Raw genomic sequence first — 56925 nt, forward strand, 5'->3', positions numbered from 1 at the left:
GGAACCCGCGTTTCCCTTGCCTCGATGGGGGTTCGGGGCGGCCCCGAAACACTGGTCGATCAGCGGCTGATGAACGACTACCGCGACCGGCGGGTTCAGGAGGACGCCACCGCGCTGGTCCGTGAGGCGACCCGCCGGCTTTCCCTGTCCGATGTGGAGGATCCCGATCGGCAGTGGGCGTCCGGGACCGCGGCGCAGCTGCGCGCGGCCGCGGCGTCGGGGTTGCGCGACGGCCTGCCCACCGAGCCGCCGAAGGACACTTGCGAGCTGGCGAACCTGGTCGCCTTCCGCACCACCGCGCTGGACGATTCGGTGGCCACCGGCATCCAGCTGGTGAACGCCGGTTTCCGGCTCGATCCCACGCCGGACCAGGCACTGCAGCTCAACCGCTGCCGGGTGCTGCTGCACGAGGCGCGCCACCGGGCGGCGCGGGGAACGCGGCTCGCGAGCTGGGTCGCCGAACAGGAGCCACCACCGTCCGATGTCACGCTGGCCGCCTGGATCGAGGGGCTAGCCAAAAAATGGGCCGAGCTCGGCCGGTCCGACACGCTGAAGGAAGCGTGGCCGATGGTGGTCGCCGCGCTCCGGCAGGCGACGCCGATCCTTTTGCCGTTGGCACAGGCGAAGCCGGACACCGAGGCCGCCGACACGGTCAGCACGCTGCTGGCGTGGACCGGGCTCACCGCCGACGACGAGAGCGCCCGCGATCCGATCGTCACCTCGCGGCTGGTGCGGCTGCACATCGCGACCAGGGGACTGCTCGCGCAGCCGCCGTCGGTCGACCAGCGCGTCGATCTCGTCCAGGTGAGCGCGGATTCACGGACGCTGATGGACATGAAAAGGCGCCGTTCCTGGGACAAGCTCACCGGTATGCAGGCCGACTACTTCGGCGCGTTCTACAAGGCGTCGTGGCGGGCCAACGACTGGATGTGGGGCCGCGTCGACGGGGCGGGCTGGTTGTTCCAGTGCCTGCTCGATCCGAAACGCCTGCGGCTGCTGCCTGACGTCGTCGGGCCGGCGGCCTTCCGCGCGCAGGTGCGGGACGCGTTCGAGAAGATCGGCTGGCGGCAGCCGGGTACCGAGGACGGATTGTCCGAGGAGGAAGCGGAATCCTTGCGCGCGCAACTGGCCGCCGAACTCGCTTTCCTCGGTCTCGACGGCGGACTCGGTGATGTGCAAGGGGAAACCACCCTGCCGATCAGCATGCCGGTGACGGCGATGGTGCTTGCCAGGGCCCGGCAGCTGGAAATCGCGCGCGAAGAACTGCCCTGCGTCGGTCTCCACTGTGGACAAGACGCGAAAACGGCCAAGGGCAACGGGAAGCTGTCGGAACGCTTCCGGCAGCTGATCGAGAACGAACCGGAGACCGACGAGCAGACGCAGCGCGCGTTTCAGGCGTGCCAGGTTTCGGGTGAGCGGTTCGAACACGAACGCGGGACGATGCTGCTGACGAAGACGCTGGTCAAGGCGGGCGCCGCCGGGATCAACGCGGCCGCGGGGGCGACGAGGGTGCCGAAATCGGTCCAGCCCGCCGCCACCTTCGCCCAGGCCGCCGGACGCAGCGCCTGGTGGATCACGCGCGGCGCGGCCACCCTGCCGTCCCCGTGGAACGTGCTGGCCGCGCTGGTCACCGTGCTGGCCGGATTCGTCATCGGTGGACAAGGCGGCCCGGTCCTGCAGTGGGTCGGTGTCCCGGTGGCCGCGGGCGCGATCGTGTTCCTGGTGGTCAGCCTGATGACGCTGCGCAAGACGTGGCGGATGGTGCTCACGGTGCTGGGGGTGCTGGCGGGAGCAGGGTTGCTGTTCGCCGCGTTCCTGCCGCCGGTCCGGGACCCGCTCTTCGGCTGGCTCGGCGCCGTCGTCGCGGGCTGGCGGCGAGGCGAGGCGCCGGTCTGGTGGCTGGTCGTCTGCCTCCTGCTCCTGCTGCCCGCCGTTTGGACGCCACTCGGCTCGGTCATCCGTCGCGGACGGCGGCGTGAATAGCGTATTCGGGTGGCGAATCGCGCCCTGAGCCTGCGATGGCGTGGTGACGGTTGGTATCGTCACGTGCGGTGAGACCGCGTCGAGGCGGCCTTACCCACAAGTGCTGCGCGTCAAACGTTACCGTTACCTTTGTCACGTGTGTTTCGGGGTTGTTGCAGGTAGCCGCGCTGTCGCTCATCGGATGATCTGACCTCGCCCGAATTCTCCGGTACGTTTCCTGGACATGTCCGGAAAGCACTTGATCGAATCCCCGACCAAGGCCGACGGTGCCGCGCTCTGGAGAATCGCCCGCGATTCGAAGAAGCTCGATCTCAACTCGTCGTACGCCTATTTGCTGTGGTGCCATGATTTCGCCGACACCTCGGTGGTCGCCAAAGTCGACGGTAGCCCCGTCGGCTTCGTGCTCGGCTATCGGAAGCAGGACACCGGCTTCGTCTGGCAGGTCGCCGTCGACGCGTCCCAGCGCGGAAAAGGGCTGGCCGGGGCACTGCTCGACGAGCTGTTCGACCGTCTGGTTGCCCAGGGCGTGCGGTACCTCGAGACCACGATCACTCCGGACAACGAGGCTTCGATCCGGTTGTTCGCCTCGTTCGCCAAGCGCTGGAACGCCACCTTGGAAAGCCGGGATCTGTTTTCCGCGCACGATTTCCCGGCCGAGGACGGAACGCATGAGCAAGAGGACCTGTATCGAATCGGTCCGCTCAGCAGTCAATAGAACGTAAAACCGGGGATCCCAGGGAGAAAGAAAACGTGATGAGCATTTTCGAGGAACTCGAATCGGAAGTACGCAGTTACAGCCGTGGCTGGCCCGTGGTGTTCGACCGGGCTCAGGGGAGCTACCTGTACGACGAAGACGGCAAGGCCTACCTCGACTTCTTCGCCGGGGCCGGCGCGCTGAACTACGGGCACAACAACCCGGCCCTCAAGCGCGCGCTGATCGACTACATCGCCCGTGACGGCGTCACGCACGCGCTCGACATGTTCACCGTGGCCAAGCGGGACTTCCTCCAGACGTTCAAGGAGAAGATCCTCGCGCCGCGCGAACTCGACTACAAGGTCGTCTTCCCCGGCCCCGGTGGCGCGAACGCGGTCGAGGCCGCACTGAAGCTCGCGCGCAAGGTGACCGGCAAGGAAGCCGTCATCAACTTCACCAACGCCTTCCACGGGATGACGCTGGGCGCCCTTTCGGTGACCGGCAACTCGATGAAGCGCGGCGGCGCGGGTGTCCCGCTGGTGCACGCCACCCCGATGCCGTACGACAACTACTTCGACGGCTCCATCCCGGACTTCCTCTACTTCGAGAAGCTGCTCGGCGACTCCGGCAGTGGCCTGAACGAGCCCGCCGCCGTGATCGTCGAAGGCGTGCAGGGCGAGGGCGGTATCAACGCCGCGCGCATCGAGTGGCTCAAGGCGCTGGACGACCTGTGCAAGAAGCACGGCATCCTGCTGATCCTCGACGACGTCCAGATGGGCTGCGGCCGCACCGGCCCGTTCTTCAGCTTCGAGGACGCGGGCATCAAGCCCGACATCGTCTGCCTGTCGAAGTCCATCGGGGGCTACGGCATCCCGATGGCGCTGACGCTGATCCGCCCCGACCTCGACGTCTGGGAGCCGGGCGAGCACAACGGCACCTTCCGCGGCATCAGCCCGGCGTTCGTCACCGCCGCCGAGGCGCTGCGCGTGTACTGGAGCGACGACGAGCTGGAGAAGTCGACGAAGGCCAAGGGCGAGCGCATCGCCGCCGCCTTCGAAGGCATCGTCGAGGCGTACCCGGACGCGAACCTGCTCGCGAAGGGCCGCGGTCTGGCGAGGGGCCTCGAGTTCGCCAACGGCGACCTCGCTGGCAAGGTCTGCGCCGCCGCGTTTGAACGGGGTCTCCTGATGGAAACCTCCGGTCCGGACGGTGAGGTCATGAAGCTGCTGCCGCCGCTGACCCTGACCGACGACGAGCTCACCAAGGGTCTGTCGATCATCGACGAGGCATGCGCCACCGTCTTGAACTGACTGTTCGTACCAGGAAGAGAAAAAAAGGAGTTCTCCGTTGCTTGTCAGAACACTCGACGAGGTCACCGACACCGACGCCGACATCAAGACCCCGAACTGGCGCAGCAAGCGCATCGTGCTGGCCAAAGAGGGCGTCGGCTTCTCGGTGCACGAGACCACGCTCTACGCCGGGACGGTCAACGACTTCTGGTACGCGAACCACATCGAAGCGGTCTTCATCACCTCCGGTGAAGGCGAGCTCGAAAACACCGCGACCGGCGAAGTGTTCCAGCTGAAGCCGGGCACGTTGTACCTGCTGAACGACCACGACAAGCACCAGGTCCGGCCGAGGACCGAGATCAAGTGCGTCTGTGTGTTCAACCCGCCCATCACCGGCCGCGAGGTCCACGACGAAAACGGCGTGTACCCGCTCGTAACCGAACCCTGAAATCGCTCGAGGAGGCGACCGCTTTGACGCTGACCGACACCCGAGTCGACGACAGTTACCCGACCCGCATCACGGGTAAGCCCGAACATCTCCCCCGTACACATCCCACCGTCTGGGGTACCGAGGCCGATGGTCCCCTCGACGGGGCCACCCTCGCCAACCACGAGGCCCGCGGCTACACCGTCGTCGACCAGCTGTTGTCGCCTGGCGAGGTCCAGACGTACTGGCAGGAACTCGTCCGCCTGTCGTCGGGGGACCACCGCGACGACGAGCGCGTCATCACCGAGGCCAAGACCGGTGAGGTCCGCTCCATCTTCGACGTGCACGAGACCAGCGAGCTGATCGCGGAACTCGTCCGCGATCCCCGCGTGCTCGACCGGGCCCGGCAGATCCTCGGCTCCGAGGTCTACATCCACCAGAGCCGCGTGAACTACATGCCCGGGTTCAAGGGCACCGGCTTCTACTGGCACTCGGACTTCGAGACCTGGCACGCCGAGGACGGCATGCCCGCCCCTCGCGCGGTCAGCTGCTCCATCGCGCTCACCGACAACTACCCGTTCAACGGCGGGCTGATGGTGATGCCTGGGTCGCAGCGGACCTTCGTCCAATGCGCCGGGGAAACCCCGGAGAACAACTACAAGAGTTCGCTGAAAGAGCAGCGGGTCGGTGTCCCGAGCGAGGAAGACATCACCAAACTCGCCGCGGAATACGGAATCGACCAATTCACCGGGCAGGCCGGTTCGGCGCTCTGGTTCGATTCGAATGTGATGCACGGTTCGGCGAACAACATCACGCCGTACCCGCGGTCGAACATCTTCGTGGTGTTCAACAGCGTCGAGAACGCGCTGCGGGAACCGTTCGCCGCGATCGAGCCGCGTCCCGCGTTCATCGCCGGCCGCGACTCGACTCCGCTGACGCGCTGACGAAACCGCAGGTAGCGAAGGCCTTGATGGGGCGCCTGTAGCTGTTGGTGTGCGCCCTGTTACGTTGTCGCCACGTGACTGGGCCAGTGGGCTCGCTCACGTAGGTGTTGTCGACGACCGAACGGGTTCTTCGCTCGGGGTGAGCCCACCCGGACGGACGTGGACGCCGATGTCCGATGTGGGTCGCGCCCCCAGGCGGCCCAAATCGGACATCCCCCGGCTCCGTGCCCATCAGATCGGGACTGATGGGCACGGAGCCTTTTTTGGTCTCGTGAGCGGTAATAACGGTTAGCACCGTCATTACCGCTCACGAGGCTTTTCTGGTTGACGGCGTCTTCGCGCGGTAGGTTGGCTACTCCGGTAAGGGGAGAGATCGGGGGAGGGGGCTTGTCATGGGCGAAAGCGGTTCCCCTGCCCGTTTCCAGCTTCTCGGTCCCGTGCGGCTTCTCGACGGCGACCGGCCGGTTCCCATCGGCGGTCCCGGTGTCCGCGGTCTTCTCGCGCTGCTGGCCTTGAAGGTCAACAAGGTCGTCGCGCTCGACGAGATCATCGACGCGCTGTGGGGGCACGACCCGCCCGCCACCGCCCGCACGATCGTCCACGGCAACGTCTCCCACCTGCGGCGGGTACTCCGCGACATCCAGGGTGACCATCCGCGCGGTGCCCAGATCCTCACCGCGCCGCCCGGCTATCAGCTCACCGTCGACCCCGACCGGATCGACGTCCATCGCGCCCGCTCGCTGCTGGAACGGGCGGCCACCGAGGACCCGGAAAAAGCGTCCGAACTGCTCGCCGAGGCTCTCGCCCTGTGGCAGGGGCCCGCGCTCGCCGGGGTCCCGGGTTCGGTCCGTGCCCCCGAACTGGAGGATCTGCGGCTCGCCGTCCACGGCGCCAGGGTCGACGCGGATCTCGAACTCGGCAGGCACGCGGAGCTGATCGTCGAACTCAGCCCGCTGGTCCGGGCCAAGCCCCTCGCCGAGCGCACGGCCGGGCAGCTGATGCGCGCCCTGTACCACGCCGGGCGCCGCGGCGACGCGCTCGAGCTGTACCGCACGGTCTCGCGGGCGACCCTGCGCACCCTCGGCGTCGAACCGGGTGCGGACCTGCGCTGGCTGCACGAACGGGTGCTCAACGACGACCTGCCGGTCAAGGTCGTCGCGGAACCGAAGGCCGAACCGGCCGCGACACCGGTGCAGCAGTTGCCGCCCGCCGTGCCGAATCTCGCCGGTCGCGAGGCCGATCTCGCTTGGCTCGACGAGCTCGCTGATCGCGCCGAAGCGGGTGAGACGGCCGTCGGCGTGGTCAGCGGGACCGCCGGGATCGGCAAGAGCAGCCTGGTGGTGTGGTGGGCCCATCGCGCCGCCCGCCGCTTCCCCGACGGCATCCTCTTCGCCTCCTTGCGCGGTTTCGACCCGCACCACCCGCCGCTGGAACCCGCCGAACTGCTCACCCAGTTCCTGCTCGGGCTCGGCGTCCCGGCCGAAGGCATCCCCGATCAGGTCCACGAACGCATCGCCCTCTACCGCTCGATGATCGCCGGGCGCCGGATGCTGGTGCTCCTCGACAACGCCCGCTCCGCCGAGCAGGTGCGGCCGCTGCTGCCGCCGGGCTCCCGGTCGATGACCCTGGTGACCAGCCGCTCCCGACTCGACGGGCTCGCCGTGTCCAACGCCGCCAAACTGCGCGTCCTCGGCACGCTCGCCCCCGGTGACGCCGTCCGGCTGATCGAGGAACTCGCCGGGCCGGCCGGGTTCGATCTCAACCACGCGCTCGCCCGGCTCTGTGGCTATCTCCCGCTCGCGCTGCGGATCGCGGGCGCCCGGCTCGCCGCCAGCGCGCAGTGGTCCGCGCAGGACCTTGTCGACGAACTCGGCAACGAACGGACCAGACTCGCCGCGCTCGACGTCGAAGGCCCGGACGACGGGGTCCGCGCGGCCTTCGACGTCTCGTTCCGCGGGCTGCCCGCCGATGTCGCGAACACGTTCCTGCGGCTCGGCGTCGTCCAGTGCGTTACGGCCGGTTCCCATCTGACGGCCGCGATCTGCGGCATCACCGTCGCCGAGGCGCGGCGGCATCTGCGGGTGCTCGCCGCGCACAACCTGCTCGCCGAAACCGGTCGCGACGCCTTCGCCTCGCACGATCTCGTCCGCCTGTTCCTCCGTGAACTGGCGGAGAACGAACTCGACGAGACCGAGCGTGACGACGTGCTGTCGCGCTCCGTGCGGTACTACCAGGCCGTCGCCGACCGGGCGCGGCGCAAGATGCTGCGGATCGTCGATCCGCTCGACTTCACCGGCGTGCTCAGCGACGCGCAAATGCCGCCGATCAGCTCCTTCGCCGAAGCGCAGGAGTGGTTCGCCGCGGAATGGCAAAACCTGGTCGAGGTGCTCGAAGCCGCCGGCGCCGCGGCTCGTCATGGCGACGTGTGGCGGCTGGCGAGGGTCGCGCACACCTATCGCGCGGTGTACCCGCTGCTGGACGAGTGGACGCGGCTGGTCGAGATCGGTCTCGAGGCCGCCGAACGGTCCGGTGACGTCCTCGGCCGGTGTTGGATGCTGATCTCCCGGTGCGCCATCGCGCTCACCTTCGAACTGCCGCAGGGTTGTCTCGCCGACGCCGAGCGCGCGCTGGAACTCGCGAGCGCGATCGGCGACAACCGGTTGATGATCTCGGCGAACATCCACCTCGGCTCCGCGCTGACCCTGCTGGGACGGCACGACGAGGCCATCGCGACGTTGCGTCAGGCGGTCGAGGAGACCGCCAGGACCGGCGACCTCGAACTACGCGGGCAGGCGCTCAACAACTGCGCGGAAGCCGAAAAGCGGGCGGGGCGGTTCATCGAGGCGATCGGGCACCAAGTCGCTTCGCTGGAGATCGACCGGACCCTCGGCGACGAAAGCTACGTCGTCGTCTCGCTGAACAACCTCGCCGAATTGAGCATGAAGATCGGCGAACTCGCCGCGGCCGAGCGATACGTCTGGGAGGCCGTCGACCTGACGATCAGCAGGCGCTTCGTCCTCCAGGAGGGCGTGCTGCGGCTGACCCTGGGCAGAGTGCTGCGCGCCGGGTCGGATGTGGACGGTGCCCGCGAGCAATTCGCGCTCGCGCTGAAGATCCTTTCCGACGCCAATCCCAAGCTCGCCGGCATGGTCCGGAGGGAAATCGCGGATCTCGGCGAAGGGCCCTGAGTGATCCTTAGCGGATTCTTAGTGGCCTCGGCACTCGCGCGCGTAGGGTCCGGTTCGGCGCCGGTCGAGCCCTAGGGGAGGGGCACGCGACAGGGATCGGCGCTCGGACGGATCCGGATCCCGGATCCGCCCGAAGAGCCGCCAGGAGCGGCTCGTGGCGGTCCGGCCGGTGGAGGTGGGGGCGATACCGGCCGGCCGCCAGGCGGCGTCCCACTCCTCGCATTTCGTCCTCTGAATGCGGTAGTTGCGCGTGCAAGTACCGCATTCAGAGGACGAAATGCGGGGATCAGGGGCGCGTCAGCCGGCGTTCGCGGTGCAGAGCGCGATGGTCTGCCCCTTGTTCTCCGCCACCTTCCGGCCGTTCACCAGGATCGAGCAGGCGATCTGGTTGCTGACCGACGAGTTCCGGGTGTCCGCGGTGACGGTGAGCAGATAATCGCCCGAATTGAACGACGCGGTACCGCGCCATTCGTCGGTGCTGGCCGGGGTCGTCTCGCTCCGCTGGTCGTTGAGCGAGCCGTATCGGACGGTCGCGCCGCCGGAGGCGCTGACGACGAACTCGACGCGGTTCTTGTCACCGGCGACAGCGGGGATGTGCAGTCCCGACTCACCAGTAGCGAAGAAGTTGGTGTAGACCAGTAACCCGCTCGCGGCCAGCAAGCCCGCGATGGAAAGCGCGAGTCCCGCTACCCCCATTCCCTTCTTGTCTGCTTCACCCTTCTTGATTTTGCTCAAACCGATCACGGAAAGAGTCACCCCGATTACGGCGAGCGGCCATGCGGCGAGCCCGGCGACCGGGACGAAGGCGACCCCGAGCGCGGCGAGGCCGACCAGGAAACCGGCGATGACCAGGCCGTTCTTGGGCTTTCGGTGCCGGGTCCCGTGCGTGGCGAAACCCGGGCCGTAGCGGGTGGCCGGTGGGTGCGGGAGTGGTGGATCGGTCGGCATACATGCCCTTTCGGAGGCTTCCGTCCGAAGACGTTAACCCATCGTTCGGGGCAATGGCCGAAATTGTTACCTGCCGGAAAAAGTCATCATTCAACGATGATCAAGCGGTCATCGCCATTTTCTGACGAGAATTGTGGCATCGCCGAATGTCGGAAACCCGATCACTGATCGAACAGGTTGACTTCCGGGGTGATCTCCAGCAGTTCGTGCACCGGGCGGCCGCGGCGGCCGTCGATGGTCGTGGTGCGCACGACGCGCAGCCGCGCCGTCACCGGCCGGTCCAGGTTCTCCTTGATCTCGTCGAGCAGATCCGGCGCGACCGCGCCCTGGATGGTGCCGCCCGATTCGCGTTCGAGATAGAAGATCCGGCGCCGGGTGCGGACGCCGTCCAGCCTGCCGCTGACCGTCTCGTAGCCGACGGCCTCCCGTGACTCGCGCAGGCTCCCGGAGAGGATCCTGGCCTGCTCGGTGGTCATGCTGCGGGTCAGTTCCTCACCGGCGGTCGGAGTGAGCGCCATGCCGATCCCGGCGTGTTTGCTGACCGCGTTGACGATGTCGCTGACCGCGTTGCGGACGGTGTCGCGCTGCAGCAGTACCGCGTCCAGCGCGCCGTCGTCGGAACCGTTGGCGGGCAGGAAGTCGCACAGTTCCTTGACCGCGCGTTCGGACAGCGACTCGAGTCCATCGTGGATGAGCGCGTCGTCGAGCGCGGGTTCGGGGAAGCCGAAGAAGATCGCGTTGCCCGCCTGGCCGCGCTGGATCAACGGCGCCTTCTCCCGGTCCGCCGGCTGGACGATGGTCACCTCACCCGACGGGTTGCGGATGATGTGCCCGATCTTCGCCGTCGCGTCCTGCAACGCGCGGCTGATGTCGGAGAAGGTGTAGGCGTCCAGATGCGACTCGCCGATCACGGACACGCGAAGCAGCGGCGAACGGGCCGTCCGCTCGAACTTCGCGTACGCGGCCATCGCCGACGCGCGGGCGAGGTCGTCGAGCCAGGTGCCGCCGGGAATCTCGTCGGCGATCCGCCGGAATTCGTTCCTCACCAGATCACTTCCGGAATTCCCCTGCCACCTGAAGCCCATACTTCCTCCCAGATCTCCTCGTCGCCGGGGCGGCAGAGGAAGCCGTCGAGCATGCCGCCGACGGGCTGGACCTGGTCGAGGTACATGGCCGGCTGGCCGACGATGACCCCGCGCAGCGTCAGCAGTCCGTACAGCGCCGAGCGTCCCGCGTCGTCGAGCCGCTTGAGGGCGCCCCATTCGTCGGGGATCAGCACCACGTCGAGTCCCTGGGGGGCGTGCGGGGTCCTGGCGGTGAGGTCGCCGCCGATCCACGCGCGGCCGGTCGGCATGATCCGCCGGGCGACACCCAGGTAGCTGTTCAGCGCGCTGAACAGGATTTCGCGGTCGTTCTGATGCGGTGCGTCGAAGACCAGCCGCTCATAGACATCGGCGAGGTCGGCTGGATGGCGGCCCGGAGGCAGCAGGTTGTGCGGCGTCCAATAGGGGAGCGCCAAATCGGAGCCTCCTTCGTGTGCCGGGGCTCCCGATCGACGAAATGTACCCGGCGTCACGCTCACAGTGCGTAGCCGAATTTACCAGGCGGGTGTCAGCCGCCCTGCCCCGGCCGGTATTCGGAGGCGCGGTCGCCGGGCGGCCAGTCCTCGTCACTGGGCCAGACCGGCTCGGGTTCGTGGCCGTGGCCGCCGTTCCGGGCCACCGGTTCCGGCTCCCGCGGGTGGTAGACCTGAGCCGGGCGCACCGGTTCCGGGGTCAGCTTGCCCTCGCGGTGGCCTTCCGGCTCCTGGTCGTACGGCTCGTCGTCGTCATGGACCCGCGCGGGCGGGATGAACTGAGTCTGCTCGGCCTCCAGCGGGACGGGCACGGGGCCGGGATCGGGGTCGGCGTAGGCCGGGACGGGGGCGGCGCGCTCCGGCTCGGGGGCCGCCGAAGCGGGAGTCGCTTGCTCACGCCGGTCGCCGCGCATCATCAGCCAGGTGACGCCGCAGCCGAGGGCGAAGGAGATGAGCAGCCAAAGCCAGATCTGCCCGAATAGCCAGAGCATCAGCCATCACCTCTGTGTCCGCTGTTCGACCGTGATGTCGACGCGGCGGCCCTCGCCACTCGCACCGTTGGAGTTCTTGCGTTCGGTGGAGTACGCCTGGTCGCGTTTGACCCCGTTGCGCTCCATCAGCCGTTCCACCGTCTTGGCCCGGTTCAGCGCGAGCTTCTTGTCCGAACCGGTCGCCACCTGCCCGGTGATCCGGAACCGCAGTTCGCGCGGCGCGTCCGTGAGCAGCTTCGCGATCTCCAGCGCACCGCGCTCGCCGTCCGCGGTCAGTTCGGTGGTGTCGGGTTCGAACGTGATCGGCGTCGCCGTCAGCAGGCGGTCGATCTCGGCCTGGAAACCGGCCTTGTCGGTCGGTTCGGCCGAAGTCGTGGTCGGGCTGGGTGGCGGGCTCGGCGGCGAGGGCGGCGGGCTCGACGGCTCGCCGCTCGTCGTCACCGGGGCGGGCGGGGCGGTGTCGCCGGAGATCTCGACCGTGCGCACCCCGTCGATCCGCTGGATGGCGTCCATCGCCTGCGCGGCCTGGTTCGGCGGGAAACCGCTGAGGTTCGCGTCGCGACCGGAGAAGCTCACCTGCCCGCCGTAGACGCCGACGTCGGCGAGCGCGTTCTTCGCGCGCGCTGTCAGTTCGGCCTCGATGTCGTTCGAGGCCGACCAGACGGAGATCACCGTCAAGGCGAGCGTGACCAGCAGCGCTGTAGGCAGCAAGCGGCTCCAGCGTGTACCGGGCATGAAGGGACTGTAAGCCGCTCCGGCCCGGTTAGCGAACCGGCTTTCGGTCCCGGTGCACCGGACGGTCAGTACATGACCCTTCCGGGTGACACGGACGGAGCCGCGTGGGTCGCTTTGCCGGCGTGAAGTACATGAAGGCCCCCTTCCTTGCGCCTGGCGCAAGGAAGGGGGCCTTCATGTACTTGGGAAGGAGCCTTCACCCGCCGCCGTTGTCGCTACTGGAGCCGGGTGAGGGGAACCGGCGCGGGTCAGCTCGCGTGGTGGTGGATCGTCCGCTCGGCGGGCAGCGTGACGGTCGCCGTTTCGATCTGCTCCAGCGGAAGCAGCGGCGCGAGTTCCGGGCGCTTCGGGGACAGGCCGTCGCCCATCGACTCGCCCTTGAGCTGACGCCGGATCCACGGCAGCAGGTGCGCCTTCGTCCATTCGAGGTCGGAGCGGCGCGAGGTGATCCAGGTACTCGGCTCCTCGGACGCCGGCCACGGCTCGCGCCAGTCGTCGGCGACCGGGACGCCGAGTACCTCGGCCGCGCGCAGCGCGATCCGCCGGTGGGCCTCGGGGGTGAAGTGCAGCCTGTCGTCGCTCCACGCGCGACGGTCGTGCAGCGGATCCATCGCCCACAGGTCGACCATCTTCGCGCCGTGGCGGTGGGCGATCGCCCACAGATGCGCGTTGTAGATCCCGACCTTGCCGCGCAGGACATGCATCACGGACAGGTACTTGGTGTCGGGCCCGTTGAAGATGAGCACCGGGATCCCGGCCTCGCGCAGCTTGGCGACCCCCGCCTCCAGCCGCGCGGCGACGGCGTCCACGTCCGCGCCGGGGACGATGATGTCGTTCCCGCCCGCGCACAGGGTGACCAGGTCGGGTTTGACCGCCAGCGCGATGGGTAACTGTTCTTCGAGGATCTCGTCGAGCATCTTCCCGCGGAGGGCGAGGTTCGCGTACTGGAAATCGGCCCTGCCTTCGGCGAGGATCTCGGCGAGCCGATCCGCCCAGCCCCGATACGTGCCGTCGGGCAGATCGTCGTTGAGTCCTTCGGTGAAGCTGTCACCGATCGCCACGTAGCTGTCGAATCCGTACACGTTGGGTCCCCTTCCGTCCGTGTGCCCCCGGTTGGTACTTGTACACCACAACTAACAGCTGGGAGCGCCCCTGCCATCCCAACCGGCCGAAACCCATGGTTCAGTCCGTCGACACAGTCTCTTATTTTGTCGGACGTCCATGCACCTCCATTACCGGAGGTACACTCCTCGGCCGCGGAGATTCACCTCAAGCAGGCGTAAAACGGACAGGGTATGTGGCGAACGTCTCCCCGACCGGGTGTCGGCGCTCATGGATCCGGCAGGCTGTAAGGGTGACCTATCGACCCCCGCGTGAGTCGCTCGCCCAGATCCTCGGCGGGCGGCGTGGCGCCCTCGACGCGAGCATCCCGCCCGCGGCCTTCGTCGTCGGCTGGCTGATCGCGGACCAGTCGATCGCCTGGGGCGCCGGTGCGGCCATCGGCGTGGCGGTGCTGCTCGGTGCCTACCGGGTCGCGCGCGGCGACAAGGCGCGTGCGGTCGTGGTGAGCCTCGCCGCGGTGATCGCCGCCGCGTTGATCGCCCTGCACACCGGCCGCGCCCAGGACTTCTTCCTCATCCAGCTGCTGTCCAATGTGGCCAGCGCGCTGCTATGGGCGGCCAGCATCGTGATCCGGTGGCCGTTGCTCGGCGTCGTGGTGGGGCTCGTCATCGGGCAGAAGACGCGCTGGCGCCGTGATCCCGCGCTGCTGCGCGCGTATTCGCGGGCGAGCTGGGTGTGGGTGTTCCTGCAGTACACGCTGCGCGTGGCCGTGTTCGGCTCGCTGTGGTGGAGCGGGCAGGTGGTCGCGCTCGGCATCGCGCGCACGGTGTTGTCCTGGCCTCTTGTCGCGGTGACGGTCGCGGTGAGCGGCTGGGTGCTGTACCGCACATTGCCGCCGGAACATCCCGGTCTGCGCGTCGTGGAAGACCGGATCGTGGAAGAGCCGGTCGTGGAAGGCGATGGCGACGCGGACGCGGCGGGCAAGAACCCCTCCGGCTCCGGGTCCGACGGGCTACCCGGGACATAAGGCGGCCCCCGGCGAGGGGGGAGGGTCCGGGGGCCGGGTCCTACGGTACCCGGACTTCGGGCCCGGAGTCGATGGTTTGGTCTTTTAGGGGCCGTTTTCGGTGTTATTTCCTCCGGCCGCCGGGCGTGGCGCCCCTTCCCCATACGCGTCGACGGCGGCGAGCCAAGCGGCGCCGAGCACCCCGTCGGTGCTGGTCAGCACCTCGATTCCGGTCAACGCGGCGCGGACTTTCGCGCCGACCGGGCCCGCCGGGGACAGCACGGCACCCACGAGGACGACCGGTGTGGTCTCGCCGGGCTCGCGCGCGGCCATGACGTTGGTCACCAGAAGCCGCGCCGCTTCGGCGGTGATCCGGTCCGCTGTCACGTCACCGGCGCGGTCGGCTTCGCTGACCAACGGGGCGAATCTGGCGAGCCGGATCGGCGCCTCGGCGTTGGCGCTCGTGATGAGCGCGTACATCGCCGCCGTCCTGGCTTCGGGATCGCTCACGTCCACTGCGGACGGTCCGCGCGCCTCGGCGAGGACGGCGGTCGCGAGCGGGCCGAGTTCGTCACCGCGGCCGAGAGCATCCAATGTGGAGCGAACGGCTTCGCGGCCGAGCCAGTACGCGGAACCTTCGTCACCGAGCAACCAGCCGTAGCCGCCGAACGTGGAGACCATCCGCCTGCCGCGGATCCGGCCCGCGATCGATCCGGTGCCCGCGATGAGCACCGAACCGTCCGGCGCGGAGGTGGCCGACGCGTAGGCGACCTCGGAGTCGGGGACCGTCCGCACTGGACTGATCCCCAGGTTCTTCCAAGTGGCCGCGAAGATCTCCCCGATCGACGGATCGCTCAGTTTGCTGACGCCCGCCATGCCGACGACGCACGCCGCCGTCGCGGCCGGGTCGAGCCCGCCCAGTGCGCCGGTGATCGCGCTCGCGATCCGCGCGGCGGCTTCCCGCGGCGGATGGGAGTTGGGATTCGCGCCGCCCGCGTGTCCGGAGCCGAGGACGGCGCCGGAGGCGTCGACGACGATCGCTCGCGTCGACGTCCCTCCGGCGTCCACTCCGATGACGTGAGTCACCGTGTCTTGGTCACCTTCAGCAGCCCTCGGGGACTGTCCGGGTCACCGCCGCGCGCCAGCGAAAGCCCGAGAGCGATCCGCTGGATGGGCAGGATCTCCAGAATCGGGGCGACCTCTTCGGCCGAAGGGGCGACACCGATCCGCAGTGCGGCGGGGACGTCGGCCGCGGCGGAGCCGACCGCGAGCACGTCCGCCCCGCGTTTGCCGACGGCCTCGACGACCTCTTGCATCGCGCCCACCCCGTGGCCCTTGCTCGTCACCGCGAGCACCGCGGTCTCGCCGTTGACGGCGGCGACCGGGCCGTGGAGCAGATCCGCGCCGCTGTACGCGCGGGCCGCGAGGTAACTGGTTTCGGCGAGCTTCAGCGAACCTTCGAGCGCCGTGGCGTAGGAGTAGCCGCGGCCGGTGGTGAGCACCCGGTCGACGAAGCGGTAGCGATCCACCGCCCGCTGGACACCTTCGTCGGCGCCGTCGAGGGTCTGCTGCGCGAGCTCGCCCAGCCGCTCCGCGTCCTCGCCCTTGCCACCGCGAACCGCGTCGATCAGAAGGTAAAGCGAAAGCAAGGTGGCGGAGTACGTCTTCGTCGCGGCGACCGCCTTTTCCAGTCCCGCGCCGATGTCGACGCCGAGTTCGGCGGCGGCACGAAGCGGGGAGTCGGGGGTGTTGGTGACCGAAACGGTCAACGCCCCCTGGCGACGCGCCGTTTCGGTGACCTCGATGAGATCCGGCGAACCACCGCTTTGGCTTACTGTGATGAAGAGAACGTCCCGCAGATCGGGACGGGCACCGTACAAAGTGGCGGTGGAGGGTGAGACGAGACCGCAGGGGAGACCGAGGAGTACTTCGATCAGGTACTTCGCATACAGGGCGGCGTGGTCACTGGAACCGCGCGCGGCGAGCAGTGCGAACCTGGGCGGGCGCTTGGAGATGGCTTCGGCCACCTCGGCGATTTCGGCCTGTCGCTCCACGATTCCTGCCAGAATGGCGGGTTGCTGGGAGATCTCCGCGGCCATGTGCTCGCCGGGGCGCTGTTCGGTCATCTCGTTCCCTTCCACCGGGACGTACTTCGTCCCCCGAGTAGGTCTAGACCAATGCTAGCCCGAATGGACGTTTGTGGTGAAGGGTACGTTTCCTAGCGGGGCAGGTGCGCGTTTGAGTGGGAAGGCTTAGGGAGTCGGTCATGTTGGAGACAACCACCGCGGGTGAGGCGGGCGCTGCAGCAGGGATGCGCGGACAGCGCGAACCCAAATACTGGGCGCTGAAGCAGCACCTGCTCGATCTGCTCGACGCGTTGCCGCCGGGCTCGCCGATTCCGACGGAACGGGCACTGGCGGGTGAATTCACCGTATCGCGCACCACGGTCCGCCAAGCGCTCGCCGACCTCACCGCCGAGGGCAGACTCCACCGCGTTCAGGGCAAAGGCACCTTCGCCGCCGAGCCGAAACTCGCGCAGCGCCTGCAGTTGTCGTCCTACACCGAGGACATGCACAAGCAGGGCCTCAAACCGTCGTCGAAGCTGCTGGAGATCGACGAACTCCCGGTGGAAGCCGATCTCGCCAAACTTCTCGGAATCCGGGTCGGCGCGAAGATCCTCCGTCTTCGCCGTATCCGGCTGGCCGATTCGCAGCCGATGGCGCTGGAGACCACGCATCTCCCACTCGGCCGGTTCCGCGGTTTGCGCAAGCACGTTTCCGCAGGTGGTTCCCTGTACGCCGTGCTGAGGGAGCACTACGGCGTCGAGCTGGAAAGGGCCGAGGAAACGATCGAGACAGCGCTCGCCGGACCGCACGAGGCGGAGATGCTCGGCGCCGATGTCGGGATGCCGATGTTGCTCCTTTCGCGGCATTCTTTCGCCACCGACGGAAAACCGGTCGAGTTCGCCCGCGCGATCTACCGGGGTGATCGTTACAAGTTCGTCACGACGCTCTTGCCTTGAGCGCGCGCTGACGGAAACGTTTCGCCGGGCGCTGCGCCGGAGCGAAGTCACGTAGATCTCGAAGGGTGCGCATTCTCTGACGTGTCAGGTAATTCTGGCTTTCTGGTGGCTTGGGGATGCGGGGCGTGATTCAGTCGTCCCATGACTGACACGGCGGCGGGGATTCGGTGGGGGACGCCGGTGGCGCGTGGCGTACTCGCCACGACCATCGTCGGCTCGGGCATGGCGATGCTCGACGGAACGATCATCAACGTCGCGTTGCCGAGGATCGGTGAAGAACTCGACGCGTCCGTCGCGGGTCTTCAATGGATCCTCGACGGCTACCTGCTCGCGCTCGCCGCGCTGATCCTCGTCGCCGGTTCGCTCGGCGACCGCTACGGCCGCCGCCGGATGTTCATCGTCGGCGTCGTCTGGTTCGGGATCGCGTCCGGGCTGTGCGCCGCCGCGACGACGACCGAGATGCTCGTCGCGACGCGGATCCTCCAGGGCATCGGGGGAGCTTTGCTCACGCCGGGCTCGCTCGCGATCCTGCAATCGTCCTTCGCCCACGACGACCGGGCCCGCGCGATCGGCGCGTGGTCCGGCCTCGGCGGGATCGCGGCGGCGATCGGCCCGCTGCTCGGCGGCGTACTGGTGCAGGTGTGGTCGTGGCGGCTGGCGTTCCTGATCAACCTGCCGCTGGCCGCCGTCTGCGTCCTGCTCGCCAAGCGCTACGTGCCCGAGTCCCGCGACGAAGAAGCGACCGGGCATCCGGACTTCGCCGCGGCCGCCGTCGGCGCGATCGGACTCGCCGGGCTGACCGGCGCACTGGTCGAAGCACCCGGGCGTGGCATCGGGGACGCCGTCGTCCTGGTCGCCATCGTGCTCGGCGTCACGGGGCTGGGGGCGTTCCTGGTGATCCAGCACCGCTCGGCCGACCCGCTGGTGCCGCCGAAACTGTTCCGCGACCGGACGTTCAGCCTCGCCAACGCGCTCACCTTCGTCGTCTATGCGGCACTCGGCGGCGTGATGATGCTGATGGTCATGCAGTTGCAGGTCTCGCTGGGCTATTCGCCGACCGCGGCCGGACTCGCCGGACTGCCGATCACCGTCATCATGCTGCTGTTCTCCGGCCGGTCGGGCGCGCTGGCGCAGCGGATCGGCCCGCGCGCGCAACTGGTCATCGGCCCGATCCTGGTCGGCGTCGGCATGCTCCTGTTGCTGCGCGTCGGACCGGGGGCGTCGTATCTCGGCTCCGTGCTGCCCGCCGTCGTCGTGTTCGGGGCCGGCCTCGCGACGGTCGTCGCGCCGGTGACCGCCACGGTGCTGGCCGCCGCGCCGGACCGGTACGCCGGCGTGGCCTCCGGGGTCAACAACGCCATCGCCCGGTCCGGCGGGCTGCTCGCGATCGCCGTGCTGCCCGCCGTCGCCGGGCTCTCCGGCGCCGCCTACACCGATCCGGTCGCGCTGACGTCGGGATGGCGGACGGCGCTGCTGGTGTGCGCGGCGCTGGCCATCGGGGGCGGTTTGATCGCGCTCGGCATCCACAACGGCGTCCTCGCCGTGCCTCCGGCGGAACCGGCCGACGAGTCGCCGCATCCGGGTGACTGCCTTCACTGCGGGGTCGACTCGCCGCCGACGCACATCCGTCCCGCGGGTCATTCGAGCCAGCCGGGGTCATGAGACTGAAGATCCCGGGTCGCCAGGCACCTCGGCGGGTAGTGAAGGCCTCCTTCACTACCCTCAGCGTAGGCAAGGAGGCCTTCACGGCGAAGTGAGCAGGCGCCACCTTTCGCTAGTCGCTGAGGATCTCCGCCAGCATCGCCGGGTCCAGGTTCCCGCCCGAAACGACCGAGACGACCTTCCCCTCGGGCAGTTCGCCTCGGTGGAACAAGTACGCGGCGGTCGCGGTGGCGCCGCTCGGTTCGGCGATCAGCCTGGCGCGGTGCGCCAGCGTCCGGACGGACTGCCGGATCTCGTCCTCGGAAACGGTGATGACGTCGTCGAGCACCGTCTGGAGGTGGGCGAAGGTCAAGTCCGACGGCTGGGCGCGCAGGCCGTCGGCGATGGTCCGCGCCCGCCGGTCCATCGGCCATTCGATCCGCCTGCCCGCGCGCAGGCCTTCGGCGGTGTCGGCCGCGAGTTCGGGCTCGACGCCGATGACCTTCGCGCCGGGCAGCAGTGCCTTGATCGCCGTGCCGACGCCCGAGGCCAGTCCGCCGCCGCTGAGCGGGACGAGTACGACGCCGGCGTCGGGCAGGTCCTCGGCGATCTCCAGGCCGACGGTGCCCTGTCCGGCGATGACGTCGCGGTGATCGAACGGCGGGATCGGGGTGAGGTTCCGTTCGGCGCCGACGGCGAGCGCGGAGGATTCCTGCCGGTCGATCGGGACCTCGATGACTTCGGCTCCGAGCGCTTTGGTCGCTTCGATCTTGGCGCGCGGCGCGACGTCCGGAATGAGGATCACCGCGTGGATTCCGAACCGCTTCGCCGCGTAGGCGACCGCTTGCGCGTGGTTGCCGCTGGAGAACGCGACGACACCGCGGGCGCGCTGCTCTTCGTCCAGCGCCGCGATCGCGTTGTACGCGCCGCGGATCTTGAACGCGCCGATTCCCTGCAGGCTTTCCGGCTTGAGCCATAACGGCGCCCACGACTGTGGCAGCAGCGGCGTGCGCACCGCGGCGCCCTTGATCCGGCTCGCCGCGGCGCGGATTTCCTCGATTGAGACCAGTTCCATATGCCTGAGTATGTCAAGGAATTGTGAACAGTTGATAGTCCTTTTTGGACAGACGGCGTGGCGCTGCTCACGTGTGGGCAACGAAGGGAGCATCCCGTGCGCCTTATTCGTTAGGACCGAGTGAGGACCGACTAGCTGCAGAACGGGATCATGACCAAGGAGACTTCCGAGAAAGACACCGAAAAGACCGAGAAGCAGGGGCGGATCGTCCAGGTGCTGGCGGCCGCGATGGCCGCGATCACCGCCGCGATGCTGGGTTCCACGCTTGGCGTCGCGGGAACGGTGGCGGGCGCGGGGCTGGCGAGTGTCATCACGACGCTCGGCGGCGAGCTGTACCTGCGTTCGCTGCAGCGGACGCGTGACGCCGCGCTGAAGGCGCGCGAGGTACTGACCGTGCCAGGGCGGCGCCGGGTGCTCGGCCCCGATGAGCAGGAGACCGTGCGGTTGAAGCCGCCGGAGGGCGACGAGGAGTCGTCCGGGCGCAAGTTCCAGCCGCGCTGGGCGGTGATCGCCGGCGTCAGCGTCGTGGCGTTCGCGGTGGCGCTCGTCGCCATCACCGGCTTCGAGGGCGCGACGGGGAAGACCTTCGGTGGCGGAACCGGGACGACCATAGGCAAGATCATCGGTGGCGGACCTGCCCAGGAGCAGCCGCGGGAGAAGCACGACACTCCGCCGTCGACCTCTCCGTCGGAGACCCGGGACGACCAGTCCGAGACGCCGCCGTCGACCGCCCCGTCCAGTCCGGCGACGCCCACGACGCCGCCGTCGACAACGACGTCGGCGCCGCCTCCGACGACGCCTTCGACCACTCAGGCGCCTCCGACGACTCCGTCCGCGCCCGCCTCCGGCACCCCTGCCCCCTGACCCGCGCCCCACTCCCGCGTTTCGTCCTCTAAATGCGGTAGTTCGCGATGCCAACTACCGCGTTTAGAGGACGAAACGCGGGAGTGAGGGGGTCAGGGGAGGGCGGAGCGAAGGGTGCGAGCGGCCGCTTCGGGGTCTTCAGCCTCGGTGATCGCCCGGACGACGACGATCCGTGACGCGCCCGCCTCCAGCACCTCGGGCAGGCGTTCGGCGTCGATCCCGCCGATCGCGAACCACGGCCGCGACGTTCCGAAGGCCGCCGTCTCGCGCACCAGGCCGAGCCCGGGAGCGGACCGGCCCGGCTTCGTCGGCGTCGGCCAGCACGGGCCGGTGCAGAAGTAGTCCACGCCGGATTCCTCGGCCGCGGCCTTGGCCTGCTCGGCCGAATGGGTGGACCGGCCGAGCACCACGTCGTCCCCGAGCACGCGCCGCGCCAGCGACACCGGGATGTCGTCCTGGCCGAGGTGCAGCACGTGCGCGCCCAAAGCGAGCGCGACGTCCGCGCGGTCGTTCACCGCCAGGAGTTTGCCGTGCTTCTCGCACGCTTCCGCGAGCACTTCCAACGCCGCGATCTCGTGTTTCGCCTCGATCGGGGCGCCGCCGGTCTTGTCCCTCAGCTGGATGATGTCGACCCCGCCTGCCAGCGCCGCGTCGGCGAATTCGGTGAGGTCGCCGCGGGCGGACCGGGCGTCGGTGCAGAGGTACAGGCGGGCGTCCGCGAGCCGGGCGCGGATCTGCGAACCAGACAGGGTGGGCATGGCGGCGACGGTACCCGCGCGCTACGGTGGGGTGGTCCGCACGGGAGCCCGAGGACGGGCTGAGAGGGAGCCGAAACCGCTCCGACCGTGGAACCTGATCCGGGTCATGCCGGCGCAGGGAGCGAGCGTTCATGAGGGAACTTTCGGTAGTCGGCGGTGGGGTCATCGGCCTGTCGGTCGCCTGGCGCGCCGCCGCGCGCGGTCACCGCGTCACCGTGTACGACCCCGATCCCGGACGAGGGGCGTCGTGGCTCGCGGGCGGCATGCTGGCCCCGGTCACCGAAGCCTGGCCTGGCGAAGAAGACGTCCTCACCCTCGGCGAGGCGTCGTTGCGGCGGTGGCCGGATTTCGCCCGTGACCTGGCCGAAGAGGGGGTCGATCCGGGACTTTCGCCGCACGGCACGCTGGTCGTCGCGCTGGACAGCGCCGACGCGGGCAACCTCGAAATGCTGGCCGCGTACCTCACCGAACTCGGCCGCGAGGTCGAGCAGCTGACCGGCCGCGAGGCCCGCCGCGCCGAGCCGGGCCTCGCCGGTTCTGTCCGAAGTGGACTGCTGGTGCCCGGCGATCTGGCCGTGGACAACCGAAGACTGTTGCACGCGCTGAAGGACGCCTGCGGCAGGCACGGCGTGGAGTTCCGCCGAGAGACGGTCACCGAGCTCGATGCCCTCGATGGCGACGTCGTCCTCGCCGCCGGTGCCTGGACCGGACGCCTGCATCCCGCGCTCGCGGGCGCCGTCCGCCCGCTGAAGGGCGAGATCCTCCGCCTGCGACCTCGTCGAGGCTGTCTGCCGCCGCCGGTCAGGACCGTCCGCGCGATGGTCGAAGGCCGCCCCATCTACCTCGTCCCGCGTGACGACGGCGAGCTCGTGCTGGGCGCGACTCAGTACGAGGCCGGTTTCGACGAGACCGTCACCGCACGAGGAGTCCGCGAGCTGCTCGAAGGCGCGGAGCGCGTCTTCCCGGGAATCGCCGAATACGAACTCGTCGAGATCGCCGCCGGACTGCGCGCGGCGAGTGTCGACACGATGCCCTTCATCGGTGAGCTGGGCGAAGGCGTCTTCGCCGCTACGGGCCACCATCGCAACGGCCTCCTGATGGCCCCGGTCACCGCGGACGCCGCGGTCGCCTGGCTGGATGGCGGTCCGTTGCCGGACGAGGTCGCGGCGGCCACGCCGTCGCGGCGAAGCGAGGAGCGGGTGTGATGGAGATCCAGGTCAACGGCCAATGGCGTGAGTTCCCCGACGGGACCACCGTCGCGGGTGTCCTCGAAGCACTCGGCACCGCCGGACGGGGCGTCGCGGTGGCGGTGGACGGCGTGGTCGTCCGGCGCGGCGAATGGCCGGAAGCCGTGGTGCGCAAGGGCGCCAGCGTCGACATCCTGACCGCGGTCCAAGGAGGCTGAAATGTCCGGTATGGACGGCGACCACCTCGTCATCGGCGAGCACAAACTCTCGTCGCGGCTGATCATCGGCACCGGCGGCGCGGCGAACCTCGCCGTGGTGGAACGCGCGCTGATCGCGTCCGGCACGGAACTGACCACCGTCGCGATGCGCAAGGCCGACGCCGAAGGCGGCTCCGGCGTGCTCGAACTGCTCCGCCGGCTCGGCATCCGCTTGCTGCCCAACACCGCGGGCTGCCGGACGGCCGCCGAAGCCGTCCTCACCGCCCAACTGGCGCGTGAGGCACTCGAGACCGACCTCGTCAAGCTGGAGGTCCACGCCGACGACCGCACGCTGCTGCCGGATCCGTTCGAGACCCTCGAAGCGGCCGAGCGGCTCACCGCGGACGGCTTCACCGTGCTCGCCTACACCAACGACGACCCGGTGCTGGCGCTGCGGCTGGAGGAGGCGGGCTGCGCGGCCGTGATGCCGCTCGGCGCGCCCATCGGGACCGGACTCGGTATCCGGAACCCGCACAACATCGAGCTGATCGTGGCGCGCGCGGGAGTACCGGTGATCCTCGACGCCGGGATCGGCACGGCGTCCGACGCGACGCTGGCGATGGAGCTCGGCTGCGACGCCGTCCTGCTCTCCACCGCCGTGACCAGGGCCGCGGACCCGGAACGGATGGCGTCGGCGATGCGTGCCGCGGTCATCGCCGGGCGGCTGGCCGCCGGGGCGGGCCGGATCCCGCAGCGGTTCTGGGCGCACGCCTCGAGCCCGCCTCGATAACCCTTTTGCACGGTTCACGGCCTTCACAGCGAGTACGCACCGGGAGCCCGTATGGTTGACGGCACTTTCCGGAGGCGCACCCGCCGCCGTGTACCCAGAGGAGCCAGTGGTGACCACGTCAGCGGTCCAGGACGTTTCGGGCAGATTGTTCCTGGCGGTGGGCCGGTTGTCCCGGTCACTGCGCCAGGCGGGAGTGCCCGGACCCGGCCACGGCGCGATCTCGGCGCTCGCCACGCTCGTGAACTCCGGCCAGCTCCGGCTGGGTGATCTCGCGGCCAAGGAAGGCGTCGCCGCGGCGACCATGTCGAGGATCGTCGCTTCGCTGGTCGAAGCCGGGTACGTGCGCCGAGAATCGGATCCGATCGACAGGCGCGCTTGGCTCGCGGAGGCCACCGAGGAGGGCGAACGCCTGGTGTCCGGTGTCCGGTCGACGCGGGTGAACGAGCTCGGCAAACGCCTCGAACGGCTGACTCCGGAGCATCAGGCCGCGCTGGCAGCGGCTCTGCCCGCTCTCGAAGCACTTATCGCGGACTAGAAGTCCAGCCAGTCAGGCGCAGCCTGTCCGTTGAGGGATGGTGGTGGGGCGGGGTCTGGGCGCTAGGTGTTCTGACGTAGCTCCGCGACTTCGGCACGAAGGGCGCGGAGCTCGTCGAGGATCTCCTTGTTCGCCACAGCTTGGGTCTCGGCCTGCTTCGCCTCTTCTTCGCGGATGTCCTGGCGAAGCTCGTCCTCCATCCCGCTGACCACGACGGCGATGAAGAGGTTCAGCACCGCGAAGCTGGACACGAGGATGTAGACCACGAAGAACACCCAGGCCATGGGCGCTTCCTTCATGACCTCCTTGGCGATGTCCGGCCACGCCTCGCCCGTCATCACCTGAAACAGCGTGAACAGCGAAGTGCCGAGGTCGCCGAAGTTGTCCGGCGAGATGGCGCCGAACAGCTTCGTCGCCATCACCCCCGCGACGAAGATGATCAGTGCGAGCAGGGCGGCGATCGACGCCATTCCGGGGATCGCCGCGAGCAGGCCGGTGACGACCTTCCGCATCGACGGCACGACCGAGATCAGCCGCAGTACCCGCAGGACGCGCAGCGCCCGCAGTACCGCGAACGGACCGGTCGTGGGAATCACCGCGATGCCGACGACGAACAGGTCGAAGATGTTCCACGGGTCGCGGAAGAACTTCGCGCGGTAGGCGTAGAACTTCGCGCCGAGTTCGAGCACGAAGATCCCGAGCGCGACGTAGTCGACCGTGTGCAGCAGCGACCCGTATTCCGCGACCATCCTGGTCGAGGTCTCCAGGCCGAGGGTGACGGCGTTGAAGACGATCACCGCGATGATGAAGTTCTGGAAGCGGCGGTCTTCGACGACCTTGGCCACCGTTTCGCGTGCGGGCACGGCGCAGATCGTAACCGGGCGAGTGCTCAGTGCTCCGGCGCGAGCCGCCAGAACGCCGAAACCGGGCCGACCTTCGCGCCCATCTGATAGGCGTTCCGCACCGCGTGTGAAACGAACCACTTGCCGTAGCGGGCGGCCTCCACGACGGACATCCCTTTGGCAAGGCCTGCCGTCAGCGCCGACGCCATGGTGTCCCCGGCGCCGTGCGTGTGCTGGGTGGCGAACCGCTCGCCGGGCAGTTCGACGAACGTGGAGCCGTCGAACAGCACGTCGACGCATTCCGGGTCGGAGACGAGGTGCCCGCTCTTCACGAGCACGTACTTCGGCCCGAGCCGATGCAGGACGACGGCCGCCTGGTGCATCTGCTCGCGGGTGGTCACGGTCATCCCGGTCAGCAGCCGGACCTCGTCCAGGTTGGGGGTGAGCACGGTCGCGCGCGGCAGGAGTTCGTCCCGCAGCGCCACCAGCCCGGCCTCGTCGAACAGCGGATGGCCGTGCATCGACGCCGCGACCGGGTCGACCACGAACGGCACCTTCCGGTCACGGCCGATTTCGGCCTTGTCGCAGGCGGCGGCGACGGCATGGATGATCTCCGCCGAGGCGAGCATCCCGGTCTTGGCCGCGTTGACCCCCATGTCGGCCGCGACGGCCTCGATCTGCCCGGCGACGATCCGCGCCGGGATGTCGGTGCGGTCGTGTACCCCGAGGGTGTTCTGGACGGTCACCGCGGTGACCGCGACCAGGCCGTGCACGCCGCAGGTGAGGAAGGTGCGCAGGTCCGCCTGCAGTCCGGCGGCGCCGCCGGAGTCGGAGCCTGCGATGGTCAGCGCCGACGGCGGACTCGGGTTCTCGCTCATGGGTTCATTTTCCATGCGCGTTCTCAGGCGGTCAGGACGAGCTTCCGGTTCGCGGGCCTTGGCGACGTCTTCGAGCGGGACGGTCTGGTCGACATGGACGCGGAGTCCGCCCTTTTCGACGAGCCCGAGTCGCGCAGGGCTGTGGACGCTCCTCGCCTCACGATCCGGTAACGCGCGCAATGAAGGGGCCTTTCATCGCAAAATTTGCGATGAAAGGCCCCTTCATTGCATGCTTCAGGCCTCGGCGAGCCGCCAGAACGGCGAAACCGGCCCCACCCCGGCGCCCAGCGGGTACGACTCCGCCACGCACCGCTCGATGAACCGTTTCCCCTCGGCGACGGCGGTCGGCACATCCGCCCCCTTCGCCAGCGAAGAAGTGATCGCCGACGCCATGGTGTCCCCGCCGCCGTGCGTGTTCCGGGTGTCGAACCGCGGCCCGCTCAGCTCGACCCACGTGGTGCCGTCGGTCAGCAGGTCGACACAGTCCTGCGCCGCGTCGAGATGTCCGCCCTTCACCAGCACCCACGCCGAACCGAACTCCAGCAACGCTTCCGCCGCCTCGCGTTGGGTCACCGGCCCGGTCACGGAAACGCCGGTGAGCAGCCGCACCTCGTCGAGGTTCGGCGTGATCAGCGTGGCACGCGGGAACAACTCGGTGCGGATCGCCTCCAGCGCCTCCTCGCGCAGCAAGGCGTGCCCGGTCATCGACGCGGCGACGGGGTCCACGACGAACGGCGTACTCCTGTTCCGTCCGATGTGGACCTCGTCGAGGGTCTTGGCGACGGCGTTGATGATCTCGGCCGTGGCGAGCATCCCGGTCTTCGCGGCGTCGACGCCCATGTCGGTGGCGACGGCCTTGATCTGGCCGGTGACGACGTCGACCGGGATCTCACTGAAGCCCTGCACGCCGAGCGAGTTCTGCACGGTGACCGCGGTGAGCGCGACCATCCCGTGCACCCCGTTGGCGAAGAAGGTACGCAGATCGGCCTGGATGCCCGCACCACCACCGGAATCGGATCCGGCGATGGTGAGGGCGGTCCGGGGTGACGACGTCACTGATTGACCACCGGCAGGTAGACCTTGTTGCCCTGCTCGGCGAACTCGTGCGACTTCTCCGACATGCCGGCTTCGATCGCTTCCACTGTGGACAGTCCGTGTTCCTCGGCGTACTTGCGGACGTCCTGGGTGATGCGCATCGAGCAGAACTTCGGCCCGCACATCGAGCAGAAGTGCGCCGTCTTCGCCGGTTCCGCGGGCAGCGTCTCGTCGTGGAACGAGCGCGCGGTGTCCGGGTCCAGCGACAGGTTGAACTGGTCGTTCCAACGGAACTCGAAGCGGGCCTTGGAAAGCTCGTCGTCCCACTCCTGGGCGTACTGGTGCCCCTTGGCCAGATCGGCGGCGTGCGCGGCGATCTTGTAGGTGATGACGCCGGTCTTGACGTCGTCGCGGTTCGGGAGGCCGAGGTGCTCCTTCGGCGTGACGTAGCAGAGCATCGCCGTGCCGTACCAGCCGATCTGCGCCGCGCCGATGGCCGAGGTGATGTGGTCGTATCCCGGCGCGATGTCGGTCGTGAGCGGGCCGAGGGTGTAGAACGGCGCCTCGCCGGTCAGCTTCTCCTCGAGTTCGACGTTCTCCTTGATCTTGTGCATCGGCACGTGGCCGGGGCCCTCGATCATCACCTGGACGTCGTGCTCACGGGCGATGTGCGTGAGCTCGCCCAGCGTCTCCAGTTCGGCGAACTGCGCGCGGTCGTTCGCGTCGGCGATCGAGCCGGGCCGCAGGCCGTCACCGAGGGAGAAGGTGACGTCGTATTCGCGCAGGATCTCGCAGAGTTCGGCGAAATTGGTGTACAGGAACGATTCCTTGTGGTGCGCGAGGCACCAGGCCGCCATGATCGAGCCACCGCGCGAGACGATGCCGGTGACCCGGCGCGCGGTCAGCGGGATGTAGCGCAGCAGCACGCCCGCGTGCACGGTGACGTAGTCGACACCCTGTTCGCACTGCTCGATGATGGTGTCGCGGTAGACCTCCCACGACAGCTTTTCCGGCTCACCGTCGACCTTTTCCAACGCCTGGTAGATCGGCACGGTGCCGACCGGGACCGGCGAGTTGCGGATGATCCACTCGCGGGTCTCGTGGATCCGCTTGCCGGTGGAGAGGTCCATGATGGTGTCGGCGCCCCAGCGGGTGGCCCACACCATCTTGTCGACCTCTTCCTCCACCGAGGACCAGACGGCCGAATTGCCCATGTTGGCGTTGATCTTCACCAGGAAGTTCTTGCCGATGATCATCGGCTCGCTCTCCGGGTGCTTGCGGTTGGCCGGGATCACCGCGCGGCCGCGGGCGACCTCGTCCCGCACGAACTCCGGCGTGCAGCGTTCCCGCGCCGCGATGTACTCCATCTCACGGGTGATGACGCCCTGTTTCGCCCAGCCGAGCTGGGTGTTGTGCTCGCGTCCGTCGGCCCAGCCGGCGCGCAGCCGGTGGAGTCCACTGTGGACATCGATCTTCGCGTCCGTTTCGGTGTACGGACCGGAGGTGTCGTAAACATCGAAATGCTCGCCGTTCGAAAGGTCGATCCGCCTCGCGGGGACCCGGAGACCGGATTCCGTCTGGTGATAGACCTTGTGTGAACCGGTGATCGGCCCGGTGGTCACGGTCGGCGTGATGTTGCGGGCCTTCTGCTTTTCAATGGCGCTGTCAAGCGTCGTCAACGACGTTCACTCCCTACGCCGGCATTACCCGGTCAGGTTCATGCGGTCGGCGGCGCCGGGTCTTCCAGAAAAAAGACTCCAGCCGCCCTCTCAGCCCGCCATGGCGCGAGCTCCCGCGGTTGTTTGGTTGTGCCCCGACCATGCCACGCCGGGGTGCCGCGATCAACCCGCCCCGAGGTGAACTGTCCGGAGACATGTCGACAGCGTTACCGGTTCACCGGTTTGGAGCATGTGCTCGCGGGGGATTCACGGCAGAATCCCGGAGGCTCTGCACCGTTACAGAACCTGGGGTTGATATGCGAAAGATCGTGCTCCCGGCACTGGCAGGCGTGCTGATCGCCGGGCTGGTCCCGGCGGTGGCGTCGGCACAGGGCGGTGAGGCGCCCGGTGCGCCCGGCGCCCATCCGAGCTGGCTCCCGGCGAACAAGACCGGCTTCGGCACCGCCCGTGACAGGGTGAGCAACGTCTGGTTCACCTTGCAAGGCGGACGGCTCTCCGAGGTCTACTACCCGGACCTGTCCACGCCGAGCGTCCGCGCGCTCGACCTCGTCGTCACCGACGGGAAGAGCTTCGCCACCGTCGATTCGTCGGCCAAGGCGCAGCAGGTCCGGCGCACCGACGCCGACGGCCTCACCTACGAGCAGACCATCACCGACGACCAGCGCCGCTGGAAGCTCCGCAAGACCTACGTCACCGACCCGGCGCGCACGAGCGTGCTGATCGACGTCGACTTCGTCTCGTTGACCGGCCGCCCGTACCAGGTGTACGCGGTCGCGGACCCCGATCTCACCAACGAGGGATCCGACGACTCCGCACGCACCGACGGGGTGAACGCCGTCGCGTCCGACGCGAAGACGGCGGCCGCGCTGACCGCGGAACCGGCGTTCTCGCGGACTTCGGTGGGATACGCGGGATCCTCCGACGGCATCACCCAGCTGACGAAGTCCTTCGCGCTCAAGGACTACGCGAGCGCGGCCAAGGGCAATGTGCTGCTCACCGGGCAGACGTCCGCCGACGGTGTCCGCTCACGGGACTTCACCCTCACGCTCGGCATGGGCGCGAAGGACTCCGACGCCCTGGCCAACGCGAAGGCCTCCCAACGGCGCGGCTTCGCCGACGCCGCACGGGCGTACGACCGCGGCTGGAAGCAGTACCTCCGCCAGGTGAAGGACGTGCCGTCGGCCCTGAAGACGAAGCAGGAACGCGACCTCTACAAGGCGTCGGTGCTCATGCTCGCGGCGAGTGAGGACAAGACTCACCGAGGAGCGTTCATCGCGTCGCCGAGCATGCCCTGGCGGTTCGGCGCCAACGACCCGGAGTGGTCGCCGTCGGGCACCTATCACCTGGTCTGGCCCCGGGATCTCTACCAGATCGCGACCGGGCTGCTCGCCGCCGGCGACCGGGACGCCGCGAACCGGTCGGTCGACTACATGTTCGGCACCCAGCAGCTGCCGGATGGCCACCTGCCGCAGAACAGCCACGTCGACGGCACGCCGTACTGGACGTCCATCCAGCTCGACGAGACCGCGCTGCCGATCGTGCTCGCGCAGCAACTCGGCCGCACCGACGCCAAGACCTGGCAGGCTGTGCGCAAGGCAGCGGAATTCCTGTTGTCGTACAAAGCGGACAACGGGCACGCCTCGCCGTACAGCCAGCAGGAGCGCTGGGAAGAACAGGACGGCTACTCGCCTTCGACGATCGCCGCGGTGATCGCCGGACTGGTGTGCGCCGCCGACCTCGCCAAGGCGAACGGCGCCGCGGCCGACGCGAAGCGCTACCTCGACACCGCCGACACGTTCAAGGCGAAGCTCGCCCAATGGACGGTGACGACGAACGGTCCGCTGTCGAAGGACCCGTACTTCGTCCGGCTGACCAAGGACGGCAACGCGAACAACGGCACGAAGTACAACCTGGGCAATTCCAGTGTGACCATGGACCAGCGTGCCGTGACCGACGCCGGATTCCTCGAACTGGTGAGGCTGGGCATCTACCGCGCCGATGACCCGGTGATCCGCACCAGCATCAAGGTCACCGACGCCGACATCGCCTTCACCACTCCGACGGGTCAGTTCTGGCACCGGTACACGAAAGACGGTTACGGCGAGAAGGCCGACGGGTCACCGTGGGACTACACGTTCCCGGCGGAAAGCCGGACCACTTTCGGGCGACTGTGGCCGCTGCTCGCGGGTGAACGCGGCGAGTACGACCTCGCCGCCGGTGACCGGGGTACGGCCGCGAAGCGGCTTCGCGACCTCGGTCGCGTCAGCAGTTCCGGTGACACCATGCCGGAACAGGTGTGGGACGAGAACGCCCCGTCGGGACGAACGGGCTTCCCCGCCGGCACTCCGACGGCGTCCGCGACCCCGCTCGCCTGGACGCACGCCCAGTACCTCCGGCTCGCTTGGTCGGTGCAGACCGGGAAGGTGATCGAGCAGCCGCGGGTGGTGCGCTGCCACTTCCTGGGCTGCTGACCCTCGCTCAAGTGCAATGAAAGGTCCTTTCCTTGCGAAATCCGCAAGGAAAGGACCTTTCATCGCGCGCTTGAGGTCAGTCGTCGTCGGATTCGGGCCGTGCCTCGGGGAGCCACGAGTTGCCCGGAACGCCCCACTTGTTCGCCTTGAGCATCTTCTTCGCGGCCCGCGCGTGGCGGCCCACCAGCCGGTCGAGGTAGATGAAGCCGTCCAGGTGATCGGTCTCGTGCTGCAGGCAGCGCGCGAAGTAGCCGGTGCCCTCCACCTCGATCGGGTTACCTTCGACATCGAAGCCGGTGACCTTCGCCCACGAGGCGCGTCCGGTCGGGTACGACTCGCCGGGTGCGGAGAGACAGCCCTCCCAGTCGTCGTCCGGGTCCGGCATCGTCTCCGGGATCTCCGACGTCTCGAGCTTCGGGTTCACCACGACGCCCTTGTGGCGAACGCCCTCGTCGTCGGGGCAGTCGTAGACGAACACTCGCAGGTCGAGGCCGATCTGGTTGGCCGCGAGGCCGACCCCTTCGGCGGCGTACATGGTCTCGAACATGTCGTCGATGAGCGTGCGCAGCTGGTCGTCGAACTCGGTGATCTCCCGAGTCGGGTTGTGCAGCACGGGCTCGCCGGCGATCACGATGGGATGGACGGTCACGGGCGCAGTTTAGTCGGACCCTTCTGGTAGACCCTTACCCATGACGCGCCGACGTCGATATCGAGGCCGGGCGCCGGATCCGTGGTCTAATGGCGCCGCGGAATGACAAGCCTGTGGTTTCACGCCCGCCGAGCACAGACCTGATTGCGAGGAGTCGGATGGACGCCGCGGAGTCGATGGCCGAGCCCGACCAGCCGTCCCCGTCGGAGACCGTGCGCGGCCTCAGCGAGCGCGAGCTCGACATGCTCGCTTTCGAACGGCAGTGGTGGAAGTACGCCGGCGCGAAGGAACAGGCCATCCGCGAACGTTTCTCGATGTCGTCGACGCGGTATTACCAGCTGCTGAACCGGCTGCTCGAGAAGACCGAAGCCATGCAGGCCGATCCGATGTTGGTGAAGCGCCTGCGAAAGACGCGAGCGGCCCGGCAGCGCAATCGCGCGGCCCGGCGACTGGGGATCGATCTCTCATGAGTCTGTTTTCGGGGCTGTCCCGGCCGATGAAGGCCGCCGGACTGGCCTTGGTCGGTGTCGCCGTGATCGCCGCCGTGATCGGCGGGATCACCCTGGCCACCGGGGGCGGTGATTCGGACACCGCCACCCCGCCGGGAACCACCCCGACGACCTCGGACGGCGGGGTCTCGCCGTCGTCACCGGCGCCGGGTTCGCCGTCGGCCACCACGCCGCCCGCCTCGTCGGCACCGCCGTCGAACCCGCCCGCGAGTTCGGCGCCGCCGTCGGGCCAGCCGGGTCAGCCCGGTCAGACAGGCCAGCCCGGGCCGGGTCAGCCAGGGCCGGGTCAGCCAGGGCCGGGGCAGCCCGGTGGCGACCAGCAGGCAGCGCACAAATGGGTGACCGTGCGCGTCTACAACAACAGCACCATCCACGGCCTGGCCGAACGAGCCGCCAAGGACTTTCGCGCCTCCGGCTGGAACGTCACCGATATCGGCCCCCACCAGGGCAGGCTCGAAAAGAGCGCGGCCTACTTCCGGCCGGGAACCGACGAGGAAGCTGCCGCGAAGGCGCTGGCGCTCGAGTTCGGAATGCAGGCCTTGCCGAGATTCGAAGGTATTCAAAACGCGGCCGCCGGCGTGATCGTCATCCTCACCAAGGACTACGTCGCCAACGACAAGGACGGCTCCTAGCCCGTAGGTGAAAGGGCTCTCTTCCTCGTGGGGAAGAGAGCCCTTTCCCATGACTACGCCTGTGACTGCGCGTAAGCCTCCAAGGCCGCCAGTTGGGCCGGGTCGAGCGACGGCCGCACCGCTTCCGCCGCCTTCGCCAGATGCGCGGCGGTGACCTCGCTGGCCTCCAGTGACTCCCGCATCGCGGTCAGCGCGGCCTCCCGGATCAGCGCCGCGCAGTCAGCCGCCGAGTAACCGTCCAAAGTGGCCGCATACGTCGCGAGGTCCACATCGGACGCGAGCGGCGTATTCTTGGCGCTGGCGGCCAGGATCGCTTCACGGGCGTGCGCGTCCGGCGGCGGGACGTAGACGCGGCGTTCCAGTCGTCCCGGCCGCAGCAGGGCCGGATCGACCAGTTCGGGCCGGTTCGTCGCGCCGAGGACGACGACCTCGCGCATCGGCTCGACACCGTCCAATTCGGTCAGCAGGGCCGCGACGACCCGGTCCGACACGCCGGAATCCGAAGACTGGCCGCGGCGCGGGGCGAGCGCGTCGATCTCGTCGAGAAAGATCAGCGACGGCGCGGCTTCGGCGGCGCGGCGGAACAGTTCCCGCACCGCGCGTTCGGACTCACCGACCCACTTGTCCATCAGTTCGGCGCCCTTGACCGCGAACACGTTCAGCGCGCCGGTGCCGGCGAGCGCACGCACCAGATACGTCTTGCCGCCGCCGGGCGGCCCGTACAGGAGCACACCGCGCGGCGGGTCGACACCGAGGCGCGCGAACGAGTCCGGATAGCGCAGCGGCCACAGCACCGCCTCGGTGAGCGACTGCTTGACGTCGGTCATGTTGCCGACGTCGTCCAGGGTGAGCCCACCGGTGGCCAGAGTGTCCGAAGTGGACATCGAGATCGGGCGGACGGTGGTCAGCGCGTCGAGCAGGTCCTGCTGGGAGATCCGCGGTTCGTCGGCTTCCCGCTGCCGCAGCGCGGCGCGGAGGGCGGCGTCGCGGCGGAGCGCGATGAGGTCGGCCGCGACGAAACCGGGCGTGCGCTCGGCGATCGGGCCGACGTCGACGCCGGTCTCCAGCGGGGCGTCGCGCAGCAGGATACGCAGCAGTTCCGTGCGGGTCTTGGCGTCCGGCAGCGGCAGGCCGAGTTCGCGGTCGAGCAGGTCGGCCGCCCGCAGCCGCGGATCGGTGGATTCGGCGCGGCCGGTGGTGGCTATGACGGCCAAACCCTTGCCGCGCAACGCTTTGCGCAGGTCGTCGAGGACGACCGTCGCGAGCGGCGGCGGCTGGGACGCGGGCAGCAGGGCGTCGATGTCGGTGATCAGCAGGACGGCGGGATCCTCGTCGCGAGTGGCCTGTGCGATCGCCTCACGCAGGTGCGCGGCGGCCACGTTGGGTTCGAGGACGGCGATGTTCGGCGCCGCGAGCGAGACCACCCGCACCTTCTCCGCCTGCGCCACGGCGCGGACCAGCGTCGCCTTGCCGACGCCTTCCGGCCCGGACAGCAGGACCCCGAGATGCGCCGACGCCCCCAGCTTGGCCAGCAGTTCCGGACGGTGGAAGGCCAGGTCGAACCATTCCGCGAGCTTACGAGCGGCCGACTCGGATCCGGCGAGGTCGGACAGGGGCGGCACGGATTCCTCGGCCACTTCGTCGAGCTGCTCGTCCTCGACGATCTCGGCGTCGATGAAATCCTCGTGCGGGGTGGCGGGTGTGCTGCGCACCAGCGTGGTCCCGGCGCGGGCGGGTGCGGCGGCCGGGGTGGCCTCGCCCGTGCGGGCGCCGTCGCGCCAGCTGACCACAGTGGACGGTCCGACGGCCACCGGCCCCGACGGTTCGGTCGCGGTGACGGTGAGCAGTTCGTTCGTCCACGTCATGCCGATGGCACGGGAGAGCTGGCCGCGGACCGCGGAGACGTCGGAGCCCGGCGCGGGCGCGAGATCCTGCGGGAGCAGGGAAACCGCGTCGCCGACGGTCAGGACCTTGCCGATCAGGGCGAGCCGCAGCGTATGCGGGGAGAGGGACACGCTCGCCATCCGCGAGCCGGAGACGGTGACCGTCTTCGCCGCCGACACCTCCGCCGGCGCGACGACCACCTCCGAACCCTCGGTCACGCCGAGGTTCGACATCGTGACGTCGTCGAGGAGGATCACCCCCGGAACCCCCTCCGCGTCCGACGGGGCGGCCAGCGCGGAACTGACCCGCGCGCCGGTGAGGCGAACGGCGTCCCAGGCCATCAGGCCGAGCGCGTCGAGGACTTCGGGGTGCAGCCGGACGACGCCGCGGCGGGAATCCAGGGCGGACGGGGTGTGCCGGACGGTCAGCGTGATCTGGGGTGCGCTCACCCCGCCACCCTATCCAGCCTCGCGCCGCTCGGGCCTCACGACCGCGTTCGCCTGACTACGTGAAAGCCCCTTCCTTGCGCCTAGCGCAAGGAAGGGGCCTTCACGTAGTCAACTTCGGCTTGTCCACAGGCTCACCCACTTGTGGACAACTCCCGCCCGCGACCCCCGTTTCCGCCGGTCCCGTCGGAGGGTGCCGATACGCTGGGCGCGGGGCCGTCCCCCTGGGACGGGCGGGGGGTGGGTACGCGACGTGAGATCGAAAAATCAGCGTTTCCGCAGGCCCATCCGGCGCCACGAGCGGCGCCGCGGACCCCGGCCGTTGTCGCGGTCCTTGTCGGGGGTGATGGTGCGCGGAACGCGCGCGACGTGCTGTTCGCCCCGCTGCAGCCGGACGCGCTGAGCGGCACCGGCCACCACACGCCGCAGCGGCGGGCGCAGGCCGAGACGGCGACGGCTCGTGCTGCGCCGGATCGCGCGCCGTTCCCTCGGCGGCGCCATCCACGCTTCCGGGTGCTTCGCGAGCCAGCGCTGCCGGTACACCGAGTACGGGATGTGCGCCAGGTACAGGATCAGTGCGATCGCCAGCGCCACCAGCGGGAACTGGATGATCGCGGCGGCCAGGAGGCCCACCCCGACCAGCAGCGGCGCGATCGCCTTCGGCGGCGCCTTCACCGTCTTCAGCGAGAGCGTCGGGATCCGGCTGATCAGCAGCGCGGCGACGGCGATCGTCCACACCCACACCGTGTACTGATGCGACCACCAGCCCCGCCCGAACTGCAGTTCCAGGATCAGCGGCAGCATCGCCAGCAGACCACCGGCGGGAGCGGGCACCCCGACGAAGAACTCACCAGCGTACGGCGGCTGCTCGGTGTCCTCGATCAGCGTGTTGAACCGCGCGAGCCGCAGGATCATGCAGACCGCGAAGATCAGCGACGCCACCCAGCCGATCCGCTCGCCTTCGGCATGCCAGACGTACAGCACCAGTGCGGGCGCGACACCGAACGAGATGCCGTCGGACAGCGAGTCGAGCTCCTGCCCCATCTTCGACGTCGCGTCCAGCAGCCGCGCGATCCGGCCGTCCAGGCTGTCGAGCACCGCGGCGATCCCGATCGACGCGATCGCCATCGGATAGTTGCCGATCAGCGCGAACTGCACCGAGGACAGACCGGCGCACAGGGCGAGCACCGTGATGGCGTTCGGCAGCAGCCGGACGCCGGGAGTGGTCACACGGACCATGGATCAGCCTTCCGGGTGCGGCGCCGTGGGCAGCTCGGCGATCGGGGTCTCGCCGCCGATCGTGCGCTGGCCCTTCGAGACGAGAACCTTGCTGCCCGGCGGCAGGTACAGGTCGACTCGGGAGCCGAAGCGGATGATGCCGTACGTCGAACCGACGCCGACCTTGTCACCCTCGCGGATCTCACAGAGGATGCGCCGGGCCACCAGCCCGGCGATCTGCACCACGACGAGTTCGTGGCCGTCGTCGGTGCGCATGAGCACGGAGTTGCGCTCGTTGTCGTCGCTGGCCTTGTCCAGGTCCGCGGACAGGAACTTCCCCGGCCGGTAGGCCACCCGCTCGATCACACCCGACGCCGGGATCCGCTGGACGTGCACGTCGAACACCGACAGGAACACGCTCACCCGCATCCGCGGTTCGGCGGGCAGGCCCAGCTCGGGCGGCGGCACGGCCTCCTCGATCAGCGACACCAGACCGTCCGCCGACGCGACCGCCAGCCCGGACCGGGCGGGCGGCACACGCTTGGGCTCACGGAAGAACGCGGCCGTGGCGGCCGTCGCGAGCGCGCCGACGACGCCGAGGCGCTTGGAGAACTTCCGCAGCACCAGTGTCGCGGCGAGACCGCCGAACACGAACGGCCTGCCGGCCGGGTGCATCGGCGGAACGGTCTCGCGGGCCAGCTTCACGGCGTGCGTGAGTGGGTTTCCAGTGGCTTCCGGCCGGTTGCCGCTCATTGGTCGGGTTCACCGCAGTTCGTGTCGGGGGTGTGGGTCTTGGAAGAGCCACCACGCTACCGCCCTGTCCAGGACAGGCCCGTGGCCTCCCCCGGAAGGCTTTCCCCGGCGCGGGTGGGCGGGACCACATTCCGGTAACGGAAGGTCGAAATACGCGATAACTCTAGGTAATTGATGCCGATCGCCGACCTTGAGGACCCGCGCATGCCCGCCAGTCCGGACCCCGCAGGCGAGCGACTCGCCGAGCTGTTCCGAGCCTGGAAGAAGGACGTCTCGGCGGCGCCGACGCCGTTGCTCGTGGACCCCGTCCGCGCCGCCTCGATCATCGCCGAGGCGCGGGCGTCCGGGTGCATATGCCCCCCGACGGCATATGCACCCGGACGCGTTCGGAACTGAGCGAAAGTCCCACTTTAGTTCGCCGGACGTCGATGATCACCGGTCGCGCGAAAACCGTTACCAATGGTCACTCCATCGGTTACCGCTGATAGGGCGGCCGTGAATCGCGCCGTCCGGAGCCGCGAACCAGCCGCAGCAGGGCCAGCAGCACGATCGAGCCGAGAATGGCGACGCCGAAGCTGGGGAAGTCGAACTCGAAGCTCCGCTCGGTGCCCGTGGCGAGCCGGTAGACGAAACCGCCCAGCGCCGCCCCGAGCACGCCGATCAGGATGCTGAACAGGCAGCCGCCCCGCCGGTCGGAACCGCCCACCACGACGTTGGCCAGCCACCCGGCGATGGCGCCGAACACGATCCACGAGAAGAAACCCATACCCCGAGATTACCGACGCGGATGGAGTAGCGCACAAGAAGACTTGCACAAGAACTCTTGTGCAATTACTGTTGTGCGTTATGGCCGACCGTGAAGTGCGTGAAGTCCACGATTCGAAGGTGCTCGCCGCGATGTCCCATCCGCTGCGCCGCCGCCTGCTCGACGTCCTCCGCCTCGACGGCCCGTGCACCGCGTCGGTGCTCGCCGAGCGGACCGGGCAGGCCGTCGGCAACGTCAGTCACCACCTGAAGGTGCTCGCGGCCGGCGATCTGGTCGAGGAGGCGCCCGAACTCGCCCGCGACCGCCGCGAGCGCTGGTGGCGCCGCGTCGGCTACGCGGTTTCCTGGTCGCCGTCGGACTTCCCGGACGACCCGGTCGCGGCCGCCGCCGAATCCCTCGCCCTCGAACGCCAGGTTTCGATGGCGCGGCAATGGTTCGCCGAACGCGACAGCTATCCGGAGGAGTGGCATCGGGCCGCCTTCGCCACTGACAGCTGGGCGAAGATGTCGGTCGCCGAACTGGCCGAACTCGAGCAGAAGGTCCACGCGCTGATCAAGTCCTACAGCGACCGCGCGATCCCCGACGACGGCCAGGAGCGCCGCCCCGTCTTCATCTCCACCCGCGCCGTCCCGGCCCGTCCGTGACCACCCGAGAACGCGGCGGTTTGCTGCGCTCCCGGGACTTCCGCCTGCTGTGGACCGGTGAGACGACCAGCGTCCTCGGCAGTTCCATCGCCGTCGTCGCGCTCCCGCTCGTCGCCGTGGTCACCTTGCAGGCGAGCACCTTCGCGGTCGGCCTGCTGACCGCGGTCGCCTGGCTGCCGTGGCTGCTGATCGGCCTGCCCGCCGGTGCCTGGGTCGACAGACGGCCGAAACGCCCGGTCATGCTGATCTGCAACACCCTCTCCATGCTGGTGTTCCTGAGTGTCCCGATCGCCGCGTGGTGCGGGCTGCTCACGATGACCCAGCTGATCGTCGTCGCCTTGGCGGGCGGCGTCGCGAAGGTGTTCTTCAACGTCGCGTACCGCGCGTACCTGCCTTCGCTGGTCGACAAGGAACAACTTCAGGAAGCCAACGAGAAGCTGCAGGGCAGTGAATCCGCCGCGCAGATCGGCGGACCCGGGCTGGCCGGTCTGCTGGCGCAGGGTTTCGGGGCCGTCAGCGGGGTGCTCGCCGACGCCGTCAGCTTCGGGATCTCCGTGCTGTGCCTGCGATCCATCCGCCACCGCGAGCCCGAACGCCCGGCGAAGACGCGTTCGCGGCTGCGGGACGAGATCCGCGAGGGCCTCGCTTTCGTGGTCCACGACCGGTACCTGCTGGTTTTGGCGATCTTCGGCGCCATTTCGAACGTGGCGCTCATGGGCTACCAGTCGATCGAAGTCGTGTTCCTCGCCCGCGACCTCGGGGTCGGGCCGGGTGCCGTCGGACTCGTGCTCGCGCTGGCCGGGGCTGGTGGGGTCTTCGGCGCCGCGTTGTCGGGCAAACTCGCCGCTCAGGTCGGCACCGCGCGCTCTTTCGTGCTCTGTGAGGCTTTCGGGGCGCTCATGATGCTGCTGGGGCCACTCGCCCAAGGCGGCTGGGGGCTCGTGTTCTTCGTCGTCGCCGGGTTCGCGCTCAGCGCCGGTGTCGTCGGCTCGAACGTCCTCAACGCCACCTTCAAACAGCGCTACGTTCCGGCCGCGATGTTCGGCCGGGTCACCGCGAGCATGTCGGTGCTCAGCTTCGGCGCGATCGCGCTGGGCGGCCTGCTCGGCGGGCTCCTCGGCGAGACCGCCGGGGTGCGGCAGACGCTGTGGCTGATGGCCGGTCTCGAAGTCTTCGCCGTGTTCGCCCTGCTGTTCACGCCGATCGGCCGGTGCCGCGACTTCCCGGCGGATCGCGTTTAGCCCGCTAACCCCACCTCGGCCGGTGGTGAAGGCCTCCTTCCCTACCTTCAGGGTAGGCAAGGAGGCCTTCACGGACCCGGCGAGCGCGGCAGGGGAAGAGGGTCACAGCAGCAGGACGTCCACCTCGTCGCCCTGGTCGACCGAGTCCACGTCCTCCGGCAGCACGATCAGGCAGTTCGCCTGCGTGAACGCCGCCAGCAGATGCGATCCCGGCCCGCCGCGCGGTCCGACGATCCCGGTGACCTCGCCTTCGGAGTGCGTGTAGAAGCCCCGCCGGAACTGACGCCGTCCGGCGGGGGAGGTCATCGACTCGGTCAGCCGGGCCCGCACCTGCCGGCGGTCCACGCCCGCGTGCCCCAGCGCCGCGAGCAACGCCGGTCGCAGGAAGGCCTCGAAGGAGACGAGCACGCTCACCGGGTTGCCCGGCAACGTCACCACCGGCACGCCGTTCCACCGCCCGCAGCCCTGTGGCCCGCCCGGCTGCATCGCGACCTTCCGGAACTCCACGCCTTGCCCGGTCAGCGCGTCCTTGACGACTTCGTACGCGCCCGCGCTCACCCCGCCCGAGGTCACCAGCAGATCCACGTCCGCCAGCCGCGGCTCGATCACCGCGCGGAACTCGGCCACGTCGTCGACGACACTGCGCACGACCTCGGCCTCGCAGCCGAGCGCGCGGATCGCGGACGCCAGCATGATGCTGTTCGATTCGTAGATCTGCCCGTGCCGCAAGGGATTCGGCGCGTCGACGAGTTCGGTCCCGGTGGAGACGACAAGCACCTTCAGCGGCCTGCGTACCGGAACGTCGGCGAGCCCGACGGCCGCCGCGAGGCCCAGCTGCGCCGGGCCCAGCACGGTGCCTGCCGAAAGCGCCACAGTGCCTTCCACGACGTCTTCGCCGAGACGGCGGATATGCGCGCCTGGGACAGCTGTCCTGAGAATCCGGACGTCTGTCACGCCGCCGTCCGTGTGCTCCACCATCACCACCGCGTCGGCGCCGGGCGGCAGCGGGGCGCCGGTCATGATCCGGTGCGCCGTACCCGGCTCCAGCTCGCCGATGTCGACGCGCCCGGCGGGGATGTCGTCGGCGACCGGCAACGTCACCGGCGCTTCGTCGGCGGAGGCGACATCGGCGGCGCGGACGGCGTAACCGTCCATCGCGGAGTTGTCGAACGGCGGCAGCGAAACCCCCGCGAGCACGTCCTCGGCCAGGACGAGACCGGCGGCCGAAGCGAGCGGAAGACGGATGACGGGGGCGTTCCCGAGCAGGCCGGTGACGGTCTCACGGTGGGCGTCGACGGAGATCACGCGGACCATCCTCCCCCCTCCTCGGTCGCATGCAAGACTCTGCGCGTCACAACGACCACCGGGGAGACGAAGACATGCAGGTTCAGATCCGTCACCAGCCATCGTTCGCGGTGGCCAGGCTCATGCTCGCACCGGGTGAACCGGCGCAGGTCGAGTCGGGCGCGATGATGGCGACGAGTTACGGCGTGCAGGTCCAGTCACAGGCGCAGGGCGGCATCATGAAGGGCCTCGGCCGCGCCTTCCTCTCCGGAGAGTCCTTCTTCATCTCCACCTACACCGCCCCGCAGAACGGCGGCTGGGTCGACGTCGCCGCGAACCTGCCCGGCGACATGCAGATCATCAACCTCGACGGCCGAACCGGCTGGTGCGTCACGCGCGGCTCGTGGCTCGCCTCGTCCCACGGCGTGCAGACCGAAACCAAATGGGGCGGGCTCAAGAACCTCGTCGGCGGCGAAGGCGGCTTCCTGACCCACGCGACCGGACAGGGCCCGCTGGTCGTGGCCTGCTACGGCGCGCTGGAGACGGTCACCCTGCAGCAGGGCGAGGTGATCACCATCGACACCGGGCACGTCGTCGCGTTCGCCGACACCGTGCAGTACCAGATCCGGAAGGTCGCCACGGGCGTCATCCAGTCGATGAAGAGCGGCGAAGGCCTCGTCTTCGACTTCGCCGGGCCGGGCCAGCTGCTCACCCAGACCCGCAACCCGTCGGCGCTGTCCGCCTGGGTGATCGCCCAGGTCCCTTCGCGCTGAGCCATGCGCGTCCAGACCAGGCACACCCCGAACTTCGGGGTCGCGCGCGTGCTGTTGTCCCCCGGCGAAGCCGTCCAGGCCGCCGGGGACACCATGCTCGCCAGCAGTTTCGGCATCACCGAGACCGTTCCGGCGCGCGGGGGTTCCCGGGCGGGCAAGACCGCGCCGTCGGTGTTCAACGCGCCGGAGGGCGGCGGTTGGATCGACTTCGCGCCGCTGGCCGCGGGCGACGTCTACCCGCTGGAATTCACCGGCGGGGCAGGCTGGTGCGTGAGCCGCGACGCGATCCTCGCCCGGCCGGCGACCGTCAGGCAGGACCCCGGCTGGGCGCCGCTGCAGAAGCTCTTCGGGGCCGACGCGGGTTTCCTGGAGCATTACAGCGGAAGCGGCCCGCTCGTACTGGCCGCGCAGGGCCCGGTCGACGCCTTCGAACTGGCCGCGGGCGAACTCGTCACCGTCCGGCCGGACTTCCTGCTGGCCTATCCGGACACCGTGCAGTGCCGCCTCCGCGCCGTCGACCAGTCCGGCCCGCAGTCGGTCCGCACCGGCGAAGGGCTCGCCCTGGACTTCGCAGGACCAGGACGCGTCCTTGTGCAATCACGCAATAGGCGGCTTTCTCGCGGGTGACCTTGGGACGAATCGACCATTGCCGACGCCGGTGATTCGGGTAGCGTGAACCGCACTCGAAACCGCCGTCCGGGGCAGAGAAGGACGGCGAATCCCGTGCTGAGGGAGGGCGCCGTGGCAGTCGGCACCGTCAAGTGGTTCAACTCGGAAAAGGGCTACGGGTTCATCGAATCCACTGAGGGGCCCGACGTCTTCGTCCACTACTCGGCCATTCAGGCCGATGGATTCCGGACGCTCGACGAGGGTGATCGCGTGGAATTCGAAGTCCAGTCCGGGCGTGACGGGCGGAGTCAAGCGGCGGACGTGCGCAAGGTCTCCTGATCGGAGGAGACCTTGGTTCGGGCGAACCCCCGGCGGCCGCCGGAACTGGCGCGTTAGGCTGCGCTGCGTGACAGGCGATGAGTCGGGGGACCTGACCGGTCGTCGGCTGGGCAACTACCGCATCGACGGCGTGCTCGGCAAGGGCGGCATGAGCGTGACCTACAAGGCCACGGACGTGCGGCTCGGACGCAAGGTGGCACTGAAGGTCATCGGTGATCACCTCGGGGCCGACGCCGAGTTCCGCGAACGCTTCGTCGACGAGGCGCGGAACACGTCCGCGATCGACCACGCCAACGTCGTGCCCTTGTACGACTTCGGCGAGCTCGAAGGCATGCTCTACATCGCCATGCGGATGGTCGACGGCGGAGACCTCGCCGGCCTGATCTCCGGTGGCCCGATCGCGCCCGCCCGCGCGCTGACCATGCTCGACCAGGTCGCCGACGCGCTCGACACCCTGCACAACCGCGGTCTCGTGCACCTCGACGTCAAACCGGCCAACGTCCTGGTCACCAGCAAGGAGACCTCGCGCGAGCACGTCTACGTGGCCGACTTCGGACTCACCCGGCGCGGCGCCACCGGGCACCGGACCCGCGGCGGCGACTTCCTCGGCTCGCCCACCTACGCCGCCCCCGAGCACCTGCGCGGCGAGCCGCTCGACGGCCGCACCGACCAGTACGCGCTCACCTGTGTCCTCTATGCCTGCCTGACCGGCAGCCCGCCCTTCAAGGGCGACGTGCAGACGGTCATCAAGGGTCATCTGAACGGCGAACCCCCGGCCATCTCGCGGATCGTCGGCCTGCCTTCCGGCGTCGACGAGGTCATCCGCAAGGGAATGGCGAAGAATCCCGCCGATCGCTACCCGAACTGTGTTGAGATGATCGCGGCCGCCAGGCGCGCCCTGGGTCCGCTCGCGACCTCGAACGAGCCTCCGGGCCCGCCCGGGCAGGCGACGGCCGGAGGTGTCCAGCAGGCGGTACCGCATCAGGCGCCGAGGCAGCACACGCCGCCACAGGGAGAGGGGGGCCCCGTGCACCCGTACGGAGGACAGCAGCCGGGCTACGGCCAGCAGGGACCGGGGCCGCAGGGTCCCCAGCAACAGGGCCCGCCGCCGGGTTACGGCCCGCCGCAGCAGCAGGGCGGCTACCAGCAGCAGGGTGGGTTCCAGCAGGGTCCGCCTCCCGGTTACGGCCCGCCGCCGCAGCAAGGCGGATTCCAGCAGCAGGGTGGGTTCCAGCAGGGTCCGCCGCCGGGTTACGGTCCGCCGCCGCAGCAGCAGGGCGGCTTCCAGCCCAAGAAGAAGGGCGGTGGCGCCAAGTGGATCTGGATCATCGTCGGCGCCCTCGTGGTCGCCGGTGCGATCGTCGCCGCGATCTTCGTCTTCAGTGACTCGAGCGGCGGCAACGGACCGCAGACCACCGCGCCCAACATCCCGGTCGGCCCCGGCGGCTCGCAGTCGCAGACCCCGCAGTCGTCGCTGAAGGCTCCGCCGACGTCGATTCCCATCAAGCCGAGCACCTGACGCGCCACCGCGCTGACCTGCGGTTCTTGCACTCGACCCCGGAGAGTGCTAAACACGGTATTGGCACTCGACGCCGTCGAGTGCCAGGCGAGCGGTCACCGATCGCTCGTCTGAAGGTCGGGACGGTGAGGCCGCACCCTTCACGGGGTGGGTCGTCCGTCGCGGGCACCGAGCCTGGCCGAGGAAGAGTCCTGCTGCCGCCGCTGACCACAGCGCGGCGGTGGCGCCCAATACCGGAGGACCACACCGCAATGGCCAAACTGATCGCGTTCGACGAGGACGCCCGCCGCGGTCTAGAGCGCGGCTTGAACACCCTCGCCGAAGCCGTCAAGGTGACCCTCGGCCCGCGGGGCCGGAACGTCGTGCTTGAGAAGAAGTGGGGCGCGCCGACGATCACCAACGACGGTGTCTCCATCGCCAAGGAGATCGAGCTCGAAGACCCGTGGGAGAAGATCGGGGCCGAGCTCGTCAAGGAAGTTGCCAAGAAGACCGACGACGTCGCGGGTGACGGCACCACCACCGCCACCGTGCTCGCCCAGGCTCTCGTCCGCGAGGGTCTGCGCAACGTCGCCGCCGGGGCCGACCCCATCAGCCTGAAGCGCGGCATCGAGGCGGCCGTCGAGGCCATCACCGAGCAGCTGCACAAGATGGCCGTCCAGATCGAGACCAAGGAGCAGATCGCTGCTACCGCCTCGATCTCGGCCGCTGACCGCACCATCGGCGAGCTCATCGCCGAGGCGCTGGACAAGGTCGGCAAGGAAGGCGTCGTCACCGTCGAGGAGAGCAACACCTTCGGGCTCGAGCTCGAGCTCACCGAGGGTATGCGCTTCGACAAGGGCTACATCTCCGGTTACTTCGTGACCGACCCGGAGCGTCAGGAAGCCGAGCTCGAGGACCCGTACGTCCTCCTCTTCGGTTCCAAGATCTCCACCGTCAAGGACGTGCTGCCGCTGCTGGAGAAGGTCATCCAGTCCGGCAAGCCGCTGCTGATCATCGCCGAGGACGTCGAGGGCGAGGCTCTGGCCACCCTGATCGTCAACAAGATGCGTGGCACCTTCAAGTCCGTCGCCGTCAAGGCCCCGGGCTTCGGTGACCGCCGCAAGGCGATCCTGCAGGACATCGCGATCCTGACCGGTGGCCAGGTCATCTCCGAGGACGTCGGCCTCAAGCTGGAGAACGCCGACCTTTCCCTGCTGGGCAAGGCGCGCAAGGCCGTCATCACCAAGGACGAGACCACCATCGTCGAGGGCGCGGGCGACGCCGACCAGATCCAGGGTCGCGTCAACCAGATCCGTGCCGAGATCGACAACTCGGACTCGGACTACGACCGCGAGAAGCTCCAGGAGCGGCTGGCGAAGCTGGCCGGCGGCGTGGCCGTCATCAAGGCCGGTGCCGCCACCGAGGTCGAGCTGAAGGAGCGCAAGCACCGCATCGAGGACGCGGTGCGCAACGCCAAGGCCGCCGTCGAAGAGGGCATCGTCGCCGGTGGTGGCGTCGCTCTCATCCAGGCCGCCGAGGCCGCTTTCGCCGGTCTGAAGCTCGAGGGCGACGAGGCCACTGGTGCCAACATCGTCAAGGTCGCCGTCGAGGCGCCGCTCAAGCAGATCGCGATCAACGCCGGCCTCGAAGGCGGCGTCGTGGCGGAGAAGGTCAAGTCCCTCCCGCAGGGTCACGGCCTCAACGCCGCCACCGGTGTCTACGAGGACCTGCTCGCCGCCGGCGTGCCGGACCCCACGAAGGTCACCCGCTCCGCGCTGCAGAACGCCGCTTCCATCGCGGCGCTGTTCCTGACCACCGAAGCCGTCGTGGCGGACAAGCCGGAGAAGGCCTCGGCCGCTCCCGCCGACCCGTCCGGTGGCATGGGCGGCATGGACTTCTGAGTTCGAGCCGTTGACACCGGAAAGCCCGGACGCGCCTCGCGCGTCCGGGCTTTTCTTATGTCGTGCGCCAATTCGTGGCGAATGCTGTTCCCGATGTCGCATACGAGACGCCGGGGCATGTCCCCAATGTGGCATTGGAGACGGGCGGCGTCTTACCGTTGCCCGTCCACCACGTACTTCCCGCCTTGCTGCCGCCGGTCGTTCTCGTACGGGTCGACGGAGGTCGGTTCCGAAGGTTTCCTCGGTTCGAGGCCCGTCCGGTCGGTTTCGCCCGCCTCCTTGCCCGCGCTTTCCGTCTCCACCGTCTCGGGATTGGGGTCGATCTTCCCCCGGTTCTTGTTGGCGCTTTCCCAAGCGGCGAACAGCTTCTTGAGATCGTCCGAAAGTTCGCCGTCCGTTTTCGCGTAGGCTTCGGCCGCCTTCCTGAGCTGCTCACCGGCGAGGATGAAGCGGGCGCAGGTCGTCCTCATGAACTGTTCGACGGCGTCGCGGATCTCCAACGTCGTGTCGTCGCCCGTGCACGTCTGCTCGTCCCGGCCCGCGAGATGCCGGTCGGCGACATCGGCCTGGGCGAGAATCCGCAGTTGGGCCGAATAGGCGTCGGCCGCTTCGAAGCAGGTTTGCGCCACCCTCAGCAGAAAGTGGACCTCGACCCTGATCCCCTGGTATTTCGCGCGATCGGTCTGGTTCGGCAGCGTGTTCGCGGTGAGGTCGTAGAGTTCGAGGTTGTAGCTGTGCACCCCCGCGATCGCCTTTTGCAGAGCCAGCACGTCCCCGCCGAAGTCGGCTTCGAGGCCGGACAGCGCGTTGTGTTCGTCTTGGATCGACGTGGTGAGCTTCTGCAGGATGTCCTGGAGGGACATGGCGTCTTGCTCGACAGTGTGTCCCTTGAGGGCTCCGCCGACGAAGCCGGCCAAGGTCAGGACGGCGCCGACCGGGCCGAGGACCTTCCCGCCCGCCTCGTTGACGGTGTTCACGACCTTGCTGAGCTTCGCCCCCGCGGCCAGCAGATTGCTCACGATCCCGTGGATCGCTTGTGCTCGATCGAGCTTCTCCAGGATCGCGTCCGCGGTCGAGACGGTGAGGGTGATCTTCTCGTCCAGTTTCTTGGTGGCCCAGTTGAGTCGTTTGATGGTGTTGAGCCGGGTGACCTGGATCGTCGTGGCGCGCGTGGAGTACAGGGTGGACAGGCTGGCGAGGATGAGTGCCTGGTTCAGCATGGTCGGCGCGATCGAGGCGAAGAATCCGGCCCTGAAGGCCTGGGCGGCGAGTCCGGTCCACTCGATGAACCATTCCTCGTTCTCGCTGGTCGTACCGTCCAGCCACTCGACGTTCCGGACGACCTCGCCCTGCCCGAGCAGTTCGGTCACCCGTCCGTTCTTGTCCTGGAAGCCGAGGTTCCCCGCGACGTTCAGGAACGTGTTGTGGGCGGCCTCCAGCTTCGAGAGGTCGGGCCCCTCCAGCTGCGGGACGAACTTCGCGACCTCCTGCCGCCGGTTCCACGCCAGCCGCTCGATCTGGGCCAGGTTCCGTTCGACATGGCACTCGACGTACTTCTGGGTCTGCGGATTCCAGCCCTGGCAGTGAACGTCCTTGTAATGGCCGAGCATGCCGTCCGTGACCCAGGTCAGGTAGCCGCAGATATCGTCGGCGCCCGAGAGATGGCCGTACGATTCGGCCGGCCACTGCCAAGCCCAGGGCTCCGTCGAGCACGGGACGGCGGTCGAGAGACGCGTCATGGCCTCGACGGCTTCTTCCATCCAGCGCTTGGTGAGCGCTTTGTGGAAGTCGTCCAGCGCGCCGTCGAGCATCCTCTTGTACTCGCTGAGACTCAGATACTTGCCGGCCATGGAGGCCCCCGCTTCCGCTCCCTGTGACAAAGTCATGGGGAGTGTAACGGCGTCCGCGTGATCGCGCGGCCGAAAAGCGAAAAGGCCCGGACATCCCCATGTCCGGGCCCCTCGCCTGATCCCCCTGTTCCCCCGCACCCCCGGCCCGGATCGCGTTTAGCGGGCTGAACGCGATCAGGTCGCCGCCGTGTCCCCTGCACGCGGCGGCAGCCCGTGTTCAGGAGTCTTCGGCCTGCTCCGGAGTCAGGAGCCACGCGGCGGCGTAGACCGGGATCGCGAACCCGGCGGTGAAGAAGACGCTCGCCACGAGGGCGATACGCAGGATCGCGGCGTCGACGCCGAGGTAGGCGGCCCAGCCGCCGGCGACGCCCGCGAGCATCTTGTCGGTGCGGCTGCGGTAGAGCTTCTTGGTGGCCTGGGGGGTGTACACGCTGTTCGTCATGGCTCCATGTTCGCCTCGGAACGACCCTCGGCACATCGGGGGACGGCCCGGAGCCGACCCTGGAATCGGACCCCTGAGGGTCGGTGAAACCGGATGCCCGGCGGGTGACTTCGCGAGTACAACTCGCGGCGCCGCCGTACTCGGCCAGAACGCTCGGGACGAGCTCGGCATCTGCGTCGAGCCGCCGGACAGTGGGAAGCAGGAGCGGGACCCGGCCGCCGAATCCGCGAACCAGGGAAGTTCTTGATCCGCCGCGCGGTCATCGAGCGGGTCGGCTGAGGCGCCCGCACCGGAGCCGGGTCGTTTGTATCTCACTTGTACGCCCTTTCGGGACGCTTCTCACGAAACGCCGAGAAAGGACATCCGATGAGATTCAGACGAGTGGTCACCGCGGCCGCCACCGCGTTGCTGGGCATGGCCGGGCTGGCGATCACCGCGACGTCGGCCGAAGCCGCCGTCGGTCCGCGTCCCAACTTCCAGCTTCCGTTCCCCTGCAACCAGGTGTGGAACGGCGACAACGACAACAGCAGCGCGCACCGGGCATACGAAATCGACTTCAACCGCGGCGGTTCCGCGGACGCGGACCTCGGTGACACGGTCGTCGCCGCGGCCGCCGGCAAGGTGGTCACGTCGGCGCACCAGGGTTCGGCCAACGGCTTCGGCAACCTGGTGAAGATCGACCACGGTGGGGGATGGTCGACCTACTACGCACATCTGAAGGTCCGCTCGGTCGCGGCCGGCGCGCAGGTCGCGCAGGGCCAGAAGATCGGCGAGGTCGGCAACACCTCCAAGCCGGGCAACAACATCAGCCCCCACCTGCACTACGAAGTCCGCACCAACGACGCCGCGTGGCCGGACAACATCAAGCCCGCGTACTTCAACGGCGTGAAATTCGGCTACCCCAACGCCAACGTGACCTCGAAGAACACCTGCAGCGGCACCGGGAACCCCAACCCGTATGACGCCGTCGAGGTGTGCGGCGACGACTACAAGGTGATCGACTCGCAGGCACTCGGCAGCGCCGCCACCACGTACCTGCTGTACAACGGCACGACCAAGGCCAACTGCGTCACCACCATCAAGGCGACCTCGGTCGGCACCGGCAGCGCGGTTTCGGCCTTCCTCGAAGTGGAAGGTTCGGCACGGAAGACCGACTCCGGCAGCTTCGAGTACTACGCCGGTCCGGTGAGCGCGGCCGCCGGCGCCAAGTGCGTCAAGTGGGGCGGTTCCGCCGGTTCCGTCAGCTACGAATCTCCGCTGGAGCACTGCGGCTGACCCGTCGCCCGAGCGTGAGATGAAGGACGCTTTCATAGCGAAATTCGCTATGAAAGCGTCCTTCATCTCACCGGAGGTGGGCGCGGACGCGGGTGAAGCGGGCCTCCCAGGCCGACCGGACGTCCGGGGCGGCGGCGTGCGCGGAGAACAGATCCGGTTCCGGAGCCTGGCGCGGCACCGGCAAGTGACCATCCACAGGGGACAGTGAAGCGCCACAGACATCCCCGGTCAGCAACGACATCGTGCCCAGTCCGCACGCGAAGTCCAAAGTGGGCAATGCGCCAGCGAGCGCCAGTCCGGCGGCGAGTCCGACGCTCGTCTCGACGGCGGAGGACACCACGCACGGCAGGCCGCAGGCTTCGGCGACCTCCAGCGCGCGCCGGACCCCGCCCAGCGGCGCGACCTTCAGCACCGCCACGTCGGCGGCCCCCGCCACGGCCACCTTGAGCGGGTCTTCGGCCCGGCGGATGGACTCGTCGGCGGCGATCCGGACTCCGACCCGGCGCCGGACGTCGGCCAGTTCCCCGATCGAAGGACACGGTTGCTCGACGTACTCCAAACCTCCCGCCGCGCGGTCCAGTTCACCGATGGCCTTGACCGCGGTGTCCACGTCCCAGGCCATGTTCGCGTCGACGCGGACCGCGCCGGACGGGCCGAGCGCGGCACGCACCGCCTCCACCCGGGCGCAGTCCTCGGCGAGGCTCACCCTCGGGTCGGCGACCTTCACCTTCGCGGTGCGGCAGCCCGAGGCGGAGACGAGTTCGTACGCCTTTTCCGGCGACACCACCGGGACGGTCGCGTTCACCTCGACGCGGTCCCGTACCGGTGACGGCCACCCGCGCTCGCTCGCCTCCAAAGCGGACGCGAGCCACGGCGCGCTTTCGGTGTCCGAGTAGTCGGAGAACGGGCAGAACTCGCCCCAGCCCGCCTCACCGCGGATCAGCAGTCCTTCACGGACCGTGATGCCGCGGAACCGCGTGCGCAGGGGGATCGCGTAGACATCCATCGACACCGATCATGCCACCGTCGGAAGCACGTGCCGTTTCGTCCGATCCCGGACAGAATGAGCGACGTGGCACTCGACTTTCGCGTGCTGGGGCCCACCGAGGTCACGGCGGACGGGCTGCCGGTGCCCCTTGGCGGCAGCAGACCGCTCATCGTGCTGGCCGGCCTCCTGCTGCGCGCGAACAGCGTGGTGCCGGTCGAGGAGCTGAGCCGCTGGCTGTGGCCGGACGACCGGCGGCGGTCCAAGGGCGCCTTGCAGACCTACATCCTGCGGGTCCGCCGCGCGCTCGGCGACGAGGTCACCATCCGCACCGAACGCGGCGGCTACCTGCTCGAACTCGACGAGAACCTGCTCGACCTCGCCCGCTTCCGCGCGCTCGCCTCGGCGGGAGCGAACGCCGCGCGAGACGGCGACCTGCGTGAGGCCGCGGCGAAGTTCGCCGCCGCGCTGTCCGAATGGCGCGGCCCGGCGTTGCAGAACGTCCATTCCGAAGCGCTGCTTCGGGACGAGGCCGACCAGCTGAGCGAGGAGCGGCTCCGCGTCCGTGAGCAGTGGGCCGACGCGCTCATCGCCCTCGGCGAGCACGCCACCGTCGTTCCCGAGCTGACCAGGCTGTGCCGCGAGCATCCACTGCGGGAGCGGCTGCACGAACAGCTGATGATCGCGCTGTACCGCTCAGGCAGACAGGCCGAGGCGCTGAACGTCTACCGCCGGATCGGCGCGGTGCTGGCCGAAGAGCTCGGCTTGGACCCCGGTGCCTCGCTGCAGCGCGCGCACCAGGCGATCTTGACCGGCGAAGAGTCCGTCGAGACCACATTGGACTCCGAGCTGACGCGGTACCGCCTCGGTGCCGAACCGCTGATCCCGCGCCAGCTCCCGACGGATCTCCGGGTCTTCTCCGGTCGTCAGCGCGATCTCAAGGCACTGCACGAACTGGTCCCGGAGGCGCTCGACACCGAGAGGTCGACGCCGATCGCGTCGATCGAGGGCATGGGTGGCATCGGCAAGACAACGCTCGCCGTCCATTTCGCGCACGAGGTCGGCGAGCAGTTCCCCGGCGGCCAGGTGTACCTCAACCTGCGCGGATACGGCCCCGGTGAACGGGTCGAACCCGCCACCGCGCTCGAAACGATGCTCGTCTCGGTCGGCGTCCCGGCCGACCGGATCCCCGCCGACGTCGACGGCCGCGCGGCCACCTGGCGCACCTACAGCGCCGGCCGCCGGATGCTGATCCTCCTCGACAACGCCGCGAGCACCGAGCAGGTCCGGCCGCTGCTGCCCGGCCCCGGCTGCCTGGTGGTGGTGACCAGCCGCTGGCAGTTGCAGGCGCTCGCGGCGACCCATGGCGCGCGTCGCGTCGCGCTGGAAGAGCTGCCGGACGAGGACGCGATCGCCCTCGTCGCTTCGACGATCGGGCTGGACCGGGTCAGCGAGGATCCCGAGGCAGCCGAACGGTTCGTCCGCTACTGCGGCGGACTGCCGCTGGCCATCCGGATCCTCGCCGTACGGGCGGCGCAGTTCCCCGATCTCGCCCTGCGGGAGTTCGTCCGGCTGCTCGACGCCGAACAGGACAGGCTGGGCTCGTTCGACCTCGCCGACGGCGACGAGACGAACATCCGGGCCGTCTTCTCGTACTCGTACCGGGCGCTCGACGCACGCGCCGCGCGCATGCTGCGGCTGCTCGGCCTGCCGACCGGCGGCGACTTCAGCGCGCCCGCGGCCGCGGCGGTGGCCGGGGTCGACATCGCGGAAGCGCAGGAGGATCTGGCGAAACTGGCTTCCGCGCACCTGATCGCGCGGTCCCGGCCCGGCCGGTACCAGTTCCACGACCTCATCCGCGCGTACGCGGCCGAGCTTTCGGCGAGACTCGACGGACCCGAAGTGCGGGCCGAGGTGCTGGACAGGTTGCTCCACGCTTCGCTGGGGTCGGCGCTGAACGCGTCTCGGCTGTTGCGGCCGGAACGGCGCTACCGGGTCATCGAGCCGGGACGTTTCGCCGACGCCGGGGTGAAGTTCGGCCATTACGACCAGGCTCTGGACTGGTTCGACGAGGAGTGCGGCAACCTCATCGCCGTAGTGAACGTCGCGTACCGGGAAGGGCGGCACCGGGACTGCTGGCGGCTGGCGTGGCTCCTGCAGTCGTTCTTCATCGTGCGGGCACGGCTGGAGGACTGGCGTTCGGTGTTCGACGTCGCCTTGCGCGCCGCGCGAGAAGCGGGAGACAGGACCGGTGAGGCCGTGATGCTGAGCGGGCTCGGCGTCGCTTGCGGCGTGGGCCGCCAGTACGAGGACAGCGTCGTCTACCTGAAGCAGGTGGTCGAGCTGCAACGGCAGCTCGGCGACCGCGAGGGCGAGGCGCGTGCCCTGTACAACCTCACGCTGGCCAGCCGGAACCTCGAAAGCGCCCAGATCGCGTGGGAGTACGGGACCGAGGCCCTGCGGTGCATCCGGGAGTACAACGTCGGCGACGGCATGGAGGCCGACGCACTGCAGGCGCTCGGCGACATCTGTACCGACGACGGACGGCACGAGCAGGCGCTCGAGCTCGCCGACCGGGCGCTGGCCCTGCGGGCGCACGCGCTGCCGGACGAGGCCCGATTCGCCTTCCACACCAAGGGCGTCGCGCTCGTCGGGCTCGGCAGGAGCGATGAGGGCATCGCCTGCATGCGGCGGGCCGTCGAGATGTTCTTCGCCCACGGCGAGCTCTACGAGGCGGCCGACGTGCTGGCCCAGCTCGGCGGAATCCATCTCCGGCACGGTGATCCCTCGGCGGCGCGTGACTGCTGGCTGCGTTCGGTCCGGGTGCTGACCGAGCTGTCGCATCCGGACGCCGAGGACGTCCGGACGAAGCTCGCCTCACTCGTGGGCGACGGGGTCAAAACGGATCAGAATTGGTGAGGCACGGGCGCCCGGCGTGCCGACCCCCAGTCGCAGCACGCGAGTACGCCCGTGACCTCATGGCTCACTTAACAGGACACCGCTCACTGTGCGCTGACTGTGCAGCGTGCGCGGCTCACGCCAGGAGTTTCGCGAGCGTGATCGCGTTCTTCGGTGCCTCGACCTTGACGTCGTTGTCGAAGTAGACGTACGTGTCGCGATCCCACCGCTCGATCTTGCGGGCCCACTCTTCGAGGACGTTGTCGCGATACCCGCTGACGTACAGCTCCTCGTCCCCGTGCAGGCGGACGTAGGCGAACTCGTCGCTCGTCATCTCTTCGATGAACGGGAACTTGCCCGCGGTGTCGGCGACCACGAGCGCGATGCCGTGCTCGCGGAACAGTTCGAGGCTCTCCGGCTCGGCGAAACTCGGATGCCGTACTTCGACGGCGTGCCGGAGCTTCCGGCGCGGTTGCGGGTCGGTGTGCGCTTCGCCCTTGAGTTTGTCGTCGTGTTTGCTCGCGAGCTTGGCGGCGGCGTGGCTGGTGCGCGGCAACAGCTTGAAGAACTTCTCGACGCGTTCGGCGTCGAACGCCAGCCGCGGCGGCAGTTGCCAGAGCAACGGACCCAGCTTCCGGCCGAGCGCCAGCACGCCGGACGCGAAGAAGTTCGCCAGCGGCGTTTCGACGTCACGCAGTTGCATCATATGCGTGATGAAGCGGCCGCCCTTCACCGCGAAGACGAAATCGTCCGGTGTCTGCTCGACCCACGCGCGGTATCGCTCGGGCCGTTGCAGGGAGTAGAACGACCCGTTGATCTCGGCCGAGTTCATCCGGCTGGACAGATATTCCAGCTCGCGCCGCTGCACGAGGCCGCGGGGGTAGAAGTCCCCGCGCCACGGCGGATAGCGCCAGCCCGAAGTACCGATCCTGATCTCGGCGACGTCGATCACCACCTTTCCGCGCTGCGGTGATTCCCCCTCTCGATCCGGCGCAAACGCCCGCTCAGGCCCACGAGAACCGCCACCGGCGGGTCTGGACGAGACTGGAGGCGAACTCGCGCAGATTGCCCGGCTGACCGGCGAACGCGGGCAGGCAGAACGAGCGATGCTCGGCGGCGACCGTGAGCGCGCGGCCCTGCGTGCGCGGCGGCGCGGCCACCGACAGCTCCAGCGAGTCGAAGCCCAGCACCGTCAGCGTCGCGCCGAAGCGGTCTTCCCAGCTGCGCAGCACCGCGGAGAGCTCGTGGACCTGGTCGGTCGCCTTGATCATGCCCGTCCAGCCCAGGATCGCCGGGATGTCGGCAGGCCGTTCGGTCTGGACCAGCGCGAGCCGGTGCGGGGCGCGCGCGGCCAGGATCGACCCCGTGTTGCCCGCCTCGGCCAGCGGATCCGCCCGGCGCGAGGGGCGGCGGGCGAGGCCGGGGAACTTCGCGCCGAAGGGGCGCAGGCAGGCGCCGTCGCAGCACGACGTGTCCCACCAGCGGGCCAGCACCTCGGCCGGATCCACCGAAGAGATCCGGTGGTCGGCCGGGGCGAGCCTCCCGCGGTCGTCGATCCAGTCCTCGCCGTTGACCGCGAACCGCTGGTCGTGCGGGATCAGCACCGGCCACAGCCCGGAGCGATCGAACTCCGCGACGCAGCCGGTATAGCGCTCTGGCCTGGCCAACGGCAGATCCGATACCCAGATCCGGCCATGCCATCGGCCGGGCGGCAGGGTCTGGACGGGCGGCGTGCCTTGGCGGAACGGTGCGATCGTCATCGGCTTCCCCTCGAACTGGTGTTCGGTCAACTCTACCCGAACACTAGTTCGAAGCACCGACAGTTTTCGATACCCCGTTTGCGGGACCCCGCTAGTCCTCCCCGCGCGTTTCGTCCTCTAAACGCGTTCCTTGCAGGCGCAAGTACCGCGTTCAGAGGACGAAATGCGGGAGGTCACAGGGGGCGAAGCAGGTCGTCCGCGTCCACGATGTGGTACGCGTAGCCCTGTTCGGCCAGGAATCGCTGCCGGTGCGCCGCGTACTCGGTGTCGACGGTGTCCCGCGAGACGACCGAATAGAAGTGCGCCTGCCGTCCGTCGCCCTTCGGTCGCAGCAGGCGTCCGAGGCGTTGCGCCTCCTCTTGCCGTGAGCCGAACGTGCCGGAGATCTGGATCGCCACCGACGCCTCCGGCAGGTCGATCGAGAAGTTCGCGACCTTCGAAACGACCAGCGTCCTGATCTCCCCGCGCCGGAACGCGTCGAAGAGCTCCTCGCGCTCCTTGTTCCGCGTCGCTCCCTGGATCACCGGCGCGTCCAGTTCGTCGCCGATCATCTCCAGCTGGTCGAGGTAGGCCCCGATGACCAGCGTCGGTTCGCCGGGATGCCGGTCGACCAGCGACTTGATCACCTTGGTCTTCGTGTCCGCGGTCGCCGCCAGCTTGTACCGCTCCTCGGCCTCGGCCGTCGCGTACGCGAGCCTCTCGGCGTCGGTCAGGGTCACCCGGACCTCGGTGCATTCCGCCGGCGCGATCCAGCCCTGCGCCTCGATGTCGCGCCAGGGGACGTCGTACCGCTTCGGGCCGATCAGGGAGAACACGTCGCCCTCGCGACCGTCCTCGCGCACCAGGGTCGCGGTCAGCCCGAGCCGCCGTCGCGACTGCAGGTCCGCGGTCATCCGGAAGACCGGCGCGGGCAGCAGGTGGACCTCGTCGTAGACCACCAGGCCCCAGTCGCGCGAGTCGAACAGGTCGAGATGCCGGTACTCGCCCTTGGTCTTGCGCGTGACCACCTGGTACGTCGCGATGGTGACCGGCCGGATCTCCTTCTTCTCGCCGGAGTACTCGCCGATCTCCTCCTCGGTCAGCGAGGTCCGCGCGATCAGTTCCCGCTTCCATTGCCGCCCGGCGACGGTGTTCGTCACCAGGATCAGCGTCGTCGCCTTCGCGTGCGCCATGGCCGCGGCGCCGACCAGCGTCTTGCCCGCGCCGCAGGGCAGCACCACGACGCCGGACCCGCCGGCCCAGAACGCCTCCG

General features: G+C 68.9%; 52 protein-coding genes and 1 riboswitch (2 of these 53 only partly in view). Of the genes, 26 read left to right on the forward strand and 26 right to left on the reverse strand.

Annotation, left to right across the window (positions count from 1 at the left end):
* The 6 genes from AVL48_RS04045 to AVL48_RS04070 all read left to right on the forward strand — a co-directional run.
* On the forward strand, positions 1-1983 hold the 3' portion of the coding sequence (locus AVL48_RS04045; RefSeq protein WP_061985104.1) for a patatin-like protein. The gene continues 990 nt to the left of window position 1, outside the view; 1983 of the gene's 2973 nt are visible here — the last part of the coding sequence; its start codon lies off the left edge, out of view; the stop codon is at positions 1981-1983.
* A 223-nt stretch (positions 1984-2206) separates the two neighbouring features.
* Positions 2207-2698 carry a diaminobutyrate acetyltransferase gene (gene ectA / locus AVL48_RS04050; protein WP_061985102.1) on the forward strand — a complete coding sequence of 164 codons (492 nt, stop codon included), beginning with the start codon at positions 2207-2209 and terminating at the stop codon, positions 2696-2698.
* Between the two features lie 38 nt (positions 2699-2736).
* Positions 2737-3987, forward strand: coding sequence for a diaminobutyrate--2-oxoglutarate transaminase (gene ectB / locus AVL48_RS04055; RefSeq protein WP_061985101.1), 1251 nt, complete (start codon positions 2737-2739; stop codon positions 3985-3987).
* A 37-nt stretch (positions 3988-4024) separates the two neighbouring features.
* The gene (locus tag AVL48_RS04060) at positions 4025-4414 is read left to right on the forward strand and encodes an ectoine synthase (RefSeq protein WP_061985098.1); all 390 of its coding nucleotides are present in this window, start codon (positions 4025-4027) and stop codon (positions 4412-4414) included.
* A 23-nt stretch (positions 4415-4437) separates the two neighbouring features.
* On the forward strand, positions 4438-5337 hold the full coding sequence (gene thpD / locus AVL48_RS04065; protein WP_061985096.1) for an ectoine hydroxylase: 900 nt from the start codon (positions 4438-4440) through the stop codon (positions 5335-5337).
* Between the two features lie 392 nt (positions 5338-5729).
* Positions 5730-8525, forward strand: coding sequence for an AfsR/SARP family transcriptional regulator (locus AVL48_RS04070; protein WP_061985094.1), 2796 nt, complete (start codon positions 5730-5732; stop codon positions 8523-8525).
* Between the two features lie 297 nt (positions 8526-8822).
* Here the strand turns inward: AVL48_RS04070 and AVL48_RS04075 are convergent, their stop codons facing one another.
* The 6 genes from AVL48_RS04075 to AVL48_RS04100 all read right to left on the reverse strand — a co-directional run bounded on the left by AVL48_RS04075 (position 8823) and on the right by AVL48_RS04100 (position 13357).
* Positions 8823-9473 (reverse strand): DUF4190 domain-containing protein, encoded by a 651-nt coding sequence (locus AVL48_RS04075; protein ID WP_061985092.1) that lies wholly within the window; start codon positions 9471-9473, stop codon positions 8823-8825.
* Positions 9474-9634: 161 nt separating this feature from the next.
* Positions 9635-10519 carry a hypothetical protein gene (locus AVL48_RS04080; RefSeq protein WP_143104888.1) on the reverse strand — a complete coding sequence of 295 codons (885 nt, stop codon included), beginning with the start codon at positions 10517-10519 and terminating at the stop codon, positions 9635-9637.
* A complete protein-coding gene (locus tag AVL48_RS04085; RefSeq protein ID WP_061985089.1) occupies positions 10516-10992 on the reverse strand; it encodes a DUF6932 family protein in 477 nt (158 codons plus the stop codon). Before AVL48_RS04085 ends, AVL48_RS04080 begins: the two co-directional genes overlap by 4 nt.
* 92 nt (positions 10993-11084) lie before the next feature.
* Complete coding sequence (locus AVL48_RS04090) at positions 11085-11540, reverse strand: hypothetical protein (RefSeq protein ID WP_061985086.1); 456 nt, start codon at positions 11538-11540, stop codon at positions 11085-11087.
* A gap of 6 nt (positions 11541-11546) precedes the next feature.
* Entirely contained in the window at positions 11547-12275 is a 729-nt protein-coding gene (locus AVL48_RS04095) for an OmpA family protein (RefSeq protein ID WP_244162404.1), read from the reverse strand.
* Between the two features lie 248 nt (positions 12276-12523).
* Complete coding sequence (locus tag AVL48_RS04100; protein ID WP_061985082.1) at positions 12524-13357, reverse strand: SGNH/GDSL hydrolase family protein; 834 nt, start codon at positions 13355-13357, stop codon at positions 12524-12526.
* A gap of 272 nt (positions 13358-13629) precedes the next feature.
* Here AVL48_RS04100 and AVL48_RS04105 point away from each other — a divergent pair, with 272 nt between their 5' ends.
* Positions 13630-14364 carry a DUF3159 domain-containing protein gene (locus AVL48_RS04105; RefSeq protein ID WP_074038152.1) on the forward strand — a complete coding sequence of 245 codons (735 nt, stop codon included), beginning with the start codon at positions 13630-13632 and terminating at the stop codon, positions 14362-14364.
* Positions 14365-14448: 84 nt separating this feature from the next.
* Here AVL48_RS04105 and AVL48_RS04110 read toward each other — a convergent pair whose 3' ends face one another.
* Together AVL48_RS04110 and AVL48_RS04115 are read right to left on the reverse strand one after the other, a co-directional pair.
* Positions 14449-15429 (reverse strand): N-acetylglucosamine kinase, encoded by a 981-nt coding sequence (locus AVL48_RS04110; RefSeq protein ID WP_061985080.1) that lies wholly within the window; start codon positions 15427-15429, stop codon positions 14449-14451.
* Positions 15426-16469, reverse strand: coding sequence for an SIS domain-containing protein (locus AVL48_RS04115; protein ID WP_061985235.1), 1044 nt, complete (start codon positions 16467-16469; stop codon positions 15426-15428). The genes AVL48_RS04110 and AVL48_RS04115 overlap by 4 nt, the downstream gene beginning before the upstream one ends.
* 140 nt (positions 16470-16609) lie before the next feature.
* Between AVL48_RS04115 and AVL48_RS04120 the strand changes: the two genes are divergently transcribed.
* Both AVL48_RS04120 and AVL48_RS04125 read left to right on the forward strand, forming a co-directional pair.
* Positions 16610-17365, forward strand: a complete 756-nt coding sequence (locus tag AVL48_RS04120; protein WP_061985078.1) for a GntR family transcriptional regulator — start codon at positions 16610-16612, stop codon at positions 17363-17365.
* Positions 17366-17506: 141 nt separating this feature from the next.
* Positions 17507-19027 (forward strand): MFS transporter, encoded by a 1521-nt coding sequence (locus AVL48_RS04125; RefSeq protein ID WP_061985076.1) that lies wholly within the window; start codon positions 17507-17509, stop codon positions 19025-19027.
* Between the two features lie 112 nt (positions 19028-19139).
* Here the strand turns inward: AVL48_RS04125 and AVL48_RS04130 are convergent, their stop codons facing one another.
* Positions 19140-20081 carry a threonine ammonia-lyase gene (locus AVL48_RS04130; protein WP_061985074.1) on the reverse strand — a complete coding sequence of 314 codons (942 nt, stop codon included), beginning with the start codon at positions 20079-20081 and terminating at the stop codon, positions 19140-19142.
* A 150-nt stretch (positions 20082-20231) separates the two neighbouring features.
* Between AVL48_RS04130 and AVL48_RS04135 the strand changes: the two genes are divergently transcribed.
* Complete coding sequence (locus AVL48_RS04135) at positions 20232-20945, forward strand: hypothetical protein (protein ID WP_061985072.1); 714 nt, start codon at positions 20232-20234, stop codon at positions 20943-20945.
* Between the two features lie 92 nt (positions 20946-21037).
* On the opposite strand, the gene thiE is transcribed toward AVL48_RS04135, so the two are convergent.
* On the reverse strand, positions 21038-21703 hold the full coding sequence (gene thiE / locus AVL48_RS04140; RefSeq protein ID WP_061985071.1) for a thiamine phosphate synthase: 666 nt from the start codon (positions 21701-21703) through the stop codon (positions 21038-21040).
* A 30-nt stretch (positions 21704-21733) separates the two neighbouring features.
* Positions 21734-21841: riboswitch (TPP riboswitch) on the forward strand.
* Between thiE and thiO the strand changes: the two genes are divergently transcribed.
* The 4 genes from thiO (at position 21835) to AVL48_RS04160 (ending at position 24412) form a co-directional block, all read left to right on the forward strand.
* The gene (gene thiO / locus AVL48_RS04145) at positions 21835-22908 is read left to right on the forward strand and encodes a glycine oxidase ThiO (RefSeq protein ID WP_061985069.1); all 1074 of its coding nucleotides are present in this window, start codon (positions 21835-21837) and stop codon (positions 22906-22908) included. It overlaps the preceding riboswitch by 7 nt.
* Positions 22908-23108 (forward strand): sulfur carrier protein ThiS, encoded by a 201-nt coding sequence (gene thiS, locus AVL48_RS04150; RefSeq protein ID WP_061985067.1) that lies wholly within the window; start codon positions 22908-22910, stop codon positions 23106-23108. Before thiO ends, thiS begins: the two co-directional genes overlap by 1 nt.
* Positions 23109-23118: 10 nt before the next feature.
* Positions 23119-23877: a thiazole synthase gene (gene thiG / locus AVL48_RS04155; RefSeq protein WP_061985233.1), complete on the forward strand. Its 759-nt coding sequence runs from the start codon at positions 23119-23121 to the stop codon at positions 23875-23877.
* 109 nt (positions 23878-23986) lie between these two features.
* Positions 23987-24412, forward strand: a complete 426-nt coding sequence (locus AVL48_RS04160; RefSeq protein WP_061985231.1) for a MarR family winged helix-turn-helix transcriptional regulator — start codon at positions 23987-23989, stop codon at positions 24410-24412.
* A 62-nt stretch (positions 24413-24474) separates the two neighbouring features.
* Here AVL48_RS04160 and AVL48_RS04165 read toward each other — a convergent pair whose 3' ends face one another.
* The 4 genes from AVL48_RS04165 to thiC all read right to left on the reverse strand — a co-directional run bounded on the left by AVL48_RS04165 (position 24475) and on the right by thiC (position 28846).
* Positions 24475-25275: an ion transporter gene (locus AVL48_RS04165; protein WP_061985065.1), complete on the reverse strand. Its 801-nt coding sequence runs from the start codon at positions 25273-25275 to the stop codon at positions 24475-24477.
* A gap of 26 nt (positions 25276-25301) precedes the next feature.
* Complete coding sequence (gene thiD, locus AVL48_RS04170) at positions 25302-26132, reverse strand: bifunctional hydroxymethylpyrimidine kinase/phosphomethylpyrimidine kinase (RefSeq protein WP_061985063.1); 831 nt, start codon at positions 26130-26132, stop codon at positions 25302-25304.
* A gap of 234 nt (positions 26133-26366) precedes the next feature.
* Positions 26367-27188, reverse strand: coding sequence for a bifunctional hydroxymethylpyrimidine kinase/phosphomethylpyrimidine kinase (gene thiD, locus AVL48_RS04175; protein ID WP_061985061.1), 822 nt, complete (start codon positions 27186-27188; stop codon positions 26367-26369).
* The gene (gene thiC, locus AVL48_RS04180) at positions 27185-28846 is read right to left on the reverse strand and encodes a phosphomethylpyrimidine synthase ThiC (protein ID WP_074038155.1); all 1662 of its coding nucleotides are present in this window, start codon (positions 28844-28846) and stop codon (positions 27185-27187) included. Before thiC ends, thiD (AVL48_RS04175) begins: the two co-directional genes overlap by 4 nt.
* 296 nt (positions 28847-29142) lie before the next feature.
* On the opposite strand from thiC, the gene AVL48_RS04185 reads away from it, so the two are divergent.
* A complete protein-coding gene (locus AVL48_RS04185) occupies positions 29143-31317 on the forward strand; it encodes a glycoside hydrolase family 15 protein (RefSeq protein ID WP_061985059.1) in 2175 nt (724 codons plus the stop codon).
* A 76-nt stretch (positions 31318-31393) separates the two neighbouring features.
* On the opposite strand, the gene AVL48_RS04190 is transcribed toward AVL48_RS04185, so the two are convergent.
* Complete coding sequence (locus AVL48_RS04190; RefSeq protein ID WP_061985057.1) at positions 31394-31966, reverse strand: peptide deformylase; 573 nt, start codon at positions 31964-31966, stop codon at positions 31394-31396.
* Positions 31967-32124: 158 nt separating this feature from the next.
* Between AVL48_RS04190 and AVL48_RS04195 the strand changes: the two genes are divergently transcribed.
* The gene (locus tag AVL48_RS04195) at positions 32125-32436 is read left to right on the forward strand and encodes a DUF3263 domain-containing protein (protein WP_061985055.1); all 312 of its coding nucleotides are present in this window, start codon (positions 32125-32127) and stop codon (positions 32434-32436) included.
* Complete coding sequence (locus AVL48_RS04200) at positions 32433-33107, forward strand: LytR C-terminal domain-containing protein (protein WP_143104889.1); 675 nt, start codon at positions 32433-32435, stop codon at positions 33105-33107. The genes AVL48_RS04195 and AVL48_RS04200 overlap by 4 nt, the downstream gene beginning before the upstream one ends.
* Before the next feature lie 53 nt (positions 33108-33160).
* Here the strand turns inward: AVL48_RS04200 and AVL48_RS04205 are convergent, their stop codons facing one another.
* The 4 genes from AVL48_RS04205 to AVL48_RS04225 form a co-directional block, all read right to left on the reverse strand.
* Positions 33161-35440: an AAA family ATPase gene (locus AVL48_RS04205; protein WP_061985051.1), complete on the reverse strand. Its 2280-nt coding sequence runs from the start codon at positions 35438-35440 to the stop codon at positions 33161-33163.
* A gap of 264 nt (positions 35441-35704) precedes the next feature.
* Positions 35705-36676 (reverse strand): CDP-diacylglycerol--serine O-phosphatidyltransferase, encoded by a 972-nt coding sequence (pssA, locus tag AVL48_RS04210; protein ID WP_061985049.1) that lies wholly within the window; start codon positions 36674-36676, stop codon positions 35705-35707.
* A gap of 3 nt (positions 36677-36679) precedes the next feature.
* Positions 36680-37408 carry a phosphatidylserine decarboxylase gene (locus AVL48_RS04215; RefSeq protein ID WP_061985047.1) on the reverse strand — a complete coding sequence of 243 codons (729 nt, stop codon included), beginning with the start codon at positions 37406-37408 and terminating at the stop codon, positions 36680-36682.
* Between the two features lie 475 nt (positions 37409-37883).
* A complete protein-coding gene (locus AVL48_RS04225) occupies positions 37884-38174 on the reverse strand; it encodes a GlsB/YeaQ/YmgE family stress response membrane protein (protein ID WP_061985043.1) in 291 nt (96 codons plus the stop codon).
* An 80-nt stretch (positions 38175-38254) separates the two neighbouring features.
* Between AVL48_RS04225 and AVL48_RS04230 the strand changes: the two genes are divergently transcribed.
* On the forward strand, positions 38255-38818 hold the full coding sequence (locus tag AVL48_RS04230; RefSeq protein WP_061985041.1) for an ArsR/SmtB family transcription factor: 564 nt from the start codon (positions 38255-38257) through the stop codon (positions 38816-38818).
* The gene (locus AVL48_RS04235; protein ID WP_061985039.1) at positions 38815-40059 is read left to right on the forward strand and encodes an MFS transporter; all 1245 of its coding nucleotides are present in this window, start codon (positions 38815-38817) and stop codon (positions 40057-40059) included. Before AVL48_RS04230 ends, AVL48_RS04235 begins: the two co-directional genes overlap by 4 nt.
* Positions 40060-40161: 102 nt before the next feature.
* Here AVL48_RS04235 and moeA read toward each other — a convergent pair whose 3' ends face one another.
* A complete protein-coding gene (gene moeA, locus AVL48_RS04240) occupies positions 40162-41364 on the reverse strand; it encodes a molybdopterin molybdotransferase MoeA (protein ID WP_143104904.1) in 1203 nt (400 codons plus the stop codon).
* A gap of 74 nt (positions 41365-41438) precedes the next feature.
* Between moeA and AVL48_RS04245 the strand changes: the two genes are divergently transcribed.
* From AVL48_RS04245 to groL, 5 genes are all read left to right on the forward strand, one after another.
* On the forward strand, positions 41439-42116 hold the full coding sequence (locus tag AVL48_RS04245) for a TIGR00266 family protein (RefSeq protein WP_061985035.1): 678 nt from the start codon (positions 41439-41441) through the stop codon (positions 42114-42116).
* Between the two features lie 3 nt (positions 42117-42119).
* Positions 42120-42743, forward strand: coding sequence for an AIM24 family protein (locus AVL48_RS04250; protein ID WP_061985033.1), 624 nt, complete (start codon positions 42120-42122; stop codon positions 42741-42743).
* Between the two features lie 114 nt (positions 42744-42857).
* Positions 42858-43064 carry a cold-shock protein gene (locus tag AVL48_RS04255; RefSeq protein ID WP_005164266.1) on the forward strand — a complete coding sequence of 69 codons (207 nt, stop codon included), beginning with the start codon at positions 42858-42860 and terminating at the stop codon, positions 43062-43064.
* 67 nt (positions 43065-43131) lie between these two features.
* A complete protein-coding gene (locus tag AVL48_RS04260) occupies positions 43132-44583 on the forward strand; it encodes a serine/threonine-protein kinase (protein WP_061985031.1) in 1452 nt (483 codons plus the stop codon).
* 251 nt (positions 44584-44834) lie between these two features.
* Positions 44835-46463 carry a chaperonin GroEL gene (gene groL, locus AVL48_RS04265; protein ID WP_034308290.1) on the forward strand — a complete coding sequence of 543 codons (1629 nt, stop codon included), beginning with the start codon at positions 44835-44837 and terminating at the stop codon, positions 46461-46463.
* Between the two features lie 152 nt (positions 46464-46615).
* Here the strand turns inward: groL and AVL48_RS04270 are convergent, their stop codons facing one another.
* Both AVL48_RS04270 and AVL48_RS04275 read right to left on the reverse strand, forming a co-directional pair.
* Positions 46616-48313, reverse strand: coding sequence for a hypothetical protein (locus AVL48_RS04270; protein WP_061985029.1), 1698 nt, complete (start codon positions 48311-48313; stop codon positions 46616-46618).
* 217 nt (positions 48314-48530) lie between these two features.
* Positions 48531-48755 (reverse strand): PspC domain-containing protein, encoded by a 225-nt coding sequence (locus AVL48_RS04275; protein ID WP_061985027.1) that lies wholly within the window; start codon positions 48753-48755, stop codon positions 48531-48533.
* A 366-nt stretch (positions 48756-49121) separates the two neighbouring features.
* Between AVL48_RS04275 and AVL48_RS04280 the strand changes: the two genes are divergently transcribed.
* Positions 49122-50030 (forward strand): M23 family metallopeptidase, encoded by a 909-nt coding sequence (locus AVL48_RS04280; protein WP_061985025.1) that lies wholly within the window; start codon positions 49122-49124, stop codon positions 50028-50030.
* Positions 50031-50097: 67 nt separating this feature from the next.
* On the opposite strand, the gene AVL48_RS04285 is transcribed toward AVL48_RS04280, so the two are convergent.
* Positions 50098-51036, reverse strand: a complete 939-nt coding sequence (locus AVL48_RS04285) for an o-succinylbenzoate synthase (protein WP_061985227.1) — start codon at positions 51034-51036, stop codon at positions 50098-50100.
* A gap of 66 nt (positions 51037-51102) precedes the next feature.
* Between AVL48_RS04285 and AVL48_RS04290 the strand changes: the two genes are divergently transcribed.
* Positions 51103-53934, forward strand: a complete 2832-nt coding sequence (locus AVL48_RS04290; RefSeq protein WP_428839393.1) for an AfsR/SARP family transcriptional regulator — start codon at positions 51103-51105, stop codon at positions 53932-53934.
* A gap of 115 nt (positions 53935-54049) precedes the next feature.
* On the opposite strand, the gene AVL48_RS04295 is transcribed toward AVL48_RS04290, so the two are convergent.
* The 3 genes from AVL48_RS04295 to AVL48_RS04305 form a co-directional block, all read right to left on the reverse strand.
* Complete coding sequence (locus AVL48_RS04295) at positions 54050-54865, reverse strand: DUF72 domain-containing protein (protein WP_143104890.1); 816 nt, start codon at positions 54863-54865, stop codon at positions 54050-54052.
* A gap of 52 nt (positions 54866-54917) precedes the next feature.
* Positions 54918-55673 carry a DUF4253 domain-containing protein gene (locus AVL48_RS04300; protein ID WP_061985223.1) on the reverse strand — a complete coding sequence of 252 codons (756 nt, stop codon included), beginning with the start codon at positions 55671-55673 and terminating at the stop codon, positions 54918-54920.
* A gap of 173 nt (positions 55674-55846) precedes the next feature.
* A protein-coding gene (locus tag AVL48_RS04305) for a DNA repair helicase XPB (RefSeq protein ID WP_061985021.1) crosses the window boundary here: on the reverse strand, positions 55847-56925 show its 3' portion. The gene runs 568 nt beyond the window's last position; only the last 1079 of its 1647 coding nucleotides appear in the window; the start codon falls outside the window, past its right edge; its stop codon occupies positions 55847-55849.

The organism is Amycolatopsis regifaucium (assembly GCF_001613935.1).
GTDB classification, from domain to species: domain Bacteria; phylum Actinomycetota; class Actinomycetes; order Mycobacteriales; family Pseudonocardiaceae; genus Amycolatopsis; species Amycolatopsis regifaucium.

Excerpts from the sequence above, each read along its gene's own strand:
- ectA (WP_061985102.1), top strand. The coding sequence starts at position 2,207 with ATGTCCGGAAAGCACTTGATCGAATCCCCGACCAAGGCCGACGGTGCC.
- ectB (WP_061985101.1), top strand. The coding sequence starts at position 2,737 with ATGAGCATTTTCGAGGAACTCGAATCGGAAGTACGCAGTTACAGCCGT.
- AVL48_RS04070 (WP_061985094.1), top strand. The coding sequence starts at position 5,730 with ATGGGCGAAAGCGGTTCCCCTGCCCGTTTCCAGCTTCTCGGTCCCGTG.
- AVL48_RS04075 (WP_061985092.1), bottom strand. The coding sequence starts at position 9,473 with ATGCCGACCGATCCACCACTCCCGCACCCACCGGCCACCCGCTACGGC.
- AVL48_RS04090 (WP_061985086.1), bottom strand. The coding sequence starts at position 11,540 with ATGCTCTGGCTATTCGGGCAGATCTGGCTTTGGCTGCTCATCTCCTTC.
- AVL48_RS04095 (WP_244162404.1), bottom strand. The coding sequence starts at position 12,275 with ATGCCCGGTACACGCTGGAGCCGCTTGCTGCCTACAGCGCTGCTGGTC.
- AVL48_RS04115 (WP_061985235.1), bottom strand. The coding sequence starts at position 16,469 with ATGACCGAACAGCGCCCCGGCGAGCACATGGCCGCGGAGATCTCCCAG.
- AVL48_RS04120 (WP_061985078.1), top strand. The coding sequence starts at position 16,610 with ATGTTGGAGACAACCACCGCGGGTGAGGCGGGCGCTGCAGCAGGGATG.
- AVL48_RS04125 (WP_061985076.1), top strand. The coding sequence starts at position 17,507 with ATGACTGACACGGCGGCGGGGATTCGGTGGGGGACGCCGGTGGCGCGT.
- AVL48_RS04130 (WP_061985074.1), bottom strand. The coding sequence starts at position 20,081 with ATGGAACTGGTCTCAATCGAGGAAATCCGCGCCGCGGCGAGCCGGATC.
- AVL48_RS04135 (WP_061985072.1), top strand. The coding sequence starts at position 20,232 with ATGACCAAGGAGACTTCCGAGAAAGACACCGAAAAGACCGAGAAGCAG.
- thiE (WP_061985071.1), bottom strand. The coding sequence starts at position 21,703 with ATGCCCACCCTGTCTGGTTCGCAGATCCGCGCCCGGCTCGCGGACGCC.
- thiO (WP_061985069.1), top strand. The coding sequence starts at position 21,835 with ATGAGGGAACTTTCGGTAGTCGGCGGTGGGGTCATCGGCCTGTCGGTC.
- thiS (WP_061985067.1), top strand. The coding sequence starts at position 22,908 with ATGGAGATCCAGGTCAACGGCCAATGGCGTGAGTTCCCCGACGGGACC.
- thiG (WP_061985233.1), top strand. The coding sequence starts at position 23,119 with ATGGACGGCGACCACCTCGTCATCGGCGAGCACAAACTCTCGTCGCGG.
- thiD (WP_061985063.1), bottom strand. The coding sequence starts at position 26,132 with ATGAGCGAGAACCCGAGTCCGCCGTCGGCGCTGACCATCGCAGGCTCC.
- AVL48_RS04185 (WP_061985059.1), top strand. The coding sequence starts at position 29,143 with ATGCGAAAGATCGTGCTCCCGGCACTGGCAGGCGTGCTGATCGCCGGG.
- AVL48_RS04195 (WP_061985055.1), top strand. The coding sequence starts at position 32,125 with ATGGACGCCGCGGAGTCGATGGCCGAGCCCGACCAGCCGTCCCCGTCG.
- AVL48_RS04200 (WP_143104889.1), top strand. The coding sequence starts at position 32,433 with ATGAGTCTGTTTTCGGGGCTGTCCCGGCCGATGAAGGCCGCCGGACTG.
- pssA (WP_061985049.1), bottom strand. The coding sequence starts at position 36,676 with ATGGTCCGTGTGACCACTCCCGGCGTCCGGCTGCTGCCGAACGCCATC.
- AVL48_RS04215 (WP_061985047.1), bottom strand. The coding sequence starts at position 37,408 with ATGAGCGGCAACCGGCCGGAAGCCACTGGAAACCCACTCACGCACGCC.
- AVL48_RS04225 (WP_061985043.1), bottom strand. The coding sequence starts at position 38,174 with ATGGGTTTCTTCTCGTGGATCGTGTTCGGCGCCATCGCCGGGTGGCTG.
- AVL48_RS04230 (WP_061985041.1), top strand. The coding sequence starts at position 38,255 with ATGGCCGACCGTGAAGTGCGTGAAGTCCACGATTCGAAGGTGCTCGCC.
- AVL48_RS04245 (WP_061985035.1), top strand. The coding sequence starts at position 41,439 with ATGCAGGTTCAGATCCGTCACCAGCCATCGTTCGCGGTGGCCAGGCTC.
- AVL48_RS04250 (WP_061985033.1), top strand. The coding sequence starts at position 42,120 with ATGCGCGTCCAGACCAGGCACACCCCGAACTTCGGGGTCGCGCGCGTG.
- groL (WP_034308290.1), top strand. The coding sequence starts at position 44,835 with ATGGCCAAACTGATCGCGTTCGACGAGGACGCCCGCCGCGGTCTAGAG.
- AVL48_RS04270 (WP_061985029.1), bottom strand. The coding sequence starts at position 48,313 with ATGGCCGGCAAGTATCTGAGTCTCAGCGAGTACAAGAGGATGCTCGAC.
- AVL48_RS04275 (WP_061985027.1), bottom strand. The coding sequence starts at position 48,755 with ATGACGAACAGCGTGTACACCCCCCAGGCCACCAAGAAGCTCTACCGC.
- AVL48_RS04280 (WP_061985025.1), top strand. The coding sequence starts at position 49,122 with ATGAGATTCAGACGAGTGGTCACCGCGGCCGCCACCGCGTTGCTGGGC.
- AVL48_RS04285 (WP_061985227.1), bottom strand. The coding sequence starts at position 51,036 with ATGGATGTCTACGCGATCCCCCTGCGCACGCGGTTCCGCGGCATCACG.
- AVL48_RS04300 (WP_061985223.1), bottom strand. The coding sequence starts at position 55,673 with ATGACGATCGCACCGTTCCGCCAAGGCACGCCGCCCGTCCAGACCCTG.